This is a genomic window from Streptomyces caeni, from assembly GCF_042678285.1.
GTDB lineage: Bacteria > Actinomycetota > Actinomycetes > Streptomycetales > Streptomycetaceae > Streptomyces > Streptomyces caeni.
The window spans coordinates 57,672-115,342 of the sequence record NZ_JBHUDX010000020.1 but is presented as its reverse complement, the minus strand read 5'-3'; the positions used below and the strand labels follow the sequence as shown (position 1 = coordinate 115,342).

Below are 57,671 nucleotides of genomic sequence, written 5' to 3'. Positions count from 1 at the left end.
GAAGCTCTCTCCCGCCGCCTCGGCCGCCCCGTCACCCATGCCGAGGCCGGGCTGCCCGTTCCACGCGATCGCTCCCCCGCGGCTGCGGATACCGTGGAAGGAGTGATCGACCTGGGGAGGCTGGATATGGACCCGTCCCGCCGCAGCGTCCTGGGTGCCGGCCTGTTCTCCGTGGCCGTCACCATTCCCGGCTGGCCTGATGTAGTCGGGCGTGCCGATGCCATTCAGTCCGGCCGCACGAGCCGCATCGGCATGAACGAAGTGGACATGGTCATCGCCATGACCGAGCGTGTTTCGGAGCTGGACGACGAGTTCGGTGGCCGTCACGCACGCCCCATGGCGGCCTCGTTCATGGTCAACACCGTGGCCTCCTACCTGCGCGCCGACGCACCCGAGGACGTACGAAAGGCGATGCTGTCCGCCGCCTCGGACCTGCTGTACCTGACCGGCTACATGGCCGTGGACGAAGGTCTGCACGGTCTCGCGCAGCGCTACTACGTCAAGGCTCTGGAGCTGGCGGGCGCGGCCGAGGACCATCTGACGTACTGCACCACCCTGCGGGGCATGAGCGTCCAGGCAGTTGACCTCCGCCACGGGGCGAAGGCCATGGAGCTGGCCGACGCCGCTGCCGCCGCCTCCCCGAAGGCCGGTCCTCGGATGCTGGCCTTCCTCGTCGGCCAGCAGGCGCACGCCGCCGCGCAGACCGGCGACCGTACGGGTGCGCTGCGCTACATCCGGGAGGCCGAGGCTGCCATGGACCGTGCTGAGTCACGCGGCAAGGCGTTCGGCTCGTATGACCCCTCTTCGCTCAACTACCACGTCAGCCAGGTGCGTTACGAACTCGGTGACAAGGCAGGAGCCGTCGAAGCCATGCAACAAGCGGACCGGCTCCGCCCCAGCGTGTACCAGCGCACACGAGTACACCGTCGTGGCCTGTTGGCAGAGCGGCAGTTGGAGCTCGGCCATCTGGAAGCGGCGTGTGCCACCTGGCACCAGGCCCTCGACGACTACCCCAAGGTGCAGTCCGGCCGTGCCGACGAACGCGTGAAGGCGATGTTCGGTCTCTTGCGCCCTCATCTGAAGAGCGCGACGGCGCTCGACTTGTACGACCGAGCGCGGACGCTCGCGCCACCGTCGCTGGTCGCCTGATCTCCGTCGCACCTTCAAGCTCGGCCACAGAAAGTCAGCCACGACGGCGGGTGCGCCGAGAGATCACCCGCCACGTGAGTCTCCAGCAACCCCGCACCGGCCTCAGCCACGCCTCTTCCTTCCGTCACGGCATCCGCCCCGCTCCGGCCTGGCCACTCGGCAGCGGGCTGGGCTGCTCGATCTGTGCCCTCGCCTGTGACCGCACGCCGACGACGCGCGGCTTTCGGCTGCCGCGGCCTGACGAGGTGCCGTGCGGCGTTCGGCGGAGTCAGCCTGCGGCGCCGCTACAGGCCGATGCGGTTACTTCCGGGATCGGGGTCGGCTCGCTTGCCTGCTGCGCGCCGAGTGGCCGGTGGGCGTTGCCAGCGGGGCGGCAGACAGGAGCGGGCAGCGGTCACCGGCCGCCGGCGCGCGGCGGCCCGCGCAAGCGGGACGCCCTTCTTGATCAAGTAAAGAAACTCTGAACAGCTCATCCGCTGGTCAAGTGTCCGGTCCCGGTAGATGCTTGACAGTTCGGTCCCAGCTGATGGTTGACAGTGGCCGTGTTCGGCTTTTCTGTGCGCGTCGTTGAGGCGTGTGTGGGGAGGCCGGGATTGGCGCTGGTGGAGTTGTCGGTTGTCGAGCAGAGATACCGGGCTGTGCTTGCGGTGCTGGGGGGTGCGACGGTGACGGAGGTCGCCGCGTCGCTCGGGGTGTCCAGGCAGACGGTGAGCGGGTGGAAGTCCCGCTATGACGTCTCGGGTCTGGCTGGGCTGGCGGACCGGTCGCGTAGGCCGGCGTCGTGTCCGCATCAGGTTGCTGCCGAGGTCGAAGCGGCGGTGTGTGAGCTGCGGCGTAAGCACCCGAGGTGGGGTCCGCGGCGGATCGCGTTCGTGCTCGGGCGGTCGGGGACCGTAACGCCGGTGCCGTCGCGGATGACCGTCTATCGGATCCTGGTCCGCCATGGGCTGGTCGAGCCGGGGGTTCGGCGCCGGAAGCGGTCGGATTACAAGCGCTGGCAGCGGGACCGTCCGATGCAGTTGTGGCAGTTGGACATCGTCGGCGGCGTGATGCTCGTCGACCCGGTGACCGGGGAGCTGACCGAAGCCAAGGTCGTGACGGGGGTGGACGACCATTCCCGGTACTGCGTGATCGCGTCGGTGGTCGAGCGGGCGACCGGGCGGGCGGTCTGCTCGGCGTTCGCCCGGGCCTTGCAGAGGTTCGGGGTGCCGGAGGAGGTGCTGACCGACAACGGCAAGCAGTTCACCGACCGGTTCGGGCATGGAGGCGAGGTGCTGTTCGACCGGATCTGCCGGGAGAACGGGATCGCCCACCGGCTCACCCAGCCTGCTTCCCCGACCACGACGGGCAAGGTCGAGCGGTTCCACCAGACGCTGCGGCGTGAACTCCTCGACGACTGCGGCGCCTTCGAGAGCATCGAGGATGCCCAGGCGGCGCTGGATGCGTGGGTGGATGAATACAACTCCGTGCGTCCGCATCAGGCGCTGGGCATGCAGTCTCCCGCCGACCGGTTCACCCCGGTGCCCGAGCAGGAGCGGGACATGCTGGGCCTGAGGGTGCCGGGAATGCTCGCGGTGGTGCCGCCGCAGGGGACACCTCCCGGGGAGCCGGATTCGGTCGATGTGCCGCCGGTGCCGGACGGCCTGCCCGAGCTGGTGGCGGCGGAGCCGGGTGGCCCGGTGGAGTTCGAGCGGGTGGTGCCGGCGAGTGGGAATCTGCAGGTGGCGGGCAAGCAGTTCTGGCTGGGTCCGTCCCGGTCGGGGCTGACGGTGACGTTCTGGGCGGACACGTCGGTGATCCATCTGCTGATCGCCGGGACGAGGATCAAGACGGTGCGGTCGCATCTGTCGGTGGCGGATCTGGGTCGGCTGGCGGCCCGGGGCGGTCGTGCGGCCGGGCCACCACCGCTTCCCACCGGTGACAGTGACGGGGCGGTGTTCGAGGTGGACCGGGTGGTGAACAACAGCGGCCTGGTGGGCCTGGGCGGGCACCAGGTCCTGGCCGCGGAGATCCTCGGCGGCCGCCAGGTGGGCATCCGCATCGACGACGAGACTCTGTCGTTCTTCGATGTGTCCTCACGGGAACTGCTGCGAGTGCGGCCCAACCCGCTGACCAGCGAGGAAGTCCGCGGGCTGCGGGGTCTGCGTCCGGCCGGACCGCCACCACGGCCCCGTGTCGAGCCGGTTCGGGTGCAGCGGCGGGTCAGCACGGTGGGCACGGTCATGGTCTGCCGCCAGGTCGTCTCCCTCGGCCGCCCCTACGCAGGCCAGACCGTAGCCGTGTACGTCTCGGACACGACGATCACCGTCGATCTGGACGGCCAGATCCGGGTCATCCGCCGCACGACCGACGTCCCGGTCCGTAACGTGAAAGCCAACAAGCCCCAAAGGGCTTCCCATGTTGTCTAGGCCCAACGTCAACCATCACCTGGGACCAAACCGTCAGGCATCACGTGGGACCCGACAATCCGCTGGTCAAGCTGCCGGGTTGAGATCAGGGGCGCTGCTGTCGGCGCTTCTTCGATTCGGCCAGTGCGGCCTTCAGCTTTTCGCTCGGCGACACGTCCGGTTCGGCGTCGTCGTCATGGAGGGGCGGCAGGAACAGGCCGCGGCGGCTCTTCTCCCGTTTGACCTTCCGGCGCTCGTTGAAGAGCCGCTGGTGCTCCTCCCGGACGGTGGCCCATCGCTGGTCCAGCTCGGCTTCTCGTTCCAGAAGCTCGTCATCGCTGAGGTCAGCGAACTCGGTGGCGGCTGCGCGCGCCTCGCGGTCGATCTGCTCTCGCAGCAGGTAGTTCGTGATGGAGCCGTGGTACTTGCCCGGCTCCGGTTCCTGGCGTACGAAGACGCCGCGCCCCTTGACCGCGTACACAAGCCCCGCTTGCTTGAGGCTTCGATAGGCGTTCTGTGCGGTGGAGTTGGCGACTTTGAACCGCTCTTGGATCTCCCGGGCGGGAGGGAGCTGGGAGCCCGGAGGGTAGGTGCCTTCCATGATCTCTCGACGGAGGATGTCGGCGACCTGAGCGTATGGCGGTCGGGCGTCTTCGTTGCGGATGACGTCGACTGGCCAGTCCGGCCCTTCGGTGTCGGCATCGTCGTGATCGCGGTCGGCCTGCTCGGCGCTCCCGCCAGCGGAGGTGCTGACGTAGCTGCCCCGGCCTAGCTGGGAGTAGACCAAGCCTTCCTGCTTAAGCACGCGCAGGGCGTTCTGGACGGTGGAGCTGGAGACGCCGAACCGATCGCGCAGCACGTTGGCCGAGGGCAGGCGCTCGCCGGGGCGGAACTCGCCATTCAGGATCGCGTCCCGCAGAGCCTCGGCGGCCTGGAGATACGGCGGCCGGGAGTCCTCGTCCAAGGGCAGGGTCATAGCCCCCACGGTATCGCCAGCCAGCCGTAGCGCTACAGGCACATCTACGGGTTCCCCACCTGACCACCTACCGACCTGAGCGAGTTAACAACCTAACCGACCTTGCAAGATGAGCGATCATCTCTTTATGCTCCTCGTGAGCCGATCAAGCGGCTCCACCGAACAAGGGGTGTGATGGCATGGCCATGTCTCGAATCAGGGTTGCTCTGCTGCCGTCGGCGGTGTGCATCGCGGGCACCGAGCCGGTGCTGAAGATCAAGGACCAGCAGACCGGGGAGGTCGCCACCGACCGGGAGACCGGCGCGTCGCTGTACACCGTGACCGTGATGCTCATGGAGGACGGCCGGGCCGAGGTCCTGAAGATCACCGTCCCGGAGACCGGGCTGGCCGCCGGGCTCAAGCCCGGGGCGATGGTGCGGCCGGTGGACCTGTTCGCGACCCCGTGGGCGCGGATCTTCAACGGGCAGCTCTCCGACGGCGTCGCCTACCGGGCCGCCCGCCTGGAGCTGGCGACGGTGGAGGCCGCCCAGTGATCCGCTTCGAAAACTCCGTGCCGGAGCGGGAGTTGTACCCGCTCCGGCCCCTGCCGGGGACCGAGGGCAAGGCCACGTTCGCCGCCTCGGCCTCGGTGCTCGATCTGCTCGGCCTGAGCCCGGAGCACGCGGCCCGCCTCGACCTTGCCCATGTGCTCCGCCGGATACGCGAAGAGGGGGCCTGACATGGAAGCAGTGCCGGAATACGCGCCGGATGCACTGCTGGTCGTGGTCGTGCTGGTCGGTGTGTGGCTGCTGGTGACGGTGGTGCGCTATGTGCGGGCCGACCGGGGCACGCGGGTCAGCATGCGGCAGGCCGTGCGGGTGCGCTGGGGCTGGGTGCGGCTCGCTCGGATGGCCGGGCTGACGGTCACCGACAAGACGCCGGGCCTGCTCGCGCAGATCACCGCGCAGAAGGGCAGCACGCCGCCGCCGCGCGTGCTGACTCCCCGGATCAAGCTGAAGGCGGACCGGTTCGGCGTGATCGTCCGGGCGCGCACGCTGCCGCAGGTCGGGCTGGAGGAGTACCAGAAGTCGGCGCGGTTCCTGGCCGACGCCTGGCGCTGCACGCGGGTGTCCGTGCTGCCGGACGGGCCTGGCCGGGTGGTGATCCGGGGCGTGCGCTCCGACCCGTTGACCACGCCGACCGAGCACCGGCCCACCGGCCGCCCGCTCGCGGACGTAACGCGCTGGGAGCTGGGCGTGGACGAGTACGCCGCCCAAGTGTGCGTGTCCCTGGCCAACGTGCCGGGCGTGACGGTGGCCGGCACTCCTGGTGCAGGCAAGACCTCGGCGGTCAACAAGTTCGTCTGCGACTTCGCGCCGTCGGTGGCCGTGCAGATCGCGACGGCGGACGGAAAGGTGTCGCAGGCTTCGGAGGGCGATTACGCCGACCTCGTCAAGCGGATGTTCGCGTTCTGCGGTGACGACCTCGACGAAGCGAACGCACTATTCAAGCGCCTGGTGGAGCTGCGCAAGCGACGCTCCTCGACCATCCGTGACGTGCTGGGCGTGAAGAACATGTGGCACGTCGGCCCCTCGCCGCAGTGGCCGCTCGCGGTCCTGATCATCGACGAGGCACACACGTTCTTCCGCGAGTACAAGGGCAGCGACGCCGAGACGAAACGTCTGGCCGCGCTGACGGCGGAGAACGCCCGGCTGGTGGAAGACCTGGTCAAGAAGGGCCGCAGTGTCGGGATCCTGGTGATCCTGATCAGCCAAAAGACCACCGGCGATGCGATTCCGACCTTCATCCGCGACGTGTGCCCGATCGGGCTGTCCTTCGCGCAGAAGACCGTGGAAGCCGCGGTGGCCGCACTCGGTGACGACATCCGCAACTGGCCCGACGCCAGCCCGGTCACCTTGCAGGACCCCGCCTACGTCGGCGTCGCGGTGATGGCGATGCAGGGCCGCCCCGGTTACACCCGTATCCGCACCCCCTACGTCTCCGAAGCCGACGCCGCCCGCATCGCCGAAGCCACCTCGCACCTGACCGCCGATCCCGCCTTCCTCCTGGACGCCCTCCTCGACACCGCTGGCCGTACGGCACCCGACGACACCCCTGTTCCGCTCACCAAGTAGTCCCGAACATCCTGTACCCGAGAGGAGGTTGAGATCATGGCGGAGGAACGGTTCACCCGGCGCACCGTGACCGTGGTCATGGCGGTCATCGCGGCCCTGGCCTTCGTCTTCTCCTTCGGCAACGTCTGGGCACTCGCCTTGCGCCTCGGTGTTCCGCACACGATCGCGCCGCTGATCGCCCCCATGGTGGACCTGTCCGTCGTCGGACTCCTGGTCGCCCTGCGGTTCCTGGCCCTGCGCGGTGTGTCCAAGGCGGAGTTGCGGGCCGGCACCCGGCTACTGCACCTGTGCGGACTGCTCACCCTCGCCCTGAACACCGCCGAACCCCTGCTGACCGGACGCTACGGCCGCGCCTGCCTGGACACCGTCGCCCCGCTCCTGCTGCTCGGCTGGGGCCACGTCGGCCCCGCCTTCCTCGCCCAGTTCCACACCCTCACCCGCGCTGTCCCGCAAGTGGAGGCCACCGCCCCCGTATCTGAACCAGTTCCCGACGAAGCACCCGCATCCGAGCCCCCGACGCCCGCCCCGGTCGTCGCCACCTCCCCCGCCGAGGAGCCGCAGATCGCTCCGGCGCCGGCCGCCGCTGTCGCCAAAGTGGCCCAGCCCGCCGCTGGCCCGACCCTGCCGGCCGCCCTGCTGGACGCGGCCCGGCGCATCGCGGACACCCACCGCACAGAGCACGGAACCCCGATCACCGCCGCTCACCTGGGCACACGCATGGGCGTCGCCCTTCCGGTGGCCACCGCAGCGCTCGCTCAGCTCTGAGTCCCGGCCCTCGCCGCCCGAATTCCCCTCGCCGCACCACGCCCGCCCATGGGCCCGGTTCGTCATGCCCCGAGTAGCACCAACACGCCTTCCTGCCTGACTGGTTGCTGCTCGGGGCCACCCACCCGACAGAAGGGACACGCCCCGAATGGTCACCCTGGACCTGCGCCACGTGGCAAGCCCCGCCGTGCGGGACCTGCTCCACCTCGTCAACCACCCCGACTTCGACCGCGCACAGCAGCAGATCGAACACCTCGGCGGCTGCACCGAACCCATCCGCCTGTATGGCCAGACCGCCACCGTCGACACCATGACCGGTGAGGTGCTGCGCTCCTACACCGCCTCCGAGGAGCCCACCGGCAGCCTGCTGACCTCGTGCGGTAACCGCCGTGCCTCACGCTGCCCGGCCTGCTCCCGCCTCTACGCCGCCGACACCTACCACCTCATCCGCGCCGGCCTCTCCGGCGGCAAGACCGTCCCCGACACCGTCCGCACCCACCCCCGCGTCTTCGCTACCCTCACCGCCCCCTCCTTCGGCCCCGTCCACAACCGCCCCGACGCCCGGCCCTGCCGCTGCGGAATCCGCCACGAGCCCACAGACCCGCTGCTCGGCACACCGCTCAATCCGGCGACGTACGACTACGCGGGTGCAGTCCTCTTCAACGCCCACGCCGGAACCTTGTGGGCCCGCTTCACCACTTACCTGCGCCGCGAGCTCGCCGTCCGGCTCGGCCTCACCCAGAAGGCCGCCCGCACGGTTCTGCGGGTGTCCTTCGCCAAGGTTGCCGAGTACCAGAAGCGTGGCCTGGTCCACTTCCACGCCGTGATCCGCCTCGACGGCCCCGACGGCAGCACCCAGCCCCCGCCCACGTACGCCACCGTCGCAGTGCTCACCGACGCCATCCGCGCCGCCGCACCACGCGCCCGCATCTCCGTCACCTCGGACGCGGTCGGGGAACGCGAACTCACCTGGGGCGAACAGCTCGACGTACGTGAGATCGCCGCCTTCGGCACCGACGCCGAACTCACCGACCAGGCCGTGGCTGCCTACGTGGCGAAGTACGCCACCAAGTCCGCAGACGCCTCCGGCACCCTCGACCGCGCCCTGTTCTGCCGCCCCTGCCAGGGACGCGGCGCCACCCTCCTGCCCCACGGAACCACCCTCCCGTGCACCGCCTGCGACGGAACCGGACAGTCCCGGCCGCTGCCGCGCCTCGCCGTCGCACCCCACGTGCGACAGATGATCCGCACTTGCTGGGAGCTGGGCAAGCTGCTCGAGTTCGCCGATCTCAAGCTCTGGAAGTGGGCGCACATGCTCGGCTTTCGGGGTCACTTCTCCACCAAATCCCGCTCCTACTCGACCACCCTCGGCGCGCTGCGCGAAGCCCGCCGCACCTGGCGCACCGAACAGGCCCGCGTCCACGTCGGCCTGTCCGAGCCCGACTCGGACACCACCCTCGTCGTCGGGCACTGGGCGTACCTCGGCACCGGCTACAGCCCCGGCGCCGCACTCCTCGCCGCCGCCGTCTGGCACCGCAGAGAACTGGAACGGCAGTTCATCGCGGAAGGGGGCTGCTCATGACCGCTCACGGCGAGGAGTCGATGGCACCGCAGGAACTGCTGACAGTGCCCCAGGTCATGAACCGCCTCCAGCTCGGCCGCTCCGCCGTCTACGACCTGCTCCGCACCCGCCAGCTCGCCTCCATCACCCTCGGCCGCGCCCGCCGCATCCCCACCCACGCCCTCACCGACTTCATCCGCACCCGCCTCGACCAGGAAGCCGCCGCCTGATGACCACGCCCCGCGACACCTCCGCCTCCCGCCGCAGCCGCGCCAACGGCGACGGAACCGTCTACCAGCGAAGAGACGGCCGCTGGGAAGCCGCCGGATACGTCCTCGCCCCCGGCAACACCCGCAAGCGCGTCCGCGTCTACGGCACCACCCGCAAGGAAGCCCTGGCCAAGCTCACGGAGAAGATCGCCGCCAGCAACCGCGGCCTCCCCATGCCCTCCGCGCAGGGCAGCCTCGGCGCGTATCTGACGTACTGGCTGGAGAACGTCGCCGTTCACCACCTCCGCGAGAACACCCACACCCGCTACACCACCTGCGTCAACCGCTACCTCATCCCCGGCCTCGGACGGAAGAAGCTCGCCAGACTCACCGCCAAGGACGTCCGCACCTGGCTCAACCAGCTCCGCACCACCTGCCAGTGCTGTGCGCGCGGCCTCGACACCGCCCGCGACCAGCCCCGCTGCTGCGCCGCCGGGAAGTGCTGCTCCAAGCGGCTCTCACCGCTGACCCTGGCCTACGTGCACTCCGTGCTCAAGTCCGCCCTGGAGCACGCGGTGCGCGAGGAGGAGATCCCGCGCAACGTCGCCCGCAACGTCCGCACCGGCACACCCCGCCCCCGCCGCATCGAACCCCTCACCGCCGAAGAAGCGCGCGAGTTCCTGGCCGCCGCCAGCGGCCACCGGTTGCAGCCGCTGTTCGAACTCGCTCTGCGCACCGGGCTCCGCAAGGGCGAACTCCTCGGCCTGCGCTGGGAAGACCTCGACCTGGCCGGCGGAACCGCCAGCATCCGCCGCACCCTCCAGCGCACCAACTCCGGCGGCCTGACCGCCCTCCCGACCAAAACCCAGAGTTCAGAACGGCGCATCGCCCTGCCGACGCCATGCCTGCGCTCCCTCGACCAGCACCGCAACCGCCAGCGTCAGGAACGCGAAGCAGCGGGCGCGGGCTGGCAGGACAGCGGCTACGTCTTCACCCGGCCCAACGGTGCCCCGATCGAAGGGGCCACTCTCACCCGGCACTTCAACACCCTGCTCCACCGTGCCAGGCTCCGCCGCATCCGGTTCCATGATCTTCGACACTCGGCGGCCACCCTCCTCCTGGAGCAGGGCGTCGAACTCGTAGTGATCAAGGAACTCCTCGGGCATGCCCACATCGGCGTCACTGCCACCGTCTACGCCCACGTCCGGCTCCGCCTCCAGCGCGACGCCATCGATCTCCTCGGCCGCGCCCTCCGCAGCTCTACCGAGAACACCGGCGAGCCAGACGACGGCGACGAACCACCTCTTTGCGCCGCGGCCGTCCGCTGACGTTGCCGTCAACTACTGCCGTCAAGAGCCCCAGAGGCCCCGCCGGATTCAAGAATTCCCGGCGGGGCCTCTGACTTGGTCAAACTGACAGTTCCCGCTGCGCCTCGGCATACGAATTAGCCGGGGCAAGCTCGGACATCTTCCTAAAGAAAATCATCCCAGCCGCTTTGACAGCCTTCAGGAAATCCGCAGATGAAGCATTTCCCGTCTTAATTTCTTCGCCAATCTTGGCGGTCACCAAGACGCGAGATCCTGCGGCCCGAAAAGATAGCTTGATCGGTTGATCCGGGAAATATGTCTCCGCGTAACCCGATGACTGCATTTTCGTCACCATCTCGGCAACATAACACCAGAGCTGGTCAACGTAGTCCCACTCTTCAGTACCGATGATTTCCAGTCCATCAACGGAAAGTCGAATGGCACCTTCAATGTAGTCAAGGTCGGGAGGCGGGGTACGGCAGGCTTCCACCTGCACGAACCCATCGCCCGCAACCTTCAGGAACGTCTCGATCTCAACCACGCCACAGGCCCTTCGGTTATGGAGATTCCGGATAAAACTGGCCCACTCGACCTCTATTCATGCCGAGTACGTAATCGACGCCGTTGACGTTCCCGCGAATCTGATACATGCCCTGACTACCTCGCTGAACCAGCGTATCGCGGTTCTGCCGCATGACTTGACCGATAGCGTCTTGGACATCATCAACGCTCATGCTCGAATCGAAGAAGGATTGCGTTTTCTTCACCGAGCCGTCCCAATAATTCGGGTGATGACGAGTGAGGATATGCTCCATTCCCTTCTTATCGAGCAAGAAGGACTGATTCCCGAACTGGAACCGCTGACTACTCCAGTCCCGGAGAGCAGGAAGGCATCCTCCACTGTTATGAACCAGAACCGGCGTCTGCCCAGCGAGGACATAGTACGTGTGAAGGTCGTCGACGGTGAGGTTGTACATGTCGGCGCTGCCGGTTTGATCCTTGACAGCGACGACCCGTGCGTGGGTGTTGGTAGCCGTGTTGAGGTTATGGCCAGGTTTGAGGCTGCCGGCGGGTATCCAGGTCTGGAGCGTGTCGTCCCAGAAAGGGTGCCGGGAAGTGGTGTGGAGGGTCGAGGTGTGGCCGTCGGTGCTGCGGATCGTCAGGTCGACGAGGTCGTCGTCGTGGTGCACGAGACGGGCTACGACTGTTCGCGAACCCTTGCGTTTCCCGTTTTTCGGGTCCGCGGCCGCGACCTTGTCGCCGGTCTTGATCTTGCCGATCGGCTTGGTCTTTCCGTTGCCCGTCAGCACCTTGGTGTCAGGGGTGAAGCTGCAGAACGTCCTGTCCGCTTCGCTCTTGACCGTACCCCGTACTCCCTTGACCACTGCGCGTCCGACTGCAGCCACCTCTGCAAAGCCCACTACAGAGTCAGTACCGATGTACATTCCTGCTGCGGAATTCGCGCGGTGATACAGCCCCAGGTAATAGGCGATCTGCGCGCAGTCGACCGTCTCGCAGGCATTGAGCATGGCGCCCACCTGCACCAGCCAACGGGCCTGATCATCAAGAGGGTCAACCCACTTGATGTCGGAGTTGAAGTATTGCCGATAAGCCCGCAGAAAATTCTGATCGTTTTGTACCGGGACCGCGCCTCCGCGAGGCCCGACATACGGCAGATCGTTCACCGTGGGGGAAGATCCACCAGAGCCCCCTGCGCCTCCCGCGCTGGTTCCATGCCCCCGGCCACCTCCGCCGCCGGAGCCGTGGGTGCCGCCAGCAGCGTGGGTTTCATCGATGGTGCCGCCGTTGGCCGTGCAGTTGGAGTAGTAGGCGCAGTTGTCCAGCTTGAGACCCGTCGGGTCGCTTCGGGTGACGGGGTTGTTGTTGGCGTAGGCGTAGCCGTTCATCTGCAGGGGGTCGGCTATGTCGAGGACCGGGTCCGCGCTGATGAAGTGGCCGGTGTCGGGGTCGTATTCGCGGGCGCCGAGATGGGTGAGGCCGGTGGTGGAGTCGTCGGTGCCGCCCAGGTAGCCGCGGTGGGACTGCCAGTGGCTGTCACCGGTGCCGCGGGGCACGCCGAAGGGGTCGGTCCGCTGGCGTTGGATGGTCTGGCCGGTGGTGAGGGCGATACCGGCGACGGCGGTGCCGTGGTGGTCGGTGGCCAGCGCGGTCAGGGTGCTGGTGGAACCGCCGTAGGTGTGGCGCATCACGGTGGGGGCGCCGGCTTGGCTGTAGTAGCGCTGGCAGTAGGCGACGGCACCGGTGGCGTCGGTGGACAGCTCGGCGTCGGGCAGGTAGAGGGTGTGCGCGCCGGCGGTGGCGGCGATGACGCGGTTGCCGTCGGCGTCGTAGAGGTAGTCGGTCTGGTCGGAGAAGGACCACTGCTGGGCGGCGCTGCCGTTGCAGGTGTGGATCTGCAGGTCGGTGCCGTCGGCGCTGTTGGAGCCGGGCACGTCGAGGCACTTGCCGGAGGCGGTGTGCTTCAGGGCGCCGTTGGCCAGGGTCCACTGCTGGTCGGTGTCGCCGGTGCAGTCGGCCAGGGTGACGGGGGTGTCGTCGGCGGTGGCGCCGCCGGTGGGCATGACGCATTTGCCCAGGATGGTCAGGGCGCCGGTCTGTGTGTCGAGACGGAAGTTCTGGGCTTTGGTGCCGTTGCAGGTGTGGATCTGCAGCGGGGTGCCATCGGCGGTGTCCGCGCTCTGCAGGTCCAGACACTTGCTGTCCAGGCCGATGAGCTGGCCCTTGCCTGCCTTGCCGAAGCCGGAGACGGTCTTGACCTTGCCGTCCCAGGTCCAGTCCAGGGTCTGGGTGTCGCCGCCGTAGGTGCGGGTGGCGGTGTTGCCGGCCGGGTCGTAGGTGAGGTCGGCGGCGGTGTCGATGGTGGCCGTGTCGGTGGTGATGCCGGTCAGGGTGTGCGGCTGGCCGCCGGTGCTGTTGCCGTAGGTGTAGGTGCTGGTGGTGTCGTTGGCGGTGTCGACCTGGCCGCCGGTCACGGTGACGGTCGGGTCGTGTTCGGCCAGGCGGGTGCGGTTGCCGAGTTCGTCGTAGGTGTAGGTCTGCCAGTAGCCGTCGTTGGCGCTGGTGACGTTGGCTGCCGTGACGTTGCCGGAGGTGTCGCTGTAGACCGGTGCGGGGGTCGTGTGGTTCGGGGCCGTGCACCCCTCGTTGGGTGAGGTCCATGCCTGCTCTAGCTGGCCGAGGGCGTCGTAGGTGAAGCACTGCCGGTCGGTGGCACCGGCGCCGTCGGTGTCCTTGAGCTGGGTGACATCGCCCGCGTTGTCGTACGTGTAGTAACGGTCGTTGACGCGGTGCGGGCCGGCGGTCTCGCGGTCGGTGACGGTGCGGTCGAGCCGGCCGGTGTTCTCGTCGAACAGGTTGGTGGTCCACACCCGGTGGGGCATCTCACCGGTAACGGTGCGCAGGACCTCGCCGTAGGGGCTGTAGGTGGTGTCGGTGGTGTACCAGTCCAGGCCCGAGGTGGAGGTGGGCAGGCCGTCGGCGTCGTAGCGGGTGATCACCTTCTCCTGGGCCAGACCGCCGGCCGCCGGGACGGTGACCGACTGCAGGAGCCCGGTCCTGGTGTAGGTGTAGGCGTAGGTGTAGGTGCCGTCCAGGCCCGTGGTGGCGGTGGTGGTGAGGCTGAAGGGGATGGTGATGTTCTTCCCCGTGGGCCGGTACTCGGCGTCGTAACCGGTGACCGTGGTGGTGATCGCGACGCCGTCGTTGTAGCGGGTCGCTGAGACCGGCTGCCCCTTGGCGCCCGGGATGGTGTCGTAGGTGAACCGGGTCAGCAGGGCGCCCTGGTCGTCGTCCAGGCGTTGCTCGGTGGTGCGGCCCAGCGCGTCGTGGCCGGTCCACACGGTGACACCGCGGGAGTCGGTGGTGGTGACGGGCCGGTCCAGGTCGTCGTAGGCCGTGGTGGCGGTGCCGGTGTCGGGGTCGACCGCCTGGATCCGGCGTCCGCGGGCGTCGTACTGCCACGACCAGGTGTTGCCGGCGGTGTCGGTGGCCGAGGTCCTGTTGCCGCGCGGGTCGTAGGCGTAGGTGGTGGAGGTGTGGGCGGCGTGCAGCGCGTCGGTGAAGTGGTCGATGCGGACCGTGCGGCCGAGGGCGTCGGTGAAGCTGCGGGTCGCCGGGGAGCCGATCGGCGGGACGATGGTGGTGGCGTCCTGGTCGTACGTGTTGGTGATCCGCTTGGCCGTTTTCGCGGTACCGGCCTCGTAGGGGGTGACGGTCAGGGGGCGGCCCTGTCCGTCGTAGGTGGTGACGGTGGCGTTGGGGACGGTGAAGTCCGATTCCAGTTCGAACAGGGTCGTGGACGGCTCGCCCTTGGCGTAGTAGCCGTTGTTGGTGCGGCGGACCGTGCCGGCCGCGTTGTAGAGGGTGTCGGTGACGATCCGGCCGCCGCCGACCGCGTCGGTCTGCGACTGGCGCGGCCGGCCGAGGCCGTCGTAGACGGTCACCGCGTGCGCGTAGCTGCCGTTGTCGCGGAGTGTGGAGGTGGTGACGGCGACGGGCTTGCCGACGGTGGTGTCGTACGAGAACGTCTTGTAGGGGTCGTCGGCGGCGGGATCCTGCGAGGCCGTCCACACGGCCGTGGTCCGGCCGAGCGCGTCGTAGGCCTGGGTGACCTTGCGCCCGTTGGCGTCGGTGTTCGCCACCGGTGTGCCGCGGCCCGGTTCCACGGTGGTGGTCGAGGTGTAGCCGAGAGCGTTGGTGGCCGTGGTGGAGAACACCTGCCCGGAGGGGGGTTCATAGGCCGTCGACCCGGTGTCGCCGGCGGCGTCCTCGACCGTGGTGACGCGGCCGTAGGAGTCGTAGGTGGTGGTGCTGGTGCGGATCCAGCCCGTGCCCGCGCCGTCGGTGCCCCAGATCTCCGTGGCCAGGCCCTTGGTGGGGGCGGCGCCGTAGGCCTGGCCGTCGTAGGCCGTGCGGGATGCGGAGACGACGTCGTCGCCGGTGGCGGTGGCGGCCTGGTCGCAGGTGCCGGCGGTGGTCCTGGTCTGCTCGACCAGGCCGATCAGCCATGCGCCGGTGTTGTGCAGGTAGGAAGTGAGGGTGCAGGTCTCGTCGCCGCTGCGGCCGGTGTCACCGAGGGTCTCCACCTGGTACGGCAGGCCGTAGGTGGCGTCGAACAGGGTGCTGGTCCTCACCGTGCGCGAGGTGCGGGTGTCGTCGGGGTTGGTGCCGCTGGACGGGGTGACGGTGACGGTCTGGTCGGTCTGGGTACGGTACGCCTTCAGATCGGGCACGCCGGTGCGGGCACGGGTGGCCAGCAGGTGCGCCGAGGGGTAGGAGACGGTACGGGAGGCGACCGTGCCCCCGGTGCCGTCATCGCCTGCCTGGGTGTACGTGAGGGACTCGGCGGTCATGCCCTGGAAGGCGGGCTCGTCCGTGGCGATGTCGGCGCCGGTGGAGTCCTTGACCGTCACCGACCGTGTGCCGCCACCGGGCAGCGGATCTCCGTCCATGCCGCGGAAGTACCGGGTCACGCTCTTGCCCCGCACGATTCCCGTGGTGGGGTCGTTCTTCCCGGTCAGGACCGTGACCTGGTCATAGCCGCGCCACTGGTCATAGGTGCGGGTGGTCTTCTTGGTGAACTCTGTCTGGTTCTTCGCCCAGCCGGCCCCGTCGGTGGGGTACTGGTACTCGGTGACCAGGTCGGGCACACCGTCCACGCGCGGCTTCTGCGTGATGGAGGTGACGACGTACTTGTTGAACCAGTCGATGGTCTCCTGCTCGGGGTCCGGGCTCCAGTACACCGGGTAGCAGCGGGTGCCGTTGTCCTCGGGAGCCGGGTGCGCGGAGGTCGCCATGGACGGGCACGGGTCGGAGTAGGCGACGTCGATCTCACCGCCGTACTCGGTGACCACCCGCCGTATCCGCAGCCTGTCGAACGCCGGTCGCGGGTCGGACGCCCCGGTGGTGACCCGGTTCGGCATGGCAAGGTTGTTGTGGGAGAACTCCACCGCGTTCAGCTTCTGCGTGGTCCCGTCCACGGCGTAGCCGGTGCGCTGGACCGACTCCAGCCACAACGGCGGTGCGGTGTCGGTCAGCGTGCGGGGGAAGGACTGGGTCAGCAGGTACTTGTCGACCTTCGAGAGCGTCGTGGAGCCCTGCGTGCGCTGCGCGTAGGTGGTCACCGAGGACAGCCGCTTGCGGGACCAGAACGTCGGTGAGGGCACCGGGCAACGCTTGCCGGTCTCCCCGGAGCAGTACAGGTTGGCGGGGGTGTCGTACCACAGCCGGTACCGGCCGTAGTCCCGCGAGGCGAACGCGTCGTCGGTGCAGGTCAGGCCGGTCTCGGCCTCATCGAAGCAGCGCTCGGCGACGGCGAACTCCACCCGCGCGACGGGGGCGGCGGTGAACAGCGCATCGGCCCGCTGGCCGTAGTCGATGCGCTTGAGGTACCCGCCGCGGTCGTAGGAGACCGGGGTGGTGTACTTCTCGTTCTCGGCGTAGTAGTTGGACTCCTTGCCCCACCACAGCGACATGGCGTTGCCCTGGACGTCCACCACGTAGTCCAGGTTCCAGCGCCAGCCCTGGGCGCAGAACGAGGACGCGAAGTCGCTCTGGTAGCAGGGCTCGCCGGGCTGGTTGCCGGCCACCGGCACGGTCAGCACCGAGTCGGTGGTCTGCTCGCCGCTGCTCCAGCCGGGCAGCTTGTTCAGGCCGAAGTAGTACTGGGTGCCGTCCCGGGTGGTGACCCGCCAGTACTCCCCGTCCGCGTCCCCGTTGCCCTTGCCGGTGTCCTTGAGCCGTTCGACTCTGGAACCGTCGCCGTTGGAGGTCACCCACGTACCGGTCGCGTCGTCACGGACCAGTTCGGTGGTCGAACCGCCCAGTGACAGCACGGCGTTGTCCGAACCCCAGCACAGGTCCGAGGTCTTGTGACCGCTGTTGTTCGCCCCGCTGCCGGTGTCGTCCCGGCAGGTGCGGTAGGTACGCTCGATCGAGCCGGGCTGGTAGTCCCAGCCGTCCCCGATCCACGAGGCCTGGTTGTTGGTGGCCGAGGTCCGCCCGTCGACCACCTGCGAGCTGTATCCGAACGCGACGTTGGGTGCGGGCCCGGCCGGCACCGGCGGCACCGCCACCGGCTGCGACCAGGTGAACGCCCCCGAGGAACCTCCGGCGCTCCATGTGCCCGAGGCCGCCAGGGGGGTGGCGGTGTAGTCGCCCTTCGCGCCGGAGCCGGAGTCGGTCGCCGCCAGCACCACCGACCCGCCCGAGGTGCCCGTCTGCGGCAGCAGCGCCTTGAGTACCTCGCCGTTCGCCGACGCCGGGTGGTAGACCGCCGGTACCGTGGTCGAACCGCCGTCACCGGACAGCGATGCCTGACTCGCCCCAAGGGCCCCGGTGGCCGCAGCCACATCGACGGTGGCCTTGATCTGGCCGGCGGTGCCGTCGTTCTCGGTCGCCAGCGGCGTGGCCTGGTTGCATGCCTCGTCCTGCGGCGTGGTGAGGAAGCACTCCGGATACGTGACGAACTGCATCCGGTCGGCCCAGTCCGCGCTGTAGAGCTGCTCGAAGTCGGAGTAGTCCAGCGCCACATCGACCGACGCCGACCCGGCCGTGGTCGGCGGAGTGACCGTCAGCAGCGTTCCGTCCACCTCCGCCGCGGACGTCTGCGCGGGATCGGCCACCTCCACCTGCCAGGTGCCGTCCAGCGCGGCGGCCTCCTCCGGCGTGGCACCCTCCGGTGCGCCCAGCAGCACCGGCAGCGAACCCGCCTGCTGCAGATCCCCGGCCACCGGGGCGGACAGGCTCACGTCCGCCGTGCCGCCGGCCGGAGCGGTGGTGTGGACCGGCTCGTAGTCCACCGGCGACACCGTGGCCTCACCGGTCAGATCGTCCAGTACGCCGGTGTCGGCATCGGTAGCGGTCTCCTCAGCGGGGAGATCGATCAGATCCACCGCGGCGCGGTCTCCGCCCGGCGGCGGCATCGCGGCCGCCGGGGTCGGTATCAACGCCACCAGCAACGCGCCCGCGACCGCAGCTCCGGCACCCAGCCGCGCCCGGCGTGCCCGCCGACGCGCCGCGGCGGTGCCGGGCAGCGAACCACGGCCGGACCACGACAGCGAACCAAACACCGAACAGCCCCCCACAGCGGTCGGCGGAAAACACGCGCGAAAAAGCCGCGTACCCCACCCCGAATACGACAGGAAATACCGCCGAATCCTCTGCTCGAAAACAATGGAAGTCAAACACGAAAACGACAGATGTGACACCCGCCACAGATAAATTACAGATAAATGCGATTGCAGGTCGAAGATCAACACAGGTCGGATGTTTCATCCACGCAAACGCTATTCTTCACAAAACACGCACACGTGATCACGCATGCCAAGAGTGAGTAAAATGGACGCCACAAGCTCACTTCACCTGCACGATCGCTCGCATGGTCGGAGACCACCGCACCCCATAAGAGTCCCTGAGATTCCAAGGAATTCCGAGGCCTAAACGCCACCTACACGATCCCCTCACGTCCTTCTCGCCACCAGAAACACATTTAAGGCTGGCGCCCGGTGGCATGATCAGGCATCATCCTGTCGCGCAGCTGCGTCCTCACGGGAATTCCCGGTGCGAGTGATGAACACAGGCGCACGGCGCGTCGCGGATTCACCGCGCGACGCGTCGAAGGTTCCCGGGGTGAGGCCGGGGTTTCGGGGAGGGAAGACGTTTCCATGGACAGACAATGGCTCCGCCTGCCCCGGTCCAGGCGAGCGGCCGCCGCGCTGGTGGCCGCCGCCGTGGCCACCGGACTGGGCCTGACCCAGCTGCCCGCCCTCCACCACACCGACGCACTGGCCCGCGCCGAGCAGAAGGCCGCCACACCCAAACCACTGGACGAGACCGCCGCCGTCGCCAGGGCCCGCGCCTCCGGCAAGCCGGTCGAGGTCACCGCGCTGCGCGACGCGAGCAGCACCACCTGGGCCCGCCCCGACGGCAGCTTCGAACTGGAGGCCCGCGCCGTGCCGTTCCGCGCCAAGGTGCACGGAACCTGGCAGGCGATCGACACCCGCCTGCACCGCACCAGGAACGGCGACTGGGCCCCCGCCGCCGTCAACAACCCCGTCGTCTTCTCCGGCGGCGACCGCGGCGACCGCGCCACCCGTTCCCAGGCCCGCCCCCACCCAGCCGCCCTCAGCGCCACCCAGCAGCCGGCGGGCACCGACCTGGTCACCCTCACCACCGGCGGCCACCGGATCGCCCTGACCTGGCCCGGCACCCTGCCCGCCCCTGTCATCAGCGGCGACCGCGCCCTCTACGAGAACGTCCTGCCCGGCGTCGACCTGCTGCTGACGGCCCGCGACTCCGGTTTCTCCAACGTCCTCGTCGTCAAGAACGCCGAAGCCGCCGCGAACCCCGAACTCGCCGCGCTCTCCTACACCCTGACCTCCCCCGATCTGGTCTTCACCCTCGACCCGGTCAGCCACGCCGTCCACGCCGAGGACTCCGCCGGACGGGAGATCGCCGTCTCCCCCACCCCCTACATGTGGGACTCCGCCGGCAAACCAGCCACCACCCAGGGCGACGACCCGCAGCCGCCCCGCCCCTCCGACTCCCCCGCCCCGGACGCCGGCCCCAGCGTGAACCCCACGGAGGAGCCCGAGGACCGCATCGACGACCACGCCACCCACACCCCCGGCGACAGCGACGACACCGCCGTCCCCAGCCCGGCCGCCTACACAGCCGGCAGCACCACAACGCCCGACGTCCAGCCGGCCGCCTTCACCACCGACTCCCACGCCGCGTCCGTCCTCGCCCTCGACGGCCTGGCCGGCCCCCAACCCGGCACCCACGACGCGCTGGCCGCCGTCACCCTCACCCAGGAGGGCGCCCTCACCCTCAGGCCCAGCACCAGACTGCTGACCGATGACGCCACCGTCTACCCGGTCTTCATCGACCCGTCGATGAGCGGCCACACCAACAACTGGACCACCGCCTACAAGCCGTACCCGAACTCCAGCTTCTGGAACGGCATCAACTTCAACGACGGCACCGACACCGCCCGCGTCGGCTACGAATCCACCACCGGCGGACTGTCCCGCTCCTTCTTCCAGCTCTCCCTGGACAGCAAGCTCAAGGGCGCAGCCGTCACCAGCGGCTACTTCTACGCCAAGGAGACCTACTCCTGGTCCTGCTCCGCCCGCAGCGTCCAACTGTGGCGCACCGGCGGCATCAGCTCCTCCACCACCTGGAACAACCAGCCCTCCTGGACGGCCCAGGTCGACTCCCAGAGCGTCGCCCACGGCTACAGCAGCAGCTGCCCCGACAACTGGGTGAAGTTCACCGCCACCTCCCTCGCCCAGGACGCCGCCGAGAACGGCTGGACCAAAGTCACCCTCGGACTGCGCGCCGCCGACGAGACCTCCGCCTACGCCTGGAAGAAGTTCGAGGCCAGCAGCAGCAACTCCCCCTACCTGAAGATCACCTACAACCACAAGCCGACGCAGCCCACCGGCCTGGACATGACCCCCGGGCCCACGTGCGACACCAGCGGCGTCTCCACCGTCGGCAAGTCCGACATCACCTTCTCGGCCACTGCGTCCGACCCCGACGGCGACCTGAAGTACCTCGACTTCGAGCTCTGGCAGGACGGCAACAGCACCACGAAGATCACCGACGGCAACCACACCGTCGACGCCTCCGGCCACGCCTCCGTCACCGTCACCTCGTCGCAGTTCACCAACGGCCAGAAGTACTGGTGGCGGGTCCGCGCCATCGACTCCACCGGAGCCGCCTCCACCTACGCGCCCTCCGGCGGCGACAACTGCGGCTTCGTCTACGACGACAGCAAGCCCAACTCCCCCACCGTCACCTCGACCGACTACCCCCGGGAGAACAGCACCGGATCGAACTGGAGCACCGTGCCCTTCGGCGCCGCCGGCAGCTTCACGCTCACCGCCAACGGCTCCACCGACACCGTCGCCTACCGGTACTCGCTCAACTCCTCGGCCTGCAACCTCAGCACGTCCGTCTCCCCGGGAGCCGGCACCACTCTGAGCCTCCAGCCCAAGGTCGCCGGCCCGAACATCCTGTACGTCAAGGCCGTGGACTCCGCCGGCAACATCTCCGACTACACCGCCTACGTCTTCTACGTCACCCCCCGCGACACCTCCGATGCTCCCGGCGACACCACCGGCGACGCCCACCCCGACCTGTACGTCATCGACGCCAAGGGCAACCTTCGCCTCTACCCCGGCGACGGCACCGGGGACATCCACCGCTCCCTGGCCGCCGCCCACAACGGCGACAAGCCCCTGGCCGACGGCTATTGGACGGACGCCGTCGGTACCCCCGCCCTCATCACCCACCACGCGGACTTCGTCACCGGCGACGGCCTGACCGACCTCATCGCCCGCATGCCCGACGGCCGCCTCTACGCGTACCCCGGCGACGGCTACGGGGGCGTCGACGTCAGCCGGCGCAGCGAGATCCTGCTGCCGGACAACGCGCCCGACCCCGCCACGCTCACGCAGATCCTCGCCACCGGTGACCTCACCGCCGACGGCCGCCCCGAGATGTTCGCCACCGCCGGCAGCACCCTGTGGGCCTTCACCGGCTACACCGGCGCCGCCTTCACCAGCGCCACCCCCCTGCTCACCAGCGGATGGGACAACCGCGACCTGGTCAACATCGGCGACGTCAACGGCGACGGATGGGCCGACCTCGTCTACCGCACCTTCAACACCGACCGCCTGCTGCTCCGACTCGGCAGTTCCGACGGCCACGGCGGCACCAGCCTCGCCTCACTCGCCACCGCCGCCGGCTCCCTCACCGGCGCCGACGCCGAATACGGCACCGGCTGGAGCCCCACCGGCATCCCCCTGATGACCGGTACCCCCGACGTCAACGGCGACCACGTCCCCGACATCTGGGCCCTCATCTCCGACGGCAGCGTCCGCATCTACGTCGCCACCCCCACCTGGGCCGGCTCCTCCGCCACCCAGACCATCATCAGCGGCGGCTGGAGCGACAAGAAGGCTTTCGGCTGACACCACGGACGATCGCGCTCCGCCCGGAACGCCCGGCTGAGGGTGCTGACGGCGACGCACGAGCGGGAGTTGCGCGGGGCGCCGGCCGGCCCCGGGGGTGCGACCGCGCGACCCGTTCGAGGCCGTTCGCGGGGAAATCGGGGACTGCCCCCTGGCAGGGCATGTTCGTGCCGGATCAGCGCCGCGGCTGCCGCTGGTGGCGGTGATCGTGCGGATCCGCGCGGCGGCTGCCGCTGGTGGCGGTCGCGGTCCCCGGACGTCACCCGATCGCGCGGTCGGGGCGCCGACTCGCGGCCGGCGCCCCCTGCGCGTCAGCCGTCCAGCTGCTCCAGGGTCGCGTGCGACGGGCCGCGCCGGGCCCGCAGGTCACGGGCCACGTCCTCGGCGGCGCCCAGCACCCGTACCGCGTTCTGCCAGGTCAGCTTGGCCAGATCGGCCTGCGACCAGCCTCGGTCGAGGAGTTCGGCGATCAGGTTCGGGTAGCCGGAGACGTCGCCCAGGCCGTCCGGGGTGAAGGCCGTGCCGTCGTAGTCGCCGCCGATGCCCAGGTGGTCGACGCCCGCGACCTCGCGCATGTGGTCCAGGTGGTCGGCGACCGTCGCGGCCGTGGCGACCGGGCGCGGATGCCGCTCCTCGAAGGCGCGGTGCGCCTTCATCGCCTCGGCCGTCATGTCGAGGGGGTGGAAGCCGTGCGCGCGCATGTTCTCGTCCGCCTCGGCCGTCCACTCGACCGCGGCCTGGAGCACGAACTTGGGCACGAACGTCACCATCGCCACACCGCCGTTCGCGGGCAGGCGCTCCAGCACGTCGTCGGGGATGTTGCGCGGGTGGTCGCACACCGCCCGGGAGGAGGAGTGGGAGAAGATCACCGGGGCCGCCGTGGTGTCGAGGGCGTCCCGCATCGTCGTCGCCGCCACGTGCGAGAGGTCGACGAGCATGCCGAGGCGGTTCATCTCGCGGACGACCTCGCGGCCGAAGGCGGTCAGGCCCCCGGCCCGCGGCTCGTCGGTCGCCGAGTCCGCCCACGCCACGTTGTCGTTGTGGGTGAGCGTCAGGTAGCGCACGCCCAGTTCGAACAGCCCCCGCAGCGTGCCGAGGGAGTTCGCGATGGAGTGGCCGCCCTCGGCGCCCATCAGCGAGGCTATGCGCCCGCCCGCCCGCGCCGCCTCCATGTCGGCGGCGCTCAGGGCGCGTTGCAGGTCCCCCGGGTACCGTGCGATCAGCCGGCCCACGCAGTCGATCTGTTCGAGCGTCGCGGTCACCGGATCGGACAGGTGGCAGGGCACGTACACGGACCAGAACTGCGCGCCGACCCCGCCCTCGCGCAGCCGCGGCAGGTCGGTGTGCAGGTGCGCGTCCTGACGGGTGGCGATGTCGCGGGCGTCGAGGTCGTAGCGGACCTGCTCGCGCAGCGCCCAGGGAAGGTCGTTGTGCCCGTCGACGACCGGGAACTCCCGCAGCAGCAGCCGCGCCTGGTCCAGCAAGGTCATCGCGGTCACTTCCCCGAGCCGAACCCGAAGCCCGCCGATCCGTCGACCTTGGAGCGCAGGCGCTTGCCCTTCTCGGTGGCCTGGTCGTTGAGGTCCTGCTGGAACTCCCGCATCCGGCCGAGGATCTCCTCGTCGTGCACGGCCAGGATGCGGGCCGCGAGCAGACCGGCGTTGCGGGCGCCGCCCACCGAGACCGTGGCCACCGGTACCCCGGCCGGCATCTGCACGATCGACAGGAGCGAGTCCATGCCGTCCAGGTGCTTCAGCGGGACCGGGACGCCGATCACCGGCAGCGGGGTCACCGAGGCCAGCATGCCGGGCAGGTGCGCGGCACCGCCCGCGCCGGCGATGATCACCTTCAGGCCGCGGTCCGCGGCCTGCTCGCCGTACGCGATCATCTCGCGCGGCATGCGGTGCGCGGAGACGACGTCGACCTCATACGGGATCTCGAACTCGTCGAGGGCCTGGGCGGCCGCCTCCATGACGGGCCAGTCGGAGTCCGACCCCATGACGATGCCTGCAACGGGACTCATTCGGTGATGGTGCCTCTCAGGTAGCCGGCAGCGTGACGCGCGCGCTCCAGCACGTCGTCGAGGTCGTCGCCGTAGGTGTTGACGTGGCCGACCTTGCGGCCGGGCTTCACGTCCTTGCCGTACATGTGGATCTTCAGCCGCGGGTCGCGGGCCATGCAGTGCAGGTACGCGGAGTACATGTCCGGGTAGTCGCCGCCGAGGACGTTCACCATGACCGTCCACGGGGTCCGCGGGCGGGGGTCGCCGAGCGGCAGGTCGAGGACCGCCCGTACATGGTTGGCGAACTGCGAGGTGATCGCGCCGTCCTGGGTCCAGTGGCCCGAGTTGTGCGGGCGCATCGCCAGCTCGTTGACGAGGACGCGTCCGTCGCGGGTCTGGAACAGCTCGACGGCGAGGTGGCCGACGACACCGAGCTCCTTGGCGATCGTCAGGGCCAGCTGCTCGGCGCGCATCGCCAGGTCCGCGTCCAGGTCCGGGGCCGGGGCGATGACGGTGTCGCACACCCCGTTCACCTGCCGCGACTCGACCACGGGGTAGGCCACCGCCTGGCCGTGCGGGGACCGTACGACGTTGGCGGCCAGCTCCCGCACGAAGTCGACCTTCTCCTCGGCGATGACCGGGACGCCGGCGCGGAACGGCTCCGCGGCCTCCTCGACCGACCCGACGACCCACACGCCCTTGCCGTCGTAGCCGCCGCGGACCGTCTTCAGCACGACCGGGAAGCCGTCACCCTCAGTGGCGAAGGCGGCGACGTCCTCGGGGTCGCTCACGATCCGGTGCCGCGGGCACGGCACCCCGAGCGCATCGAGCCTGGCCCGCATCACGCCCTTGTCCTGGGCGTGCACGAGCGCGTCCGGGCCGGGGCGCACGGGGATGCCGTCCGCCTCCAGGGCCCGCAGGTGCTCGGTGGGCACGTGCTCGTGATCGAAGGTGATCACGTCGCAGCCCTGCGCGAAGGCCCGCAGCGTGTCCAGGTCGCGGTAGTCGCCGACGACGACGTCGCTGACGACCTGGGCCGCGGAGTCCTGCGGGGTGTCGCTGAGAAGCTTGAACCTGATGCCGAGCGGGATGCCCGCCTCGTGTGTCATACGAGCGAGCTGCCCCCCGCCGACCATGCCGACTACCGGGAACGTCACGCACCTAGGGTATCGGCCGCGCCAGGGTGGCCGGTTTCCGCGCCTGTGGCCGTCTTCCTCCCGTCTCGGCGGCATCGTTCTTTCCGTCCTCATGAATGCTCCACGGGCGGCGGTCACAGCCGCTGGTTAGCATGGCGTGGTTGACGGAACCGCTCGGCGCGCCCTGCCGACCGGACGATGCGACGGACCGACACGACCGCGACCCGACGGGGGCTGGCGACACGATGGGCAGTGGTTCCACGGGCTTGCAGGACAAGCCCCGCGGCGGGGTGCGCCGGCAGCTCGACCAGCTGGTGCGCGAGATCGCCAAGTTCGGCGCGGTCGGCGGCCTCGGCACGCTGGTGAACTTCGCGGTCTCCAATCTCCTGTGGCACACCACGAACCTGCAGGCGGTACGCGCCAACGTGATCGCGACGGTGGTCGCCATCGCCTTCAACTACGTGGGTTTCCGCTACTTCACGTACCGGGAGCGCGACAAGACCGGCAGGACGAGGGAGCTCACGCTCTTCCTGGCGTTCAGCGCGGTGGGACTCGTGATCGAGAACGGCGTGCTCTACACCGCCATCTACGGATTCGGCTGGGACAGCTCGCTGCAGCGCAATCTCTTCAAGGTCTTCGGCATCGGCCTGGGAACACTGTTCCGTTTCTGGTCGTACCGCTCGTGGGTCTTCCGGACGCTGCCGGCCCGCGAGGCGGTGGTGGGCGCGGAGTCGATACTCCAGGAGGCGACCCGGCGCCGTCGCGACCAGCGCGTCCACCGCTGATCCGGCCGCCCACCCGGTCGGCTTCCCTTCCTCTGCCTGACCGTCTGCTCCGGGCCTGCCTGACCGTCTGCTCCGGCCCTACCTGACCGTCTGCTCCGGCCCCTCCCTCGTCGGTGGCACCTGCAGCGGTGTGCGCGACAGGAACAGGCCGAAGACCGCGGGCTTGGCCTGGAGCATCTCCAGCCGTCCGCCGTCCGCCTCCGCCAGGTCGCGGGCGACCGCCAGGCCGATGCCCGTCGAGTTGCGGCCGCTGATGGTGCGCTCGAAGATCCGGGAGCCCAGCTGCGGCGGCACCCCCGGGCCCTCGTCGGTGACCTCCACGACCGCCTGGTTGCCGGTGACACGGGTGCGCAGGGCGACCGTGCCCCCACCGTGCATCAGCGAGTTCTCGATCAACGCGGCCAGCACCTGGGCGACCGCGCCGGGGGTGCCCACGGCCCGCAGATGCCGTTTGCCGGAGCTGACGATCGCACGGCCCGCGCTGCGGTAGGCCGGACGCCACTCGGCGAGCTGCTGCTGGATGACCTCGTCCAGGTCGAAGGAGACCGCCGAGCGGGTGCGCGGGTCGCGGGCGTTGGTCAGCAGCCGCTCGACGACGTCGGTGAGCCGCTCCACCTGCGCCAGCGCGATGGTCGCCTCCTCCTTCACGGTCTCCAGGTCGTCGGTGAGGGCGATCTCCTCCAGGCGCATGGACAGCGCGGTCAGGGGCGTCCGCAGTTGGTGGGAGGCGTCCGCGGCGAGGCGGCGCTCGGCGGTCAGCATGCGCGCGATCCGCTCCGCCGAGGCGTCGAGGACGTCGGCCACCCGGTCCAGCTCCGGGACCCCGTACCGCTTGTGGCGCGGCCGCGGATCACCGGAGCCGAGGCGCTCGGCGGTCTCGGCGAGGTCCGTGAGCGGGGAGGCCAGGCGGTTGGCCTGGCGCACGGCGAGCAGGATCGCGGCGATGATCGCCAGCAGCGCGACCAGGGCGATGATCATCAGCGTGCGGCCGACCTCGCGGGTGACGGCGGAGCGCGGCTCCTCGACCCGGACCGTCTCGCCCTCCTCCCCCTGGGCCGTGGAGTGGATGACGTCGCCGACGGGCTTGGCGCCGATCTCGATGGGGGCCTGGCCGGGGATGGTGATCACGGCGTACTTGTCGGCGGTGATCTGGCCTTCCAGGATCGCGGGAGAGACCTTCTGGGCACCGAGGAGGCGGCTGTCCACGATGCTGGCGAGCCGCAGGGCCTCCGAGTCGACACGCTCTCGCGCGCTGTTGCTGATCGTCCGGGTCTCGACGATCACCAGGGAGACCCCGAAGACGGCGATCACCACGAGGACGACGGCGAGGGTGGACTGGATGAGACGACGACGCACGGGGCCCTCCGGGCGATGGCTGGACAAGGACCAGTGTGCCCCGGACGGGGCGGCAACCCGGCAGGGGGAGCCCGCCGGGGATCCGGCCGGGCCCGGCGGAGTGCCTGGTGCCCCAGCGGGCAACGTCTGCCCCGTCGCTCTCCGCGCCCACCGGACGCCCGGCACGCTCCCCCGGGCTCTTCGAGCAGGGGGCACCCCCGCACACCGCACCGGCCGAGAGCCCGGGTACGTCCGGTACGGGGACTTCCGGCCGGCACGCCGGGAGCACGCTCCCCCACGCCCGGCTCCGCTAGACCGGGGGGACCCCCACGACGCCGCTCCCTGACGGGCGGACGCCGCCTGCCGGGGCCCTAGGGGGTGTTTCGAAAGTCCCGCACAGCACCCACGGCGCCCGGCACGCTCTCCCAAGCTCTTCGAGCAGGGGGCACCCCCACTCGCCGCACCGGCCGAAACCCCAAGTACGTCCAGTACGAGGGCCTTCGTCCGGCACGCCGAGAGCACGCACCGGACACCGCGGGCACCGCACAGGACTTTCGAAACACCCCCTAGCTCTTCTCGAAGCGGAAGCCCACGCCCCGCACCGTCGCGATGTACCGCGGGTTCGCCGCGTCGTCCCCCAGCTTCTTGCGGAGCCAGGAGATGTGCATGTCCAGGGTCTTCGTGGACGACCACCAGGTCGTATCCCAGACCTCGCGCATCAGCTGGTCGCGCGTGACGACCCGGCCCGCGTCCCGGACCAGGACCCGCAGCAGGTCGAACTCCTTCGCGGTCAGCTGCAGCTCCTCGTCCCCCATCCACGCCCGGTGCGACTCGACGTCGATGCGCACCCCGTGCGTGGCCGGCGGCTGGGCCGGCTCGGTGGCGCCGCGCCGCAGCAGCGCCCGGACGCGGGCGAGCAGCTCGGCCAGCCGGAACGGCTTGGTGACGTAGTCGTCGGCGCCCGCGTCCAGGCCCACGACGGTGTCCACCTCGTCGGCGCGCGCGGTCAGGATGAGAATCGGCACCGTGTGGCCCTCGGCGCGCAGTCTGCGGGCCACCTCCAGACCGTCCATGCCGGGCAGCCCGAGGTCCAGCACGACGAGGTCCACGCCGCCCTGCATCCCGGCGTCGAGCGCAGTGGGGCCGTCCTCGCGCACTTCGACCTCGTAACCCTCCCGGCGCAGGGCGCGGGCCAGCGGCTCCGAGATGGACGCGTCGTCCTCGGCGAGCAGTACACGGGTCATGGGGTGATGGTAGTCCGCCCGCGATGGGAGCATGAGCGTGATCGCAGGTGTGAGCGACGCTCGGGCGCTCTTACCTTCGGCTGCCACGCTACGGCGGCGGCATCACCGGCCGTCATGGGGACGCACACTTGCGTCTAAGGGGTGCCATACGGGTGAACACCTTCGAATAAGTGCCCGCGACAGCGGATTCACCTGTGATGCTTGTCTCAAGTCCTTTCATATCCGGTGGTGTCCTGGCGTATCGTCATCGAAACGCCTGTAGCACCATCGGGGACCTTTGGCGGGTACGTGACGCTGAAGGTCTCTTTTGTGTGCGGGCCGGCCACCGCCGGCCCCGAAAGGAATGACCTGTGCCGGGCCTCACACGCGTCGACGCGCGCAGAGGCGTGGATCCCGGTGGTCGCCGTCCACCGCTCCGAGACCCGGAGCGGACACCCCGTGGGCGTAGAGGGACGGCCGGTCCCGCCGGTTCCGGCCGCCCCCACCGGGCGCGCCACGCTCACGCAGCGCGTTCACGGGCTGGGGCGGTGGGCTCGCGACCTGCCGGAAGTTCACCCCGACCGCCCGTAACTACACCGCCTCGAAGCTGATGCCCCAGGTCGGCCTGCGGGTGAGCGAGGCATGCGGCCTTGACCTGGACGACATCAAGTGGGACCTGGGCCGCTTCGGCAAGCTCCACGTCCGCCACGGCAAAGGCGCCCGCGGCTCGGGGCCGCGCGAGCGGATGGTGCCGCTGATCAACGGCGCCGACCGGACGCTGCGGTGGTTCATCGAGGACGTGTGGGGCCAGTTCGACGACAATCACACCCGGCCCGGTGCCCCGCTGTTCCCGAGCGAGCGGAAGAACACCGACGGTTCCGCCCGCCGGGTCGGCGACGACGCCCTGCGCAACGGTCTCGACAACGCCGTCGAGGCTCATCTGCCGGGCTGGACGGACAAGTTGACGCCGCACGTCCTGCGGCATTTCTGCGCGTCCCAACTCTATGGGAACGGGCTGAACCCGCTCGCGATCCAGGAGGTTTTGGGACATTCCTGGATTACCGCCACGATGTGGTACATCCACGTGCAGCAGATCTGGGTCGAGGACGCCTGGGTCGCCGGGATGGAACGGGCCGCGAAGCGGCTGGAAGGACTGGCCCGATGAGGTGGAACCTGCGGCTGACCGCCGCAAACAAGGGTATCTGGAAGGCGTCCGAGCTCCAGCGGAGCCTGGCCGAGCACGGCCTGGTGATCTCGGCCGGGAAGATGTCCGGACTGTGGTCCGGCCAGCCGGTCTCCCTCAAACTGGACGACCTGGACGTCATCTGCGTCGCGCTCGGCTGCGAGATCGGCGACCTGCTGATCCCGGAACCGCAGAAGGTCACCCGCCCCGGCAAGGAGAACACCAGCCGGACCGCTGTCGGCGCCGCCGCACCGGTTCCGGCGGTGGTGCCCAAGCGCCGCGACGGCCGGTCGCTGCCGCCTGCATGAGCCGGTGTCCGAAGGGCTACCGCAATCCCACCGACTCCTGCGACGGCTGCCTGGCCTGGGGCGACTTCAGCGGACGGCTCTGCCCGACCTGCTACATGTTCGGCCGCAGCCACGCGACGGCCGTCTGCGCCGGCTCCGCCGTATCCAGCCGCTGAAGTGGGATTTCTGTCGTCTGTGCTGGTGCCAGGCCCGGCTGGGCGCCCAGGCCGCTGTCGGCCGGCTGGCCGCGGAGGCCGATGTGAGGGCCCGCCTCAACGCGGTCCGGCACCATCAGCTGTTCTTCATGGGCATGCACCACCGCAACGGATCGGCACTCGCCCCTCGGCGGCGCGGCGGACGGCGGGGCGCCCCTCGCAAGCCGCCGCCCGCACCGGCCTGGCGGCCGAATGCCGGCTGGAGACAACTGCCGCTGTTCGGACAGGTCCCGCGCGACTACAGCCGTCTCGACCCCTCCGGCGTTGACTTGACCAGCCCTGGCTGACCTGGGCGAAGTACCTCGCTCACCGGTTCGCCGAGGCACGGGGCTGGGGGAGGCAACATCCGCTTCGCCGTCAACCGCGGCCTGGCCCTTGTCCTCACCGGGTACGTCGAGGGCGACGTCATCCGGCACAGCGAGATCTTCACCCCGCTCCGGTCCCGCGACCTCCCGGTCGGCCACGTCGTCACGGTCCTGGAGGAGATGGGGATCTTCGAGGACGACAGCGAACCCTCCTTCGAACGCTGGCTCGTAGAAAGGCTGAAGGGGCCCGCACCCGGCATCCGCTGGGAGGCCGAGCGCTGGACCCGCGTCCTGCGCGACGGTGGCCCCCGCAGCCTCCCGCGGCGGGAAGGCACGGTCTGGCTCTACCTCAACCGTGTCCGGCCGGCCCTGCTGGAATGGTCGGACCGCTATGACCACCTGCGGGAAGTGATCCGCGACGACGTCCGGACCTACATCAAGACACTGCACGGCCACCAGCGGCGTGACCAACTCGTGGCCCTGCGCTCGCTGTTCTCCTGGGCCAAGCGGAATGGGCTGCTTTTCCGCAACCCGACCAGCCGGATCAAGGTCGGTCAGTACGAGTACGGCGTGCTCCAGCCGCTGGTCCCCGCCCAGGTCGGCCGGTCCGTCGCGGCGGCCACCACCCCGGCAACACGACTCATCCTCGCCCTCGCAGCGGTGCACGCCGCCCGGGTCGCCCAGATCGGCATGCTCATGCTCGACGACGTCGACCTCGGCAACCGACGGCTGACCATCGCCGGACGCGTCCGCCCGCTCGACGACCTCCCCCTGAAACTGCTGCTGGACTGGCTGGAGCACCGGCGAAACCGGTGGCCGAGCACCGCGAACCTCCATCTGCTGATCAACAACCAGACCGCCACCAGGACCAGCCGCGCCAGCAACCACTGGATCAGCGCCTCGATGCGCGGCCAGGACGCGACGCTGGAGCGGCTCCGCGTCGACCGGCAGCTCGAAGAGGCCCTGACCCACGGGCCCGATCCACTTCACCTCGCCGAGGTGTTCGGGCTCGACGAGAAGACCGCAATGCGCTACGCGGACTCCGCACGGGCACTACTGGAACAGGCAACCGAGCACTCGGCATCGCCCTCGGGAAAAGAACTTGGCCCAAATTGACGGGACTTGAAGAATGACGGCCATGCAGACCCGACAGGCATGGCCTGATGACGCATCAGCGGTCGCCGGTGTTTACGTGCGCTCCTGGCAGGCGGCCTTTGCCGGTCTTGTCCCCCAGCCCTACCTCGGCGCCATGGACCCAAGCCGCGAAGAGTCCGAGTGGAAGACACGCATCGCGGAGACACGATGGCCATTGTCGGGAGTACTGGTAGCCGAAACCGAGGCGGGGATCGTCGGATTCGCAGGTTTCGGCCCGTCTCAGACGACCCCTGCCGCCGCGGAAATCGGCACGCTTTACGCGATGCCCGAGGTCTGGGGAACTGGGATCGGGAAGCACTTGATGCTGGCCACGTTGACGACTCTCCGACAGGCCGAGTACACGGAAGCCACCTTGTGGGTCCTGGAAGACAATTGTCGCGCCCGGCGCTTCTACGAAGCTGTCGGCTGGCGCGCAGACGGCGCAGCCGTGGAAGACACCACCGGTGGGGCTTCTCTCAACAAGTTGCGCTACCGCCGCCCTCTTGGCTAACCGCTCGGCGTCTTGCCCGTCCAGGGGACCAGGAACGGCAAGGTCGCGAGTTGGCCTCGAACCCACGGAAGCAACTCCGCAGAGCATGACGACGAACCCTTGAGTTCCCACCGAGAACCCTTCAGTTTGCGTGAACTCGCGGGACTCATGGGGCCTGAGGAACATCCATGCCAGATCGTGCGCTAAGCCTCCGTCGTCCCTGGTGGGTGGTCGGTGGGCCGCTGGCGGTGGGATCGGTCTGAAGTCGTCCCGCAGATAACGCTCTATTATCTGCGGGAGCTTGGTTCGTCACCTGCGGTGACGTTCTCCGGGCCGTACGTGAAGCGGCCCTGTTATCCGTGGCAAGGGGGAAGCGGTGCCCACCGTGGTGCAACTGCCGGCCGGGAAGACGTTGACCGTCCGCGCGGCGGCAGACGCCTTCCTCGACTCGCTGCGCAATCCGAACACGGTCCGCAGCTACGGAGAGTCGGCGTCGGCATGACCGCCGAGCGGATCGGGGAGGCCCGCCCGCTGGGGTCGGTCGCGGACGACGAGATCGGCGAGGCCCTGGAACTGCGGTGGGGCACTGCGGCGGTCAGCACCTGGAACGCCCGCCGGACGGCAGTGCTCTCCTGGCTGGGCTGGTGCGAGTTGTACGGCTACGACGCCCCGGCGGTCCCGGCCGGGACGAAGCGGCTGGCGGTGCCGGACTCCAAGACCCCGGCCCGATCGAAGATGGCCGTGGACCGACTCATCGCCCGCCGCGAGGTCCACCTGCGGGAGAAGACACTGTGGCGGATGCTCTACGAGACCGCCGCCCGCGCGGAGGAGATCCTCGGCGTGAACATCGAGGACCTGAACCTCGCCGCCCGCCGCTGCCCGGTAAAGGCCAAGGGCGCCCGCAGCAAGACCCGCCGCCGCGGTCAGGCGCGAGAGAACTTCGTGCTGGAGACCGTCTACTGGGACGCCGGCACCGCCCGTCTCCTGCCCCGGCTGCTGCGCGGCCGTATCCGGGGGCCGGTGTTCGTCACCCATCGCCGCCCCGGCCCGGGGAAGGTGGTCAGCCCGCGCGACGTGTGCCCGGACACCGGCATGGCCCGCCTCTCCTACGGCCAGGCCCGCGCCCTGCTCGACGAGCACACCGCCGTGCGCGGGCCGGGGACGGGCTGGGACCTGCACGAGTACCGTCATTCCGCCCTGACCCACCTGGGCGAGCAGGGCGCCTCCCTGCTGATGCTGATGGCGAAGTCGAGGCACAAGAAGCCGGAGAACGTCCGCCGCTACTTCAAGCCGTCCCCCGAGGCGATCTCGGAGCTGACCAGTCTGCTCGCACCTGGCGACAGCCGCCGGTGAATGCGCGGTGCTGCCGAGACCGGTGCGTATCCGCGTCCGCGTCTCCACCGGTCCGATGCGGGCCGTGGTGGGACTGGGGCACTTGCTATAATCCACGAGTCGGCCTTCGGCGCCCCAGGTTGGGTGCGCGCGAAGGCTTTTTTCATGCCTTCTGACACATCTGCCTCCGGCACACCTCCCACCACCTACCATGACCTGCTCCGCAACCGTGAATTCGTCGGCCTGTACGCCAGCTTCACACTGACGGTCGCCGCGAGCACCTTGTCGGGCTTCGCGCTCGGCACGCTGGTCAACCAGCAGACCAAGTCCCCGTTCCTGACCGCTGTGAGCATGTACGGCGCCACCTTCGCGACGGTACTCGGTGCGCTGACGCTGATGTCGGTCGCGGACGGAAGCCATCCTCGCCGGACCCTCGTCGCGCTCCAGTGCCTCTCGCTCGTAGGTGTTGCCGCACAGGCGGTTCCAGGGCTGCCGCTCGCCGCCCGGTTCGGTCTGCTCCTTGTACTGGGGTTCTTCCAGTCCCTGGGAACGGGCACACGGATGGGACTGCTCGCCGAGGTAGTGCCGACCTCCGCCTATGCACTGGCACGTTCGCTGATGAACATCACCTCGGGAGGCATGGCCATCCTCGGCTACGCCATCGGCGCCGTACTGCTGCGGTACCTGAGCCCGCAGGAGGTCTTCGCCGTCGCGACCGCCCTGACCGGCGGTGGATTGATCATCGTGGCGGTGACGGTCCGGGAACGCTCGATCCGTCTGACCCGGCGCCCTGGACTGTGCCAGACCTGGACGACGAACATCGAGCTTTTCTCCCACTCCGGCCAACGCGCGCTGCTGCTGAACCTGTGGGTCCCCAATGGCCTGATCGTTGGCTGCGAGGCCCTGTTCATCTCCTACGCCCCCCATCACGCCGGCGTCTTCCTGGCCGCCGGATCGGCAGGCATGCTCCTCGGTGACCTTGCGGTCGGGCGGCTGTTCACCGCCGAGCAGCGACGCCGCTACGCATTCGCCCTGCGACTGCTGCTCGCCGCCCCCTACCTGCTGTTCGCCGTCCACCCGCCCGTGCTGGTGGCGACAGCCGCGGTGTTCATCGCCAGTGCCGGCTTCGCTGCCACCCTGCCGCTCCAGGAGCAGCTTCTGGAGTTGACCCCTGATCCGGTCCGTGGCCAGGTCCAGGGAGTTGAGTCCGCCGGCCGGATGACGTGGCAAGGTATCGGAGCCGCGATCGCTGGTGGCGTTGCCCAGCACTTCACTGCTGGCACGGCCATCACCTTTGTGGCCGCAGTCTCCATCGCCATCACCCTCTTCTCCCGGCCCTTCGTGGTCCGCGCCCGAGCCGTCCGCGTCCAGGCGGCCAACGCATAGAGTTCCCAGACGGTGCGAGCGGCGGGCGCGGCCAGACGCGCCCGCCGCGTCTCGCTACTCGTCGACAGCGTCCGCCTCCACCAGCACCTGCCGCGGGTCCGGCATGAACCGGCCCAAAAACCGCACGCTGGTGTGCTGGACCGCGTACCCGAGCCGGTTGTGCGACCGCCGCTTGGCCTGCACCGCCTCCCGGTCCGCGTCGTCCAGGAAGAAGTACCGCTTCAGCTCCGCCCGCGAGGGCGCCTCGTGGAATGACCTGTACCGGGCCGCCTGTTCATCCGTCAGGAACTCGACCGCCACAACAGCTCTCCGAAGATCGACAACAACGACCCGCGAAGGCTCTGACGCTCAATCACCCCAGGTCAAAGCACCAAACAGCCCGGTGAACCCTTAGCGCACGATCTGACACGGATGTTCCTCAGGCCCCGGCATGGAGGCGTCGGCGGGGTGGGTAGCGGGGGTCCACGGTCCTCCCGGTACCCGCCCGCCCTCAGGGCCGCGCGAGCGGCACGGTCAGCGCACCCGCCGGGGCAGGAACGTGAACACCGCGCCGCCCAGCAGGATCGCCGTCCCGGCCACCAGGCCCAGCGCCTTGAGGGTGCCGTGGTCCTCCGCGCCCGTCTGGGCCAGGCCGCCGGACGTGCCGGAGGACGACGACGAGCCGCCGGTCGACGAGCCGCCGGACGCCCCGCCCGGCTGCTGCGAGGTGTCCAGGGTCAGCGACACCTCCGTCTTCGTCGGTGTGCACGTCGTGGTGGTGCCGAGGGCCTTGATGGTCAGGACGCCCGGCGACAGCGTCGACTGCCCGCTCGCGCCCGGCTTGTACGTGCCCGTCAGGTCCGGGATCTCGATCGGGTCGCCCGACTTGATGTCCTTGGCGTTCGTGGGGCCCTCGACGTGCACGGTGCCCTTGTCGGCGCCGCCGAGCACGACCTCCATCGACGGCTTCACGGAGTCCTTCGGGATGTCCGCCGGGCTGTTCATCACCGACTTCTTGAACTGCACCGTGAGGTCGAAACTCCCGCCGGTCTTCTTGGCGTTGACCTGGACGGGAGACGTGGCGTTCTTGTCGCCGATGGGCGTCTTGCAGGCGTACGGGACCTGGACCTCCTTGCCGGTGAAGTCCGTCTGCCCGCCGCTGCCGCCGCCGGTGCCGGATCCTCCGCCGGTGCCGCTCGCGCTCGCCGTCGGGGACGCCGGGGAGGAACCGGTCGGCAGCCCGGTGGGCAGCCCTGTGGGCACGCCCGTCGGCAGGGTGGGCAGGCCCGTGGGCGGCCCGCCCGAACCCCCGTCGGCGCCCGTCACCTTGATGGTGGCGGACGACGGCACGGTCTCCTGCGGGGAGCACTTGGTGTCGGTCGAGATCGGCTTGCTGACGTTGATGTCGTACGCGTCCGGCGTCAGCGTCACCTCGCCGGCCGTGGTCAGCTTCAGCCTGCCCGTCATGTCGGAAAGCTTCATGTCGCTGTTCTTGGGGATCGGCGGGTTCGACCGCGGCCCCTCCATCGCGATGTCCGCGGTCTGCGCGCCCGCCGCCTTCAGCGTCCCCGTCGGCTTGACCGTGTCCTTCTCCAGGTCGAGCACATCGGGGTTCTTGGACGCGGCCTGCACGAACTTCCAGGTGATCGTCACCTCGTCACCGACCTTCGCCTCGGCCGGCGCGGTGATCTGCACCTCGGTGGTGCCCTCGACCGGGGGCAGCCCGGAGATCGAGGGCGGGATGCACTCGGTCTTGTACGACACTTCGGCGGCCTGGGCCGGCGCGGCGGCCACGCCGAACAGGATGCCCGCGCCACCGAGCATCAGCGCCGCTCCGGCCGCGCTCGCCCTCCGGCTTCTGCCCCCTGCCGCAAGGACTCTCCGTTGCGTGCTCACGTGTTTCCCTTCGTCGGGGTCGTCGGACTGTTCTCCTGCGGTGCGGAGAGCCGACCGTTCGCCGTGGTCGCCGGATCCGAGTCGGGGGTGAACCACGGCAGGGCCGAACGGGTACGGGCCGAGGGAGCGGGCGGGCCGGCGCCCGGCTTCGGCAGACGCAGGGTGAGTTCGGGCAGCCGCAGGCCCCGGCGGTGCGCCGCCCGCCGCACGGGCCCGCGCGGCCGCACCCGGTCCACGACGGCCATCCCGGCGCGGAACACCGCCGCCGGTACGACCATGCAGAGCAGGATCCAGAAGAGGGTCACGCCCCACGGACGGCCGACTCCCCATGGCTGTTCGGCAAGGACCTTGCCGCTGTACTCCAGCGAGACCGTGTAGTCGCCGTGGGCGCCCGCCGACAGCTCCACCGGCAACTCGATCCGCGCCCTCTTGCCGGGGGCGATGGTGCCGTGCCACTGCTGCTCGTCCCACTGCGGCGCGAACACCCCGTGGGAGGTGCCCACGCGGAAGAGGGGGTTCTTCACCGGCGAGGAACCGACGTTGCCCACGGTGAACACGAGCGTGCGGGACGGCGGCGCCCCGAACCAGGTCAGCAGCCCGCTGGACCCGTCCAGGCGGGTGTCCGTCAGCACCGAGAGCCGTCCCGCGGGGGACTGGGCGGGCAGCGGTTCCACCGGGTGCCCGGCGACCTGGAAGATCGCGTCGGCGTCGGCCTTCGCGCCGGTGACGGTGGCGACGTGCACCACGCAGGGGCAGGGCACGGGCGGCTCGGCCACCGGCAGCTTCCTGCGGAACGTGCCCCCGTCGTCGGTGGTGACGGCCCGGCCGTCCGCGTTGGCGCAGGAGTTGGTGCCTTCGATCACACCGCGGGAGGGCACCGACTGCCCGCAGATCAGGATCATCAGCAGCGTCCTCGGCCGCCAGCCGCTGCCGGTCACGGTGATCGAACCGCCGGTCCCCGCCTGGGAGGCGGACAGGTCGACGGCCGGCTTGCCGGCGCCCCAGGCCGACGGCGCCAAGGGCGCCAGGACGAGCATGAGCAGCGCCACCAGCGCCGGAATACGCCCCTTCACTTCACCGCTCCCGTCAACTCGACGTCCCTGCCCGGCCGGTCGTCCGCGTCCGGGTCCCGGTCCGGCGGGCGGCGCCTGCGGCGTCGTACGACCACGGCGGCGCCCACGGCCGCGAGCAGCCCGGCGGCGGTGCCGGCCACCGTCCCCCAGGGCACGAACCACGCCGACGCGGACCCGGAGCCGTGTGCCCCGCCCGCCGCCGTGACCGTGAGCCGTACCTCCACCGCGTCGAGCGCCGGGCGGTGCGGCCACGGCTCGGTGAGCCGGACCCGGCGGCCCGGCAGCAGTTCCAGGGGCAGGGTGCGCGGGGCGCGGTCCAGGGCCCGGCCGAAGAGGCCGTCGGCGCGCACCGCGAGCCTCGGGGTCAGCACGGTCGTGCCGCGGTTGACCAGTTCGTACGAGATCCGCCCGCCGCGCACGGCCACGTGCTCCACGGTCAGCGCGGACAACGCGGCTCCCGCCACGCGCAGTCGGACGCGTACGGCCGTGGAGCGGGTGCCCACGCCGGCCACGATCGCGCCCGGGTGGTCGCCGGGCGCGGCGCCCGCGGGGACGGTCACGGTGAACGGCACATCGGCCCGGGTACGGGCGGGCACCGTCAGCGACAGGGTGCGCACCGCGGTCCTGTGCCCGCCCGTCGTGCGTGCGAAGGCGATCCAGGCGCCGGTGTCGGCCGGCTTGGCGCGGACCGTGAAGCGGCCGTCCCGGGTGTTGTCCGCATCGGCGCCGCTGAGTCGGACGGTCACCGGCTTCCCGCCCGGATTCAGCACCGACACCGCGTCCTCCAGGACCGTCCCGGGCGCGCCCTCCGCGTAGATGTACGGCCGCCCGTCCGCGCCGCCCGTCGCGGGCGCGATGGACCAGCCGCCGTCGCCGGCCGCGGTGGTGGTGGTGTGGGTGGTGGCCAGCAGGCTCAGGGCGGCGAGGGGGAGGCAGAGGACGTGGCGGGCGTACGGCATCGGCGGCTCCCGACGGGAAGGGGCGGCGCGCAGCGCCTGGTCGAGGGGCGGTGGCCCCCGGGGGTCCGGGGTGCGCCTCAGCGGCGCACGGCCTGGTTGCGGCGCGTCAGCCACAGCACCCCGGCCGCGCCGGAGAGCAGGACCGTGCCGCCGAGGGTGCCGAGGGCGATCGCGGAGTCCTCGGGGCCGGTCTGCGGGAGCTGCCCGCCGGAGTCCGTGCCGCTCTGCCCCGAACCGGAGCCCGAACCGGAGCCCGAACCGGAGCCCGAACCGGAGCCGGAACCGGAGCCGCCCACGGCCGTGACGTCGAGGGCCAGTGACGGCTTCGGGCTGTTGGTGGGCGTGCATGTGGTCGTCGTGCCGAGGGCCTTGATGGTGAGCACACCCGCGGTGAAGGTGACCTTGCCGGACTTCCTGGTCGTGTACGTACCGCTCAAGTCATTGATCTTGATGGGGGTGTTGGCGGGGATGGCCGCCTGGTTGGCGGGGCCCGACACCGACATGGTGCCGCTGTCCGCGCCGCCCAGCCGGATGGTGGCGCTCGGGTTCATCGCGCCCTTGCCCAGTTCGACCGGGCTGGAGGAGACGCCTTTCTGCCATGACATGGTGATCTTGTAGCCGCTGCCGCTCCTGACGCCTTTGATGTCGATGGGCGAGACGGCGCTCTTGTCGCCGATCGGCGTCTTGCAGTGGTAGTTGACGTCGACGACCTCGGCCCGGGCCACAGGAGCGGCCAGCAGCACCGCCGAGCCGGCCAGGGCCGCGGCCGACGCGAACGCGGTGGTTCGTTTCTGGTACGACACGGTCCCCTCATTCCTGACGGCATATCAGATCGGCCGTCAAGGTACGCCCGGGGTCGTGTGGAGGGAAGACACAGAGCGCGCCGGATGTGTGGTGATCCGGCGCGCGAGAAGTGATGTGCGGGGTGACGGGCGGAAGAGAGTCCGAACCGCGGGTAACCCCCGGTCGGGGCTCGCCCCGCCGATCACGCGGGGGCGCCGAGCTCCGCCCACACGGTCTTGCCTGCGGTTCCGGGCGTACGCACGACGCCCCAGTCCAGGCAGAGCCGCTGCACGATGAACATGCCGTGACCGCCGGGTCGTCCGGCGCGGTGCGGGGTGCGCGGCGCGGGCTGCCCGCCGCCCTTGTCGGAGACCTCGATGCGCAGCACCTTGTTGTCACACCCGATCCTGAGCTCGTCGGGACCCTCGGCGTGCAGACACGCGTTGGTGACGAGTTCGGAGACGACGAGCAGCACGTCCTCGGCGGCGGCCCGCTGGTCGGCGGAGGCGGCGGGCAGCCAGCCCCATGCGTAGAGTGCCTGGCGGGTGAAGTCGCGGGCCAGCGGGACGACTCCGCTCTCCCCGTCGAAACTCAACCTGCGAACCTGCTCCCCCGAGGGGCGCGCCTGCTCCCCGGGCGCCCCCGACGAGGCACCCTCGTCGGACGCTCCCCGCGCGGGCGTTCCGGAAGCGCCGCTCCGCTCGGGGCCGCGGTCGCCCGGCGAGTGGGGCCGGGTGGTGCTCATCAGCGCTTCACCTCACCGATTCACCTGTTCACGATTCAAGTCTCAGTACGGAGATCGGCGGCGTTTCCGTCGATCGTTGCTCGCGCCGCTCGCGTACGGCCCCTTTCGTCAGGGCTTCCGGCGTCGGTGCCGACGTGTTCAGCATGTCTCCTGCCCGACCGGATCGCTGGAACACCCCGGGATTCGGACCGGACCTGTGACGCGCATAACGCGCCCCTCGCGACAGAAACCGGGCGGGGACCCGCCCGCCACCCCCCTACTCGGCCAGGGCGGCGTCCAGCGTGTCGTGAACGGTGAAAACGGCGTCCGCCCCGGTGATCTCGAAGACCCGTGCCACCACCGGCAGCATCCCGGCCAGATGGACCCCGCCACCGGCGGCCTCGGACTTCAGCCGGGCGCCTAGCAGCACGTTCAGCCCGGTGGAGTCGCAGAACTCCAGCCGTGAACAGTCCACGACCAGGCGTGAGAGCCCCTTTTCGAGGCAGTCGTCGAGTGGTTCGCGCAACAGATCGGCGGTGTGGTGATCCAGCTCACCCGCCGGTGTCACGACGGCACTCGTGCCCTCTTGCCGCACCTCGACCAATAGCCGGCCAGACTGTGCGCTGCCGACCGTCCCGCGGTCCATGCCGTCTCTCTCCCGACCGTCGTGGCTGCTGATGGACGCCCTGGAACACTACGCCTTCCCTGCGCCCCTCGACACCCGAACAACCTCGTGAAGTCGGACATTTCACTACAGAACGCACTTGCGATGAGTCGACGAATGCGGGTAGGGCTAGTAGGGACACCCAGTCGACCCAGCCGGCTTTGGAGGCGCCGCACACGGCAGTGCACGTATTGGCATCGGCAGCCATATGCCGAGAACGATGGAGGACATCATGTCACCCCGGCTCGACGCATCGCAGACCCAGAGGGCGACGTCGGCACTCCCACCACAGCGATCGGTTCGCGACCGCGCAGGCGTCTTCGCCGACCGCGGCGCCCCCACCGGACCCGAAGGCCTCACCGGGACCGAAGAGCTCGCCGGTCCTGAGGGCCTCACCTGGTCCGACGGTCCCCCCGCATCCGAGGCACTCGCCGGGCTTCCGGAGATCCCCCCCTACGACGAGGTGGGGCCGGTGGACGCACGGGCCCTGTCCAAGACTCTCTTCGAACGTCTGGAGTCGCTCGAAGAAGGCACGCACGAGTATTCGTACGTCCGCAACACCCTCGTCGAACTCAACCTGGCCCTGGTGAAGTTCGCCGCCGCGCGCTTCCGCTCGCGCAGCGAGCCCATGGAGGACATCATCCAGGTCGGCACGATCGGCCTGATCAAGGCGATCGACCGCTTCGAACTCAGCCGCGGCGTCGAGTTCCCCACCTTCGCGATGCCGACGATCGTCGGCGAGATCAAGCGCTTCTTCCGCGACACATCGTGGTCCGTGCGTGTCCCCCGGCGGCTGCAGGAACTCCGTCTCGACCTGGCGAAGGCGGGCGACGTCCTCGCCCAGCAACTCGATCGCGCCCCGACGGTCGCGGAGCTCGCCCAGGCCCTGGGCATCTCCAACGACGAGGTCGTCGAGGGCATGGCGGCCTCGAACGCCTACACGGCGAGTTCCCTCGACGCCCAGCCGGAGGAGGACGACTCCGAGAGCGCGCTCGCGGACCGCATCGGTTACGAGGACCACGGACTCGAAGGCATCGAGTACGTCGAGTCGTTGAAGCCCCTGATCGCCGAACTCCCGCCGCGCGACCGGAAGATCCTGTCACTGCGGTTCGTGGCCAACATGACCCAGTCGGAGATAGGCGACGAGCTGGGCATCTCGCAGATGCACGTGTCACGGCTGCTGTCCCGCACGCTGGTGAGACTGCGGAAGGGCCTCACGGTCGAGGAGTGACGGGCCGTCGATCCGCCCACCGCTCCGCCGCGGGCCCGCCCCGTCGCGGAACCAGGCCCGAAGCAACGGGCCCGGAGGCAAGGTTGTCCGTCCGCCCCGGTGCCGCCCCACGCAACCCGACCCGCTGCCGGGTGGGTTGCATGGGGCGGCACCGGCGTCCCGGCCCACTCGCGGCCCTTCACGGGCCCTTGCCGGCCCGTTCGCCGGCCCGTACATCGGTTACCGCGGGGAACTCCCTTTTCCCAAGGGTCCCCTTCCACCACTATGGTCACCCCGTACCGGCCGGTGCCCCTGAGTTCCAGGCATGCCCGCCGGCCGGAGCAGGGTGCGAGGAGGCACGGGGATGGCCCGGGCGGAGCGGGACGACGACGACGTCGAGGCCACCGGCGGTGGTATGCACAGCGAGGTGTCCGACGCCCGGCTGACCGAGCTGCTGCGCACCGACACCCCGAGCGCGTATCCGGCCCTGCGCGAGCTGCGCGGGCGCCACCGCCCCGCGGTCCTCGCGTACGCGCGCCTGTGCGCGGTCGACGAGACGGCGGCCCGCCAGCTGACCGCCCGGGTGTTCGCGCTCGCCGCCCGCGACACCGCCCACGGCAACGATCCGCGCGGCCCCTGGCGCCACCAACTCCTGCTGCTGGCGGGGCGGGTGGCGGCCTCATGGGCGGCGGACGACGAACGGGCCTCCCGTCTCGACGCGGGCCTGCTCGGTCAGCTGCGCGCGGCCGGGGCCGAGGGCCTCGTCCCGCCCATGCTCACCGCGTTCCGGGCACTTCCCATCCGGGTGCAGAGCCTGGTCTGGTACGGGGTCGTCGAGGAACAACCGGCGGAGCGGACGGCCGGGTTGCTCGGCGTGTCCCCGCAGGACGTGGTGTATGGCACCGAACCCGCGTTCCAGGCGCTGCGCCAGTCCCTGCTGAAGACCCGGCTGGCGGCCTCCGGCAATCCACGCTGCCAGGACTTCCGGCGGCTGATCGAGGAGTCCGTGCGGCCCGGCAGCCCGCGTTACAGTGCCGATCTGCACGCCCATATGACGCTCTGCGGGCACTGCGCCCTCGCCTACGAGGAGCTGTCGCAGCTGCGTGACGCACCGCGCACGGCACTGGCCGAGGGCTTGCTCCCCTGGGGCGGCACGGCGTACGTCATGGACGACACGGACGAGTGGAGCACGGCCGGCGCGCCCCGGGCGGGGCGCCGGTGGCAGGCCCGGCGCACCGCGCTGGCCGCGACGGCCGCCGGTGTGGCGCTGTCCCCGCTGCTGGTCTACCTGCTCGCCTCGGGCGGTTCGGAACCGGCGCGGGCCGCGAGCGCCGTACGCACCCCGCCACCGGCGCCCGCGGTGACGGTGACGGCGACCGTCTCGATGACGCCGTCGCCCTCCCCGACGCCGACGACGAAGGCGCCGAGTCCCCCACCGTCTCCGGCGCCTTCCAGGACGAAGCGCCCGTCGCCGACGCCGAAACCGGAACCGAAGCCTCCCGCGGCGCACCCCCCGAACGGAACGTACGCCCAGGTGGTGAACGTCGCCTCCGGGCAGTGCCTGGACATCCGCGACGGGAACATGGACCTGGGCACGGACGTCATCACGGCGCCCTGCGCCTCGTCCGCCACCCAGCGCTGGCGCGTGGACAGCGCACGCGGCGTCCTCCAGTCGTACGCCGACCCCCGCTTCTGCCTGGACAGCCGCGGCTCCGTCTACAGGGGCGTCGGCATCTGGGAGTGTGCCGCCGTCTACAGCTCCAACGGCCGAAACCTGCGCTTCACGGTCGACTCCCGCGGCGTGATCCGCCCGGGGATCGCCCCGGACCACGCGGTCACACCTTACGGCGGCGGCACGCTGTTCCTGCTGCCGGACCGGGGCGACGACGCCCAGCGGTGGAGGGCGGGCGCGTCCTGACGCACACCCTGCACGCGTGACCGTCAGACCTCGCGCACGCCCCGCCGCCACACCTGCGACACCAGGGGCACCCCCGGCCGGTAGGCCAGGTGGACGTGGCTCGGTGCGTCGAGGACCACCAGATCCGCGTACGCGCCCGGGGCGATACGGCCGATGTCCGTGCGGCGCAGGGCCCGGGCCCCTCCCTCGGTGGCCGACCACACGGCCTCGTCCGGGGTCATGCCCATGTCCCGCACGGCCAGGGCGATGCAGAACGGCACCGAGGACGTGAAGGACGAGCCCGGGTTGCAGTCCGTCGACAGGGCGACCGTGACACCGGCGTCGAGCAGACGGCGGGCGTCGGGCCACCGTGCGCGCGTGGAGAACTCCGCGCCGGGCAGCAGGGTGGCGACCGTGCGGCTGTTCGCGAGCGCGTCCACGTCGGCGTCCGTCAGGTGCGTGCAGTGGTCGGCGCTGGCCGCGTCGAGTTCGACGGCGAGCTGCACGCCCGGGCCGTACGACAACTGGTTGGCATGGACCCGCGGGTGCAGGCCCTTGCGCCTGCCCGCGGTCAGGATCGCGCGGGCCTGATCGCCGTCGAAGGCGCCCTTCTCGCAGAAGACGTCGATCCACCGCGCGTACGGCGCGCAGGCGTCGAGCATCTCGCCGGTGACCAGCGCCACGTAGGCGGCGGGGTCGTCGGCGTAGTCGGGGGAGACGATATGGGCGCCGAGATAGGTGACCTCGTCCGTGTGCGCGGAGGCGAGGCGCAGGGCGCGCGCCTCGTCCTCGACGGTGAGGCCGTAGCCGGACTTCGTCTCCAGGGTGGTGCTGCCCTGGCGGAGGGCCTCGGTGAGGTACCGGACGAGGTTGGCCTCCAGCTCCGCGTCCGTCGCGGCCCGCGTCGCCGCCACCGTCGTACGGATGCCGCCGGCCGAGTAGCCGCGGCCCGACATGCGGGCGTTGAACTCCTCGGTGCGGTCGCCCGCGAAGACGAGGTGCGAGTGGGAGTCCACGAAGCCGGGGATCACCGCCCGGCCGCCGGCGTCGACCCGGTTGTCGGTGGCGGGTGCTTTGCTTGACTCACCGGTCCAGGCGACGCGGTCGCCGTCGATGACGACGGCCGCGTTCTGGATCAGACCGAGGGCGGACGTGCGGGACGTGCCCCCGCTCTCGGATTCACCGGAGCCGGGGGACGCCCGTCCGAGGGAGGGATCGTTGGTGACCAGGGCGGCGATGTTGGTGATGACCGTGCTGCTCATGGTGTCCTCGTGGGTGGCCGGATGGGGATCGGACGTCAGGCGCGCAGGGCTTCGACGGCGTCCGCCAGCGCCCGCGGCACATCCGGTACGTGTGCGTGCGCCCCGTCGCGCACGATGTGCCGGCCGCCCACGACCGTGTGGCGCACGTCCGCTGCCGTCGCGGCGAATACGGCGGTCTCGGCGCCCAGCCGCGGAGGCGGCCCCGCGGTTCTGACCGAGTCGAGCGCGATCGTCGTGAAGTCGGCGAGCGCTCCGGGCTCCAGGACGCCCGCGCCCTCCCAGCCGAGTGCCGTGTGCCCGTCGGCGGAGGCCGCCCGTAGCAGGGCCGCCGCCGTCCAGTGGCCGCGCGTGCGGGTGCGCAGCCGCTCGTTCAGCTCCATCGCGCGCGCCTCTTCGAGAAGGTCGATCACGGCGTGGCTGTCGGAGCCGAGCGACAGCGGTGAACCGGCCGCCTGCAGGGCCGCGGCCGGGCCGATGCCGTCGGCGAGGTCCCGCTCGGTGGTGGGGCACATGCAGGTGCCGGTGCCCGTCGAGCCGATCAGCGCGATGTCCTCGTCCGTCAGGTGCGTGTTGTGGACGCCGGTGGTGCGCGGCCCGAGGACACCGTGGTCGGCGAGGAGGCGGGTCGGGGTGCAGCCGTGGGCCTCCTGGCAGGCGTTGTTCTCCGCCGTCTGCTCGGACAGGTGCACATGGAGCGGGGCCCCCCGTTCCTCAGCCCAGCGCGCCACCGTCGAGAGCTGCCCCGCGGGCACCGCCCGTACGGAGTGGACGGCCGCACCGATCCGTGCGTGATCCCGGTCCTTGAGAACTGAACAGCGTTCGGCCCAGGCGTCCGCGGTGCCGTCGGAGAAGCGGAGCTGACGGTCCGTGGGCGGCTGCCCGAAGCCGGAGGAGAGATAGGCGGTGTCGAGGAGGGTGATGCGGATGCCGGCTTCGGCGGCGGCGTCGACGAGGGCCTCGCCCATGGCGTTGGGGTCGGCGTACGGAGTGCCGCCCGGGGCGTGGTGCACGTAGTGGAACTCGCCGACGGCGGTGATCCCGGCCAGCGCCATCTCCGCGTACACGGCACGGGCGAGCGCGTGGTACGTCTGAGGGGTCAGCCGGTCGGCGACCGCGTACATGACGTCCCGCCAGGTCCAGAAGGTGCCGGAGCCGACCTGGGCCGTGCCGCGCAGGGCGCGGTGGAAGGCGTGCGAGTGGGCGTCGGCCAGGCCGGGGAGGGTGAGTCCGCGGAGGATCTCGGCGCCGGGGGGCGGACTGCCCATGCCGGTGCGCACCTCGCCGACACGGCCGTCGGCCACCTCCAGGACGACCCCCGGTTCCACGGCGGCCCCCAGCCAGGCGTGCTCCAGCCAGTACGTCCGCGTCACCTGCCCACCAGCCCTTCCAGTACGTCGGCGAGTGCGCGCACCCCGGCCAGGCAGTCGTCCTCGGCGGCGAACTCGGCGGGCGAGTGGGAAACCCCCGTGGGATTGCGCACGAACAGCATGGCGGTCGGGATGCTGCCGGCGAGGATCCCGGCGTCGTGTCCGGCGCCGGTGCCGAGGACGGGCACGGACAGCCCGGAGTCCCGGCCGAGGATGCGGGCCAGTTCGTCGCGCAGGGCGTGGTCGAACTCGACGACGGGGGTGAACGACTCGCGGACGACGTCGAGTCCGACGCCGTGGGCCTTCGCCTGTTCCCGGGCCGTCTTCTCGATACCGGCGACGACGGTGTCGAGGCGTGCCTGGTCGGCGGCACGGGAGTCGAGCCATCCGCGCACCAGCGAGGGGACGGCGTTGACTCCGCCCGGCTCGACGGCGACCTTCCCGAAGGTGGCGACGGCACCGGCGCGTTCGGCCTCGCCGCGGGCGGCGAGGACGGCCGCGGCATACGGCAGCATGGGGTCGCGCCGGTCGGCGAGCCGCGTGGTGCCCGCGTGGTTGGCCTCGCCGCGGAAGTCGAACCGCCACCGCCCGTGCGGCCAGATGGCGTCGGCGACGCCCACCGCGTCACCGCTCAGGTCGAGGGCCCGGCCCTGCTCCACATGGAGTTCGACGAACGCGCCGATGCGGCCGAGCCGTTCCGGATCGGGACCGAGGGCGTCGGGGTCGTATCCGGCGGCTTCCATGGCGCGCGGCAGGGTGACGCCGTCACCGTCGGTCAGCCGGTGAGCCTGCTCGCGGGTGAGCTGCCCGGCGGCGAGCCGCGACCCGACGCAGGCGAGCCCGAACCGCGCGCCCTCCTCGTCCCCGAAGTTGACGATGCCGAAGGGCCTGCGGAACCCGGCGCCCCGGGCCCGCAGTTCGTCGAGCGCGGCGAAGGAGGACACGACCCCGAGGGGCCCGTCGAAGGCGCCGCCGTCCGGAACCGAGTCCAGATGGGATCCGGTGACGACGGCGTCGCCCTCGGCGGGATCCCCGAGCCAGGCCCACTGGTTGCCGTTGCGGTCGACCTCGTAGGCGAGCCCGCGGGCGTCGGCCTGCTCCTTGAACCAGGCCCGGCACTCGGCGTCGGGACCGGTCCAGGCGAAGCGGCGGTAGCCGCCGGAGGCGGAGCTGCGGCCGATCGGCAGCAGCTCCGCCCACATGCTGTGGAAGGTCACGCGTCGTCACCCTCACGCATCGGCACCCGCACGCCCCGCTCCTCGGCCACGGACTCCGCGATGTCGTACCCGGCGTCCACGTGCCGGATGACGCCCATCCCCGGGTCGTTCGTCAGCACCCGGCGGATCTTCTCACCGCCGAGCTTCGTACCGTCGGCCACCGTCACCTGGCCCGCGTGGATGGACCGCCCCATGCCGACCCCGCCGCCGTGGTGGATGGACACCCAGGACGCGCCGGACGCCACGTTCACCATGGCGTTGAGCAGGGGCCAGTCCGCGATCGCGTCGGAGCCGTCGAGCATCGCCTCGGTCTCCCGGTACGGCGAGGCGACGGACCCGCAGTCGAGGTGGTCGCGGCCGATGACGATCGGCGCGGTCAGCTCGCCGCTCGCCACCATGTCGTTGAAGCGCTCGCCGGCCCGGTCCCGCTCGCCGTAGCCGAGCCAGCAGATGCGGGCGGGCAGGCCCTGGAAGTGGACGCGCTCCCCGGCCATCCTGATCCAGCGCGCGAGGGACTCGTTCTCGGGGAACAGGTCGAGGATCGCCCGGTCGGTCCTGGCGATGTCGGCCGGGTCGCCGGACAGTGCCGCCCACCGGAAGGGACCCTTGCCCTCGCAGAACAGCGGCCGGATGTAGGCGGGCACGAACCCCGGGAAGGCGAAGGCCCGGTCGTACCCGGCGAGCCGGGCCTCGCCGCGGATCGAGTTTCCGTAGTCGAAGACCTCGGCGCCGGCGTCCATGAAGCCGACCATCGCCTCGACATGCCGGGCCATGGACGCGCGGGCGCGCGTGGTGAAGCCGGCCGGGTCCTTGGCGGAGGAGGCGGCCATGTCCTCGAAGGCGACGCCGGACGGCAGATAGGACAGCGGGTCGTGGGCCGAGGTCTGGTCGGTGACGACGTCGATGGGGGCGCCCATGGCGAGGAGCTGCGGGACGAGATCGGCGGCGTTGCCGAGGACGCCGATGGACAGCGGCCTGCGCTGGTCACGTGCCTCGACGGCCAGCCGGAGGGCGTGCTCCAGGGAGTCGGCCTTCACGTCCAGGTACCGGTGTTCGATGCGGCGCTCGATGGCGCGCGGGTCGCAGTCGATGCAGATCGCGACGCCGTCGTTCATGGTGACGGCCAGTGGCTGGGCGCCGCCCATGCCACCGAGTCCGGCCGTCAGCGTGATGGTTCCCGCCAGCGAGCCGCCGAACTTCTTCGCGGCGACGGCGGCGAACGTCTCGTAGGTGCCCTGGAGGATGCCCTGTGTGCCGATGTAGATCCAGGAACCGGCGGTCATCTGCCCGTACATGGTCAGGCCGAGGGCCTCCAGGCGGCGGAACTCCTCCCAGGTGGCCCAGTCGCCGACGAGGTTGGAGTTGGCGATGAGGACGCGGGGGGCCCACTCGTGGGTCTGCATGACGCCCACGGGACGGCCGGACTGGACCAGCATCGTCTCGTCCTGCTTGAGGGTCTTCAGTGTGCGGACCATCGCGTCGAAGGAACGCCAGTCGCGGGCGGCCTTGCCGGTGCCGCCGTAGACGACGAGCTTGTCGGGGTGCTCGGCGACCTCGGGGTCGAGGTTGTTCTGCAGCATCCGCAGGGCGGCCTCCTGCTGCCATCCCAGGGCGCTCGGTTCCGTGCCGCGCGGCGCTCGGACTGGACGGGGCCCGGGTCCTGACATGGTCTGCCTCCTGGGTGACGGTCGCACGCGGCCGGGGGGCGCGCGGGGCTGTTGCTGTCGATATTCACATCCTGACGCCCTGAATAGAGCTAGTCAATACATTCTTGCGCCAGCGGAGCACGGCCCGGGATGTTTGGCTGGAGGAGGTACCGCCGGCGGTGACACGGGGACGGGGGCGCGTTGGAGATGACGGACAGCGGAACGGGGCGGACGAGCGGGAAGGCGCACCACGCGGACGCCGAGCGGGTGGCGCGCCGGGACGAGGCCGTGCGGAGCGCGGTCGAGCGGGGTCTGCTGGGACCGGACGCCCCCATCGTCGGCCTCCTGGACGTCGCCGGCATCCGGGAGGCGGCGGCGGCGCTGCGGGCGGCGTTCGATGCGGTGGCAGCGCCGGGCACACCGGTGCTGCACGCCTTCGCCGTGAAGGCGACACCGCTCGTCCCGGTGCTGCGGCTGCTGCGTGAGGCGGGCATCGGCGCGGAGGTGGCGAGCCCCGGGGAGCTGGCGCTGGCCCGGGCGGCCGGAGTGCCGCCGGAGCACATCGTGCTGGACTCGCCCGCCAAGACGGCCGAGGAGCTGAGGCAGGCGCTGGCCCTGGGCGTCGCAGTCAACGCGGACAGCCCGCAGGAGCTGACGCGGATCGACGCCCTCGTCCGCACCACGCGCACGGCCTCTGCGCTGGGGATCCGGGTGAATCCGCAGCTCGGCGCGGGTTCCATCGAGGCACTGTCCACCGCGACGGCCACCTCCAAATTCGGGGTGGCACTGCACGACGAGGGGGCGCGGGCGTGGGTGCTGCGCGCGTACGCCGAGCGGCCCTGGCTGACCCGGCTGCACGCGCACTCCGGTTCGCAGGGCGTCCCCCTGTCGCTGATGGCACGGGGCATCGCGGAGGTTTACGCGCTCGCCGAGGAGATCAACCGGCACGCCGGACGCCGGCAGATCGACACGATCGACATCGGCGGCGGGCTGCAGGTCAACTTCCGCTCCGACGCCACGACGCCGACGTACGCGCAGTACGCGCGGCTGCTGGCGGAGGCGGTGCCGGGGCTGTTCGACGGGCGGTACGGGCTGGTCACGGAGTTCGGACGGTCCCTGCTGGCGAAGAACGGGACGGTGGTGGCGCGGGTGGAGTACGCCAAGCGCGCGGGCGGCCGGGCCGTGGCGGTCACGCACGCAGGCGTGCAGGTGGCGGTGCGGACGGTGTACGCGCCGAAGTCCTGGCCCCTGCGGATCCGGGCGTACGACGCGAAGGGGCACCCGAAGGAGGGGCCCGAGGTGGTGCAGGACGTGGCGGGACCGGCGTGCTTCGCGGGCGACCTGCTGGCGCAGGCGCACGCGCTGCCTCTGCTGGAGCAGGGTGACCACGTCGCGGCGCTGGACACCGGGGCGTACTACTTCGCACATCACTACGGCTACAACTCGCTGGCCCGCCCCGGGGTGTACGGCTACGCGCCGGACGAGGACACGGGGATCCGGTTCGCCGTGGTACGGGCGCCGCAGTCTCTGCGGGAGATCGTGGCGGAGTCGGGCGGGGGGCACACGGACGCACTGACAGGGCTCTGAGGAGCCGCCCGCCCCGCATACGCGAGGCGCGCACCGCAGGCGCACGAGCCGTCGCGCACGAGCCGTCGCGCACGCGCCCGCGTGCGCCTCGTCGTCTGCACGCCGGGCGCATCTCCGCACGTCGGCGACCGGGCGTCACCATCGGCCCCAACGTCCCCGTACACAGGGGACAGTCGACCCACCTTAGTGATCCCAGGCATGTTCCACCGGAAAATGCCGTAACTGTCACCCCTCGCACACACGGTGCGTAGTGTCTTCATCACTCAGCCGAACCCGAGGCGGGAGGGGAGCCACGGTGCCCGGAATCGACGAGTGCCTGCTGGAAGCCATGCGTCTGCCCGGCGCCCGGGGCGCCGCGGTGGTCGACTGGACCAGCGGGCTCGCGCTGGGCACGGTCGGGGACTCACCCGGCGGTGACCACGAGACGACCGCGGCGGAGGCTGCGGAACTGGCCCGGCTGGCCGCCGAGCACCGCGCGTTCGCCCCGCAGGACGACGCCGACTGGTCCCCCGGCGCATGCCCGGTCGAGGACCTGATCATCGCCAACCGGGACAGCTACCACCTGCTGCGGTTCGTGCCGACGACGTTCGACAGCAGCGTCTTCCTGCACCTGTGGCTGGCCCGCGACGAGGGCAACCTCGCCCTCGCCCGCATCCGGCTCGGCGAGATGGCCGGACGGCTGGTTCTGGGATGACGACGGTGACGACACCCCCGCAGCCCCCGCTGCCCGTACGGCGGCGGACCCAGGTCCCGAGCGGCGGCCTGTCCCCCATGCTCGACCGTCTCGCCGCCGAGCGTGCCACCGGCGTGCTGATGCGCGAGGGCGGCATGCTCTACCTGTCCGAAGGCCAGGTGGTGTTCGCCGAGAGCCCCGCGACCCCGGGCCTCGACGTCCTGCTCGTCGCACGCGGCGCGCTCGACGAGGAGGGCTGGCGGGAGGCGGTCGCGCAGGCGGGGGCACAGCGGCTGGTGGGCCGGTTCCTGGTCGACAGCGGCCGGATCGGCGAGGGTGCCCTGCAACTGTGCCATCTGGGGGCGCTGTACGACGCTGCGTACTTCGTGCTCGGCCCGAGCAGCGCCCCCGCCCGCTTCCGGTACGGCGATGCGCACTGGCTGGGTCCCGTCCGTCCGGTGCCGGTGGCCGCGGTGGAGCGCGAGACGCTGCGCCGCCGCGAGCTGCTCCACCGGATCTGGCCCGACCCGGCCACGGACGAGGCTCCCCTCGTCCGCGCCGGCCGCCCGGCGCACCCGGCGGTGACGCCCCGCCAGGGGGCGGTACTCGACCGGGTGGACGGGGTGCGGACCGCCTCGGACATCTCGCGCACGCTGGGCCGCCCGGCCTTCCACACCCTGGTCGACGTGCGGCGCCTGGCCGCGGCGGGCGTCGTGGCGGCCCGCACGGGCACAGGCACGGGCACAGGCACGGGCACGGGCACAGGCACAGGCACAGGCACAGGCACAGGCGCGGGCACGGGCACGGGCACGGGCACGGACACGGACACGAACGCGGACACGAGCACGAACGCGGGCACGGGTCCCGCACAGCCGTCACCCGCGACCACCGGCGAAGCGCCCGCCCCCACCGGGGCTCTGCCACCGTTCGCCGATCCCCACATCACGTTGCTGAAGAGGCTGAGGGATGCGCTGGAGGCCCTTTGACCGGCTCGAACGGCAACGACCCGCCGAGAGGAGACCCCTGATGGACGCGGAGCCCGAGGTCCTCGACGAACTCCGCCGCCTGAGAACCCGCATCCCCCGGCTGACCGGTGCCCTCGCCGCCAGCGTCGACGGACTGGTGCTCGCCCAGGACACCCCCGGCGTCGAACCGGAGGGGATCGCCGCGCTCACCGCCGCCGCCCTGGGCGTCGCCGTACGGATGACGGACGCGACCGGGCAGGGCGACTTCCGCGAACTGCTCGTCCGCGGCGTCCACGGCTATGTGGCCACGTACGCGGCAGGCCGCGGCGCGGTGCTGACACTGCTTGCCCAGGACCGCGTCAACGTCGGCCGGCTGCACCTGGAGGGCCGGCGTGCGAGCACCCGTATCGGGGAGCTGGTCGACGAGGCCGCCGAGCGGGCCGAGCCGCCGGCACAGTCCCGTGCCGCCCGGGCCACCACCAGGACCACCAACGGGTCCGCGCCCACGCGGACCCGCACCGCGCGCACCCCCGCGAGCCCACGCTCGGCCGCGAACGCGCGCACCACCACCGAAAGTTGAAAGGACACACTCCGACATGGCCAACACCGAAACCGCGCTGAAAGAGGCCCTCGCCTCCATCGAAGGCGCGACCGGAGCCGCCCTCGTCGACTACACCAGCGGCATGGCGCTGGGCACCATGGGCGGCAGCAAGAGCTTCGACCTCACGGTCGCCGCCGCCGGCAACACCGATGTCGTACGGGCCAAGCTGCGCACCATGGAGCACCTCGGGCTCAAGGGGCAGATCGAGGACATCCTGATCACGCTGAACGACCAGTACCACCTGATCCGGCTGCTCACCGGCCGCGGCGGCAACGGCCTGTTCCTCTACCTCGTCCTCGACTCCAAACGCGCCAACCTGGCGATGGCCCGCCACCAGTTGAAGAAGATCGAGGAGGACCTGGAGATCTGACCCTTCGGCCCGTTCCGCGACCAGCGCGCTACACGAGCGCGGCGGCACGGCGGCGCGCCCCGCCCGGGGCCGCGTCGCCGGCCGCGATGCCGGTACTGCGGTAGCCCCCCACCCGCTTGCCCGCGGGCGCGCCGCCCCGCACACCGAGCCAGTCGACGCGCACCCACAGCAGCACGTCCTCGGCGTGCTCCCGGCGGCCGAGCCAGGCGGCCTTCAGGCGCAGCCCGGCGCCGGCCCCCGCGAGCAGCATGCCACCGGCGGCGGGCACCGCGACGCAGCTGCCGAGCGCCACGGCGAAGGCGGCGAGCAGCCACCAGCGGTGGCCGCGACGCCAGGCCCGGACGGTGACCGCGCGGTCCTGGAGCACGTCGTACTTGCCGGCACGGGCGGCGTCGCGGGCGAGTGCGGTGTACCGCCCGCGGCGCGCGCGGGCGACGACGGCGGCCGCGACGACGAACAGCGCGGCCCCGGCCAGGACACCGATCCGGCGTCCGGTCACTCCCGGCACCAGCACCCCGGTGCCGGCCGCGAACACTCCCAGCCACCACAGCGGGGCGGCCCCCGCCCGTACCACGACGGCCACCCGGGCCAGCCCCTGTCCTCCGCGCGCCACGTCCGGCCTCCCGTCTCGTCCTGTGAAGCGCCTCAACTCGCTGCAGGTTAACGGCCGAAGGTGAGACGAGTCTGAAAACCGGCTCCTCGGCGGCCGAGTGCCACAGCGCCACGGGCGGATGACGGGACGTCAGCCCCCGGGGGGGCCGGAGTAGGGTGCCCCGACGGGCTACTCCACGAACAGCCCCCGGGCCGCCGCCCGCGCGTCGAACTCCTCCAGCCGGGCCTGGGCGTCCGGCAGGTCGTCGCACATCGCCTCCAGCAGGACCCGCCCGAGCAGCATCGGCGCGCAGGCGGTGTCGAAGGCGAGGCCGGTGCCGACGGCCGCCGGCAGCAGCAGGTCGGAGACCTTCGCGACCGGCGCGAACGCCGAGTCGGCGACGGTGACCACCGTCAGTCCGCTCTCCTTCGCGTACGCCAGCGCGTCCGCGACCTCGCGCGGGTGCCGGGGCAGCGCGAAGCACAGCACGGCGCTCGCGCCCGCCCGTACGGCCGCGTCGATGCGGTCGTGCAGCATCGTGCCGCCCTCGTCGAGCAGCCGGACGTCCGGGTGGACCTTCGCGGCGAAGTACGCGAAGCCGTACGCCTGGGCGGCCGCGGCCCGCAGCCCGAGGACGGCCAGGGGGCGCGAGGCGGCGAGGATCCGTCCGGCCCTCCGCACCGGCCGCGGATCGGCCAGCACCTCCGCCAGATGCCTCAGGTTCTCGATCTCGGCCTCGACGGCCTGCTGGTACTCGTTGTGAGACCCGGGGGAGGGTGTCTGTTCGGCGGGCGCGACCTCGCGCAGGTGCTTGCGCAGTGCCGGATAGCCGTCGAAGCCGAGGGCGACCGCGAAGCGGGTGACGGACGGCTGGCTGACCCCGGCGAGTTCGGCGAGCTCGACGCTCGACAGGAACGGCACGTCGGCGGCCCGTCGCACCATGCTGTGCGCGATGCGCCGCTGGGTCGGCGTGAGCCGGTGCCCCTCGAAGAGCGCCTGCAGCCGTGCGGCAGGGCTGTCGGTCACGCTCATGACGTGCTCCCCCTCCAGGTCTCCGAGGACGGCAGGTCCCGTCCGACGGGACGGTGCCGGCGACGCAAGCCGGATCATCGAGGAACCTATTCAAACATCAATACCCCTGCATGGCGATATGCAATCCGGGCACCCACCGCTCCACATGCCCGGAACCGGGGGCTAGCCCCAGTGCGGCGAGCGTCCCGGCTCCCTACCGTGGGCGGCATGACCGGTATGGACGCACGGGACACCGACCTGAAGAAGGAACTCGACGCCGCCCTGCAGGCCCGCAGGGAGCTGGGCGAGGAGTACGAGACGGCGCTGGTCGAATCCTTCCTGGAGAAGGTCGACCAGCGCATCGACGGTGCGGTGGACCGCCGGGTGCGGCGCGGACTGGCAGAGCAGCAGATGGTCGTGGCCCGCGGCGCGGGCTCCCCGCGGGCCACGGATTCCTGGGGGGAGCGCTTCGGCTTCGGCATCGTGTCGCTGGTACTGGCGGTCCCGCTGTCCGCGATCGGGGGCGGCGTCGCGCATCTGCCCGGCCTGCTGGTGGCCTGGGCGGGCATTGTCGGCGTCAACGCGGTCCAGGCCGCCCGCACCACCCCCGGCCTCTTCGGCCGTCGCCGCAAGTCCGGCCCGGACGGCGAGTGGCAGGACTGACCCTCACGGGCAGGCCGGGAAGCGCCGGGGCGGGGAGTACGCGGGCGGGAGACGGAGGAAGAGATATGCGCGGGGACCGCCGCACCCCCATTGCTGGGGGGCGGGACGACGGCGGTCCCCGCGAGGGACGCGGGCCGGGTCAGGGCCGGGCTTGCGCGTCCGTGGCGTCCATGGAGGTCCGGGAGCCGCTCCGGAGGTCCTTGGCGCCGTTTCGGTTGCCGGCCTGGGCGGGGAGCCTCTCCCCGTGCTCAACGCCTGGGAGGTACCTCCCCCGCCTTGCCGACACCCACTAATGTGCCGGACCCGTGTTAAGCGGGTGCTGCGTGGACGTGACACGCTCGTACCACTTCCGCGAAGCCCCGCCCCTGCCCGTCACCGGAAGTTCCCCGCCGAGGCGGTCGGCTCACCGGACGTTTGCTACTGCTTCCCGCCCTTGGCCAGGAAGGCCAGGAGGTCCTGCCTGCTGATCACCCCGGTCGGCTTGCCCTCGACGAGGACGATCGCCGCGTCGGCCGTGCCGAGCACCGACATCAGGTCCGCGACCGGCTCGCCCGACCCGACCTGCGGCAGCGGCGCGGACATGTGCTTCTCCAGCGGGTCGTCGAGCGAGGCCCGCTTGGTGAACAGGGCGTCCAGCAGCTCGCGCTCCACGACGGACCCCACGACCTCGGCGGCCATCACGTCCGGGTGGCCCGCGCCCGGCTTGACGATCGGCATCTGCGAGACGCCGTACTCGCGCAGCACGTCGATGGCCTCCCCCACGGTCTCGTCGGGGTGCATATGGACGAGCGAGGGGATGGAGCCGCCCGCCTTGTCTTCGAGCACGTCCGCAACCCGGGCGCTGGGGCCGCTGTCCGCCAGGAAGCCGTAGTCGGCCATCCACTCGTCGTTGAAGATCTTGCTGAGGTAGCCGCGCCCGCTGTCCGGCAGCAGCACCACCACGACGTCGTCCGGCCCGAGCCGCTCCGCGACCCGCAGCGCCGCCACCACCGCCATGCCGCAGGAGCCGCCGACCAGCAGGCCCTCCTCCCTCGCCAGCCGCCGGGTCATCTGGAAGGAGTCCTTGTCGGACACGGCGACGACCTCGTCGGCGATGGTCCGGTCGTACGCCTCCGGCCAGAAGTCCTCACCGACGCCCTCGACGAGGTACGGCCGCCCGGACCCGCCGGAGTACACGGATCCCTCGGGGTCCGCGCCGATGACCTTCACACGTCCGTCGCTGACCTCCTTCAGATAGCGCCCGGTGCCGGAG

The 57,671-nt window shown here is 70.8% G+C and carries 45 protein-coding genes and 3 pseudogenes (2 of these 48 cut by a window edge); 26 read left to right on the top strand and 22 right to left on the bottom strand.

Features of this window, described 5'->3' with window-relative positions:
- On the top strand, positions 1-1,149 hold the 3' portion of the coding sequence (locus tag ACFSL4_RS08355) for a tetratricopeptide repeat protein (protein ID WP_381080130.1). Its footprint begins 192 nt before the window's first position; the window shows 1,149 of its 1,341 coding nt (coding positions 193-1,341); its start codon lies off the left edge, out of view; it ends in the stop codon at positions 1,147-1,149.
- Positions 1,150-1,757: 608 nt separating this feature from the next.
- The gene (locus ACFSL4_RS08350) at positions 1,758-3,557 is read left to right on the top strand and encodes an IS481 family transposase (protein WP_417820366.1); all 1,800 of its coding nucleotides are present in this window, start codon (positions 1,758-1,760) and stop codon (positions 3,555-3,557) included.
- An 85-nt stretch (positions 3,558-3,642) separates the two neighbouring features.
- Here the strand turns inward: ACFSL4_RS08350 and ACFSL4_RS08345 are convergent, their stop codons facing one another.
- On the bottom strand, positions 3,643-4,512 hold the full coding sequence (locus ACFSL4_RS08345; RefSeq protein WP_381080126.1) for a GntR family transcriptional regulator: 870 nt from the start codon (positions 4,510-4,512) through the stop codon (positions 3,643-3,645).
- Between the two features lie 179 nt (positions 4,513-4,691).
- Here ACFSL4_RS08345 and ACFSL4_RS08340 point away from each other — a divergent pair, with 179 nt between their 5' ends.
- From ACFSL4_RS08340 to ACFSL4_RS08310, 7 genes are all read left to right on the top strand, one after another.
- The gene (locus ACFSL4_RS08340) at positions 4,692-5,045 is read left to right on the top strand and encodes an SCO3933 family regulatory protein (RefSeq protein WP_381080124.1); all 354 of its coding nucleotides are present in this window, start codon (positions 4,692-4,694) and stop codon (positions 5,043-5,045) included.
- Complete coding sequence (locus ACFSL4_RS08335; protein WP_381080122.1) at positions 5,042-5,230, top strand: hypothetical protein; 189 nt, start codon at positions 5,042-5,044, stop codon at positions 5,228-5,230. Before ACFSL4_RS08340 ends, ACFSL4_RS08335 begins: the two co-directional genes overlap by 4 nt.
- Position 5,231: 1 nt before the next feature.
- Positions 5,232-6,626 (top strand): cell division protein FtsK, encoded by a 1,395-nt coding sequence (locus ACFSL4_RS08330; protein WP_381080120.1) that lies wholly within the window; start codon positions 5,232-5,234, stop codon positions 6,624-6,626.
- Positions 6,627-6,662: 36 nt separating this feature from the next.
- Entirely contained in the window at positions 6,663-7,391 is a 729-nt protein-coding gene (locus ACFSL4_RS08325) for a DUF2637 domain-containing protein (RefSeq protein ID WP_381080118.1), read from the top strand.
- 148 nt (positions 7,392-7,539) lie between these two features.
- Positions 7,540-8,973: a replication initiator gene (locus ACFSL4_RS08320; RefSeq protein ID WP_381080116.1), complete on the top strand. Its 1,434-nt coding sequence runs from the start codon at positions 7,540-7,542 to the stop codon at positions 8,971-8,973.
- Positions 8,970-9,182: a helix-turn-helix domain-containing protein gene (locus tag ACFSL4_RS08315; protein WP_381080115.1), complete on the top strand. Its 213-nt coding sequence runs from the start codon at positions 8,970-8,972 to the stop codon at positions 9,180-9,182. Before ACFSL4_RS08320 ends, ACFSL4_RS08315 begins: the two co-directional genes overlap by 4 nt.
- Positions 9,182-10,489 carry a tyrosine-type recombinase/integrase gene (locus ACFSL4_RS08310; protein ID WP_381080113.1) on the top strand — a complete coding sequence of 436 codons (1,308 nt, stop codon included), beginning with the start codon at positions 9,182-9,184 and terminating at the stop codon, positions 10,487-10,489. The genes ACFSL4_RS08315 and ACFSL4_RS08310 overlap by 1 nt, the downstream gene beginning before the upstream one ends.
- A 79-nt stretch (positions 10,490-10,568) precedes the next feature.
- On the opposite strand, the gene ACFSL4_RS08305 is transcribed toward ACFSL4_RS08310, so the two are convergent.
- Positions 10,569-11,009, bottom strand: coding sequence for a hypothetical protein (locus tag ACFSL4_RS08305; RefSeq protein ID WP_381080111.1), 441 nt, complete (start codon positions 11,007-11,009; stop codon positions 10,569-10,571).
- Between the two features lie 16 nt (positions 11,010-11,025).
- Positions 11,026-18,441, bottom strand: coding sequence for a ricin-type beta-trefoil lectin domain protein (locus ACFSL4_RS08300; protein ID WP_381080109.1), 7,416 nt, complete (start codon positions 18,439-18,441; stop codon positions 11,026-11,028).
- A gap of 711 nt (positions 18,442-19,152) precedes the next feature.
- Here ACFSL4_RS08300 and ACFSL4_RS08295 point away from each other — a divergent pair.
- Positions 19,153-22,467 (top strand): FG-GAP-like repeat-containing protein, encoded by a 3,315-nt coding sequence (locus tag ACFSL4_RS08295; protein ID WP_381080107.1) that lies wholly within the window; start codon positions 19,153-19,155, stop codon positions 22,465-22,467.
- Between the two features lie 311 nt (positions 22,468-22,778).
- On the opposite strand, the gene ACFSL4_RS08290 is transcribed toward ACFSL4_RS08295, so the two are convergent.
- From ACFSL4_RS08290 to ACFSL4_RS08280, 3 genes are read right to left on the bottom strand one after another with little or no spacing between them, the layout of a single operon-like run.
- On the bottom strand, positions 22,779-23,957 hold the full coding sequence (locus ACFSL4_RS08290; protein WP_381080106.1) for a dipeptidase: 1,179 nt from the start codon (positions 23,955-23,957) through the stop codon (positions 22,779-22,781).
- Between the two features lie 5 nt (positions 23,958-23,962).
- The gene (gene purE / locus ACFSL4_RS08285) at positions 23,963-24,466 is read right to left on the bottom strand and encodes a 5-(carboxyamino)imidazole ribonucleotide mutase (RefSeq protein ID WP_381080150.1); all 504 of its coding nucleotides are present in this window, start codon (positions 24,464-24,466) and stop codon (positions 23,963-23,965) included.
- A gap of 20 nt (positions 24,467-24,486) precedes the next feature.
- Positions 24,487-25,626: a 5-(carboxyamino)imidazole ribonucleotide synthase gene (locus ACFSL4_RS08280; protein ID WP_381080104.1), complete on the bottom strand. Its 1,140-nt coding sequence runs from the start codon at positions 25,624-25,626 to the stop codon at positions 24,487-24,489.
- 224 nt (positions 25,627-25,850) lie between these two features.
- Between ACFSL4_RS08280 and ACFSL4_RS08275 the strand changes: the two genes are divergently transcribed.
- Positions 25,851-26,390: a GtrA family protein gene (locus tag ACFSL4_RS08275; RefSeq protein WP_381080148.1), complete on the top strand. Its 540-nt coding sequence runs from the start codon at positions 25,851-25,853 to the stop codon at positions 26,388-26,390.
- A gap of 78 nt (positions 26,391-26,468) precedes the next feature.
- Here the strand turns inward: ACFSL4_RS08275 and ACFSL4_RS08270 are convergent, their stop codons facing one another.
- Positions 26,469-27,746: an ATP-binding protein gene (locus ACFSL4_RS08270; protein ID WP_381080102.1), complete on the bottom strand. Its 1,278-nt coding sequence runs from the start codon at positions 27,744-27,746 to the stop codon at positions 26,469-26,471.
- A gap of 545 nt (positions 27,747-28,291) precedes the next feature.
- Positions 28,292-28,969 (bottom strand): response regulator transcription factor, encoded by a 678-nt coding sequence (locus ACFSL4_RS08265; protein WP_381080100.1) that lies wholly within the window; start codon positions 28,967-28,969, stop codon positions 28,292-28,294.
- A 547-nt stretch (positions 28,970-29,516) separates the two neighbouring features.
- On the opposite strand from ACFSL4_RS08265, the pseudogene ACFSL4_RS08260 reads away from it, so the two are divergent.
- The 7 genes and pseudogenes from ACFSL4_RS08260 to ACFSL4_RS08230 all read left to right on the top strand — a co-directional run.
- A pseudogene (locus ACFSL4_RS08260) lies at positions 29,517-30,113 on the top strand (tyrosine-type recombinase/integrase); the annotation flags it as partial.
- Entirely contained in the window at positions 30,110-30,439 is a 330-nt protein-coding gene (locus ACFSL4_RS08255) for a helix-turn-helix domain-containing protein (RefSeq protein WP_381080098.1), read from the top strand. The pseudogene ACFSL4_RS08260 and the gene ACFSL4_RS08255, both read left to right, overlap by 4 nt.
- On the top strand, positions 30,436-30,594 hold the full coding sequence (locus ACFSL4_RS08250; RefSeq protein WP_381080096.1) for a hypothetical protein: 159 nt from the start codon (positions 30,436-30,438) through the stop codon (positions 30,592-30,594). Before ACFSL4_RS08255 ends, ACFSL4_RS08250 begins: the two co-directional genes overlap by 4 nt.
- Positions 30,595-31,118: 524 nt before the next feature.
- Positions 31,119-32,054, top strand: a complete 936-nt coding sequence (locus tag ACFSL4_RS08245) for a hypothetical protein (protein WP_381080094.1) — start codon at positions 31,119-31,121, stop codon at positions 32,052-32,054.
- Positions 32,055-32,076: 22 nt separating this feature from the next.
- Positions 32,077-32,583 carry a GNAT family N-acetyltransferase gene (locus ACFSL4_RS08240; protein ID WP_381080092.1) on the top strand — a complete coding sequence of 169 codons (507 nt, stop codon included), beginning with the start codon at positions 32,077-32,079 and terminating at the stop codon, positions 32,581-32,583.
- Positions 32,584-32,938: 355 nt separating this feature from the next.
- Positions 32,939-33,915: pseudogene (locus ACFSL4_RS08235) on the top strand (tyrosine-type recombinase/integrase).
- Positions 33,916-34,059: 144 nt separating this feature from the next.
- Positions 34,060-35,280: an MFS transporter gene (locus ACFSL4_RS08230; RefSeq protein WP_381080090.1), complete on the top strand. Its 1,221-nt coding sequence runs from the start codon at positions 34,060-34,062 to the stop codon at positions 35,278-35,280.
- Positions 35,281-35,355: 75 nt separating this feature from the next.
- On the opposite strand, the pseudogene ACFSL4_RS08225 reads toward ACFSL4_RS08230, so the two are convergent.
- The 7 genes and pseudogenes from ACFSL4_RS08225 to ACFSL4_RS08195 form a co-directional block, all read right to left on the bottom strand.
- Positions 35,356-35,580 (bottom strand): annotated as a pseudogene (locus ACFSL4_RS08225) (DUF4158 domain-containing protein); the annotation flags it as partial.
- 213 nt (positions 35,581-35,793) lie between these two features.
- Positions 35,794-37,083 carry a hypothetical protein gene (locus tag ACFSL4_RS08220; protein WP_381080088.1) on the bottom strand — a complete coding sequence of 430 codons (1,290 nt, stop codon included), beginning with the start codon at positions 37,081-37,083 and terminating at the stop codon, positions 35,794-35,796.
- Positions 37,084-37,151: 68 nt separating this feature from the next.
- Complete coding sequence (locus ACFSL4_RS08215; protein ID WP_381080146.1) at positions 37,152-38,192, bottom strand: hypothetical protein; 1,041 nt, start codon at positions 38,190-38,192, stop codon at positions 37,152-37,154.
- Between the two features lie 32 nt (positions 38,193-38,224).
- Positions 38,225-39,187 (bottom strand): COG1470 family protein, encoded by a 963-nt coding sequence (locus tag ACFSL4_RS08210; RefSeq protein ID WP_381080086.1) that lies wholly within the window; start codon positions 39,185-39,187, stop codon positions 38,225-38,227.
- Positions 39,188-39,264: 77 nt separating this feature from the next.
- Positions 39,265-39,990 (bottom strand): LPXTG cell wall anchor domain-containing protein, encoded by a 726-nt coding sequence (locus ACFSL4_RS08205; RefSeq protein ID WP_381080084.1) that lies wholly within the window; start codon positions 39,988-39,990, stop codon positions 39,265-39,267.
- A 182-nt stretch (positions 39,991-40,172) separates the two neighbouring features.
- Positions 40,173-40,715 carry an ATP-binding protein gene (locus ACFSL4_RS08200; protein ID WP_381080082.1) on the bottom strand — a complete coding sequence of 181 codons (543 nt, stop codon included), beginning with the start codon at positions 40,713-40,715 and terminating at the stop codon, positions 40,173-40,175.
- 256 nt (positions 40,716-40,971) lie between these two features.
- Entirely contained in the window at positions 40,972-41,340 is a 369-nt protein-coding gene (locus ACFSL4_RS08195) for an STAS domain-containing protein (RefSeq protein WP_381080080.1), read from the bottom strand.
- Between the two features lie 238 nt (positions 41,341-41,578).
- Between ACFSL4_RS08195 and ACFSL4_RS08190 the strand changes: the two genes are divergently transcribed.
- Positions 41,579-42,589, top strand: coding sequence for an RNA polymerase sigma factor SigF (locus ACFSL4_RS08190; RefSeq protein WP_381080079.1), 1,011 nt, complete (start codon positions 41,579-41,581; stop codon positions 42,587-42,589).
- Between the two features lie 343 nt (positions 42,590-42,932).
- Complete coding sequence (locus ACFSL4_RS08185) at positions 42,933-44,486, top strand: ricin-type beta-trefoil lectin domain protein (RefSeq protein WP_381080077.1); 1,554 nt, start codon at positions 42,933-42,935, stop codon at positions 44,484-44,486.
- 23 nt (positions 44,487-44,509) lie between these two features.
- On the opposite strand, the gene hutI is transcribed toward ACFSL4_RS08185, so the two are convergent.
- The 4 genes from hutI to hutU are packed head-to-tail and all read right to left on the bottom strand — an operon-like array spanning position 44,510 to position 49,978.
- Entirely contained in the window at positions 44,510-45,727 is a 1,218-nt protein-coding gene (gene hutI / locus ACFSL4_RS08180) for an imidazolonepropionase (protein WP_381080075.1), read from the bottom strand.
- 35 nt (positions 45,728-45,762) lie between these two features.
- Positions 45,763-47,097 carry a formimidoylglutamate deiminase gene (locus ACFSL4_RS08175; RefSeq protein ID WP_381080073.1) on the bottom strand — a complete coding sequence of 445 codons (1,335 nt, stop codon included), beginning with the start codon at positions 47,095-47,097 and terminating at the stop codon, positions 45,763-45,765.
- The gene (locus tag ACFSL4_RS08170; protein WP_381080071.1) at positions 47,094-48,311 is read right to left on the bottom strand and encodes an allantoate amidohydrolase; all 1,218 of its coding nucleotides are present in this window, start codon (positions 48,309-48,311) and stop codon (positions 47,094-47,096) included. The genes ACFSL4_RS08175 and ACFSL4_RS08170 overlap by 4 nt, the downstream gene beginning before the upstream one ends.
- Entirely contained in the window at positions 48,308-49,978 is a 1,671-nt protein-coding gene (hutU, locus tag ACFSL4_RS08165) for a urocanate hydratase (RefSeq protein WP_381080069.1), read from the bottom strand. Before hutU ends, ACFSL4_RS08170 begins: the two co-directional genes overlap by 4 nt.
- A 186-nt stretch (positions 49,979-50,164) precedes the next feature.
- Between hutU and ACFSL4_RS08160 the strand changes: the two genes are divergently transcribed.
- From ACFSL4_RS08160 to ACFSL4_RS08140, 5 genes are all read left to right on the top strand, one after another.
- Positions 50,165-51,544: a type III PLP-dependent enzyme domain-containing protein gene (locus tag ACFSL4_RS08160; RefSeq protein WP_381080067.1), complete on the top strand. Its 1,380-nt coding sequence runs from the start codon at positions 50,165-50,167 to the stop codon at positions 51,542-51,544.
- Between the two features lie 295 nt (positions 51,545-51,839).
- Positions 51,840-52,238: a hypothetical protein gene (locus ACFSL4_RS08155; protein WP_381080065.1), complete on the top strand. Its 399-nt coding sequence runs from the start codon at positions 51,840-51,842 to the stop codon at positions 52,236-52,238.
- Positions 52,235-53,203, top strand: a complete 969-nt coding sequence (locus tag ACFSL4_RS08150; RefSeq protein ID WP_381080063.1) for a transcriptional regulator — start codon at positions 52,235-52,237, stop codon at positions 53,201-53,203. Before ACFSL4_RS08155 ends, ACFSL4_RS08150 begins: the two co-directional genes overlap by 4 nt.
- Positions 53,204-53,243: 40 nt before the next feature.
- Positions 53,244-53,762, top strand: a complete 519-nt coding sequence (locus ACFSL4_RS08145) for a roadblock/LC7 domain-containing protein (RefSeq protein ID WP_381080061.1) — start codon at positions 53,244-53,246, stop codon at positions 53,760-53,762.
- Positions 53,763-53,778: 16 nt separating this feature from the next.
- A complete protein-coding gene (locus tag ACFSL4_RS08140; RefSeq protein ID WP_381080059.1) occupies positions 53,779-54,153 on the top strand; it encodes a roadblock/LC7 domain-containing protein in 375 nt (124 codons plus the stop codon).
- A gap of 28 nt (positions 54,154-54,181) precedes the next feature.
- Here ACFSL4_RS08140 and ACFSL4_RS08135 read toward each other — a convergent pair whose 3' ends face one another.
- The gene (locus ACFSL4_RS08135) at positions 54,182-54,766 is read right to left on the bottom strand and encodes a hypothetical protein (protein ID WP_381080057.1); all 585 of its coding nucleotides are present in this window, start codon (positions 54,764-54,766) and stop codon (positions 54,182-54,184) included.
- Positions 54,767-54,934: 168 nt separating this feature from the next.
- Complete coding sequence (locus ACFSL4_RS08130) at positions 54,935-55,777, bottom strand: MurR/RpiR family transcriptional regulator (RefSeq protein WP_381080055.1); 843 nt, start codon at positions 55,775-55,777, stop codon at positions 54,935-54,937.
- 216 nt (positions 55,778-55,993) lie between these two features.
- On the opposite strand from ACFSL4_RS08130, the gene ACFSL4_RS08125 reads away from it, so the two are divergent.
- Entirely contained in the window at positions 55,994-56,419 is a 426-nt protein-coding gene (locus ACFSL4_RS08125; protein ID WP_381080144.1) for a hypothetical protein, read from the top strand.
- Positions 56,420-56,836: 417 nt separating this feature from the next.
- On the opposite strand, the gene ACFSL4_RS08120 is transcribed toward ACFSL4_RS08125, so the two are convergent.
- Positions 56,837-57,671, bottom strand: partial view of a cystathionine beta-synthase gene (locus ACFSL4_RS08120; RefSeq protein WP_381080054.1) — the 3' portion only. 557 nt of this gene lie beyond the right edge of the window; the window shows 835 of its 1,392 coding nt (coding positions 558-1,392); its start codon lies beyond the right edge, outside the window; its stop codon occupies positions 56,837-56,839.

Excerpts from the sequence above, each read along its gene's own strand:
- ACFSL4_RS08345 (WP_381080126.1), bottom strand. The coding sequence starts at position 4,512 with ATGACCCTGCCCTTGGACGAGGACTCCCGGCCGCCGTATCTCCAGGCC.
- ACFSL4_RS08340 (WP_381080124.1), top strand. The coding sequence starts at position 4,692 with ATGGCCATGTCTCGAATCAGGGTTGCTCTGCTGCCGTCGGCGGTGTGC.
- ACFSL4_RS08330 (WP_381080120.1), top strand. The coding sequence starts at position 5,232 with ATGGAAGCAGTGCCGGAATACGCGCCGGATGCACTGCTGGTCGTGGTC.
- ACFSL4_RS08325 (WP_381080118.1), top strand. The coding sequence starts at position 6,663 with ATGGCGGAGGAACGGTTCACCCGGCGCACCGTGACCGTGGTCATGGCG.
- ACFSL4_RS08320 (WP_381080116.1), top strand. The coding sequence starts at position 7,540 with ATGGTCACCCTGGACCTGCGCCACGTGGCAAGCCCCGCCGTGCGGGAC.
- ACFSL4_RS08315 (WP_381080115.1), top strand. The coding sequence starts at position 8,970 with ATGACCGCTCACGGCGAGGAGTCGATGGCACCGCAGGAACTGCTGACA.
- ACFSL4_RS08310 (WP_381080113.1), top strand. The coding sequence starts at position 9,182 with ATGACCACGCCCCGCGACACCTCCGCCTCCCGCCGCAGCCGCGCCAAC.
- ACFSL4_RS08295 (WP_381080107.1), top strand. The coding sequence starts at position 19,153 with ATGGACAGACAATGGCTCCGCCTGCCCCGGTCCAGGCGAGCGGCCGCC.
- ACFSL4_RS08290 (WP_381080106.1), bottom strand. The coding sequence starts at position 23,957 with ATGACCTTGCTGGACCAGGCGCGGCTGCTGCTGCGGGAGTTCCCGGTC.
- purE (WP_381080150.1), bottom strand. The coding sequence starts at position 24,466 with ATGGGGTCGGACTCCGACTGGCCCGTCATGGAGGCGGCCGCCCAGGCC.
- ACFSL4_RS08275 (WP_381080148.1), top strand. The coding sequence starts at position 25,851 with ATGGGCAGTGGTTCCACGGGCTTGCAGGACAAGCCCCGCGGCGGGGTG.
- ACFSL4_RS08265 (WP_381080100.1), bottom strand. The coding sequence starts at position 28,969 with ATGACCCGTGTACTGCTCGCCGAGGACGACGCGTCCATCTCGGAGCCG.
- ACFSL4_RS08255 (WP_381080098.1), top strand. The coding sequence starts at position 30,110 with ATGAGGTGGAACCTGCGGCTGACCGCCGCAAACAAGGGTATCTGGAAG.
- ACFSL4_RS08250 (WP_381080096.1), top strand. The coding sequence starts at position 30,436 with ATGAGCCGGTGTCCGAAGGGCTACCGCAATCCCACCGACTCCTGCGAC.
- ACFSL4_RS08245 (WP_381080094.1), top strand. The coding sequence starts at position 31,119 with ATGGGGATCTTCGAGGACGACAGCGAACCCTCCTTCGAACGCTGGCTC.
- ACFSL4_RS08240 (WP_381080092.1), top strand. The coding sequence starts at position 32,077 with ATGCAGACCCGACAGGCATGGCCTGATGACGCATCAGCGGTCGCCGGT.
- ACFSL4_RS08230 (WP_381080090.1), top strand. The coding sequence starts at position 34,060 with ATGCCTTCTGACACATCTGCCTCCGGCACACCTCCCACCACCTACCAT.
- ACFSL4_RS08220 (WP_381080088.1), bottom strand. The coding sequence starts at position 37,083 with ATGCTCGGTGGCGCGGGCATCCTGTTCGGCGTGGCCGCCGCGCCGGCC.
- ACFSL4_RS08215 (WP_381080146.1), bottom strand. The coding sequence starts at position 38,192 with ATGCTCGTCCTGGCGCCCTTGGCGCCGTCGGCCTGGGGCGCCGGCAAG.
- ACFSL4_RS08210 (WP_381080086.1), bottom strand. The coding sequence starts at position 39,187 with ATGCCGTACGCCCGCCACGTCCTCTGCCTCCCCCTCGCCGCCCTGAGC.
- ACFSL4_RS08200 (WP_381080082.1), bottom strand. The coding sequence starts at position 40,715 with ATGAGCACCACCCGGCCCCACTCGCCGGGCGACCGCGGCCCCGAGCGG.
- ACFSL4_RS08195 (WP_381080080.1), bottom strand. The coding sequence starts at position 41,340 with ATGGACCGCGGGACGGTCGGCAGCGCACAGTCTGGCCGGCTATTGGTC.
- ACFSL4_RS08190 (WP_381080079.1), top strand. The coding sequence starts at position 41,579 with ATGGAGGACATCATGTCACCCCGGCTCGACGCATCGCAGACCCAGAGG.
- ACFSL4_RS08185 (WP_381080077.1), top strand. The coding sequence starts at position 42,933 with ATGGCCCGGGCGGAGCGGGACGACGACGACGTCGAGGCCACCGGCGGT.
- hutI (WP_381080075.1), bottom strand. The coding sequence starts at position 45,727 with ATGAGCAGCACGGTCATCACCAACATCGCCGCCCTGGTCACCAACGAT.
- hutU (WP_381080069.1), bottom strand. The coding sequence starts at position 49,978 with ATGTCAGGACCCGGGCCCCGTCCAGTCCGAGCGCCGCGCGGCACGGAA.
- ACFSL4_RS08160 (WP_381080067.1), top strand. The coding sequence starts at position 50,165 with ATGACGGACAGCGGAACGGGGCGGACGAGCGGGAAGGCGCACCACGCG.
- ACFSL4_RS08150 (WP_381080063.1), top strand. The coding sequence starts at position 52,235 with ATGACGACGGTGACGACACCCCCGCAGCCCCCGCTGCCCGTACGGCGG.
- ACFSL4_RS08145 (WP_381080061.1), top strand. The coding sequence starts at position 53,244 with ATGGACGCGGAGCCCGAGGTCCTCGACGAACTCCGCCGCCTGAGAACC.
- ACFSL4_RS08140 (WP_381080059.1), top strand. The coding sequence starts at position 53,779 with ATGGCCAACACCGAAACCGCGCTGAAAGAGGCCCTCGCCTCCATCGAA.
- ACFSL4_RS08130 (WP_381080055.1), bottom strand. The coding sequence starts at position 55,777 with ATGAGCGTGACCGACAGCCCTGCCGCACGGCTGCAGGCGCTCTTCGAG.
- ACFSL4_RS08125 (WP_381080144.1), top strand. The coding sequence starts at position 55,994 with ATGGACGCACGGGACACCGACCTGAAGAAGGAACTCGACGCCGCCCTG.